The following is a 57671-nucleotide window of genomic DNA, read 5'->3' as shown; positions in this document are numbered from 1 at the left end:
CATCGCCGGGCCCACCCTCAGATCGAAGAAGAAGGGCTGATCCAGCACGGCAACGGGGCGCGGCATCGGCAGGCGGTCTCCGGCCAGCACCTGCCCGTCCGGCCCATAGAGGGCGAAGACCCGCGTCAGCTGGCCCCCGCTGCTCTGGGCATGGCGATCGAACGCCTGCCGGACTTCGGGCAGCGGCGCGACGAAAGGGGCGCGGGACTCGCGTAAGATCCAGTCATCGATGTTGGCGATCTGGAATTGCCTGTTCTGGACGTAGAGGAAGCCGAATATGCCGAGCGAGGCCGCGCTGAACAGCGCCAGAAACAGCAGGCCCAGCCGGAAACCGCTGGTGCGCGGCAGGTCAATCGGGCGCACGAAGCATATATCCCGCGCCGCGCACCGTGCGGATCAGCGGCAGCGCATCGCCCGGCTCGATCTTGCGGCGCAGCTTGCTGACGTGAACGTCGATCACATTGGAGGGCTGGTCATAATGATAATGCCAGACTTCCTCGAAGATCATCGTGCGCGTCACCACCTGCCCGGCATGGCGCAGCATATATTCCAGCAGGCGATACTCACGTGGCAGAAGCTCGATCGGCTGCCCGGCGCGCTGCACCTTCTGCGTCAGCAAATCCAGTTCAAGATCGCCGGCGCGCAGCACCGTCTGCCGCGCACTGTCGGTGCGGCGGCGCAGCAGGGCATCAATCCGCGCGGTCAACTCCAGAAATTCGAAAGGCTTGGTCAGATAATCGTCGCCCCCCGCCTTGAGGCCGCGCACCCGCTCATCAACAGCCGAGAGTGCGCTGAGCACCAGCACCGGCACGGTGTTGCCCATGGCGCGCAGGGTGGTCACGATGGTCAGCCCATCCATGCCGCCGGGCAGCATACGGTCGATAACCAGAACATCGAAACTTTCCGCCGCTGCCGCCAACAGCCCTTCACGCCCGTTCCCGCAGATCTGAGTGACATGCCCATGATCGGTGAGCGCCGAGGCGATCTCCCCGGCGGTGGCCACGTCATCTTCGACAATCAGGATCCTTGGCATAGGCTAATCTTCGATCCCGGGCATGGTTCGGTTGGGGCAGGCAGGCTTGCCAGACCTTGCCTGATGCCATCTGAATCGCCAAATTCCATTCCCGGAACCATGAAATCCATTTCATGTTTCAGATTTCGCCCCGCCTGAGCGAGTGACAGGGTTGGCCGTCATCCTGCATCGCATGCGGGCCGATGGCACGGATGTCCACTGGACCAACGCCGAGACTGTCGCCCCGGGAGCCCCCTTCACATGCGTCGCGCCAGAGAAGCGGCCATCCGTTCACGCGAAATCTCGCGCCTCAGCATAAGATATCCGGCTCGAACCGCCATACCGGCGTTTCCGGCCATCCCAGGATAAATTGTGATCCTTCAGCAGTGTGCGCATAAGAAGCTTCCCCCCCATGCGCCCTGGAGATGGCCTGCACCACGGCCAGCCCAAGACCTGAGCCCATGCGATGCCGCTCGGCGGCGCCTTCCCCTCGCACAAACAGACTGAACATCTGTTTCGCGATGGCATCGGGCACGGGCGGCCCCTCATTCACCACCGCCAGCACGCCATTGCCGCCTTCCCGCCGCAAGCAAACCTTCAAGGCGCCGGGGTCGGCATAGCGCTGCGCATTGTCCAGCAGGGCCATCAACGCCTGCCTCATACGTGCCGCATCCACATGGAAGACCCCTTCCTCCAGCGCCAGTTCCAGTCGGAACCCGGCCTGCACCAGCCCCGGTTCAACCAGCACCGCCAGATCGCGAATTTCCGCCGCCAGATCGACCGGGCGCGGCTGCAGATCGAGATGCCCGCTCTCCGCCAGGCTGACGCCGCGCAGATCCTCGACCAACCGCCGCAAGCCCTCAACCTGAGTCAGCAAACTCGCAATCAGCGCCTCATCCATGGGAAACACCCCATCGGCCACGCCCTGCAGCCGCCCCTTGAGAATGGTGACGGGCGTGCGCAGCTCATGCGCGATCTGGGCGTTCCACACCACCTTGTCGCGCGCCATCGTCTCCAGCCTTTCGGCCATGGCGTTGAAATCCTCGACCAGCGTGCGTGTCTCCCCGGGCGTCTCCAGATCGACCTGTGCCCGCGCGCCCAGATTGCCACCCGCGATCTGCCGCGCGGCCCATGCCACCGCATTGAGCGGCGCCACGATCCGCCGCGACACACGGATCGCCAGCGCCGAGGCCAGCCAAGCCGCGAGCAGCCCCACGCCGATGGTGATCAGCAGGTCCCAGCCGGTGAACCAGGGCGAGAAATCAGCCGGGAACAGCTCGGGCCGGATGTAGAGCATCAGCGCATAGATCACGTCAAAGGCGATAAAGCCGATCAGCAGCGTGATCACCGCCACCATCCGCATCGCCAGCGAGAGATGCCGCCGCAACTCGGTGCGTCCGCTCATGCCCGCGCCACCAGACGGTAACCCACGCCGCGCACCCCGGCGGGCATGCCGGGCGCACCGGCCTCCTCCAGCTTGCGGCGCAATTTGCTGATGTGACTGTCCACCGTGCGGTCCAGCGCATCGGCGCCGGGCAGACAGGCATCGACCAAATCCCCGCGCGTGAACACCCGCGCGGGCGTGCGCGCCATGTGCACCAGCAGGCGGAATTCGGTCAGCGTCAGGGCCAGTTGCCGTACATCCTGCCCGTCATGCTGGCCGCTGCGCACCAGCGCCATATGCGCCTCCGTATCGATCTCCAGCGGACCCACGCGCAGAACCCCGCCGCCGCCCGCCGCGCCGCTGCGCCGCAGCACCGCCTTGACCCGCGCCACCACCTCGACCGGATTGAAGGGCTTCACCACATAATCGTCGGCGCCGATGCGCAGCGCCTGCAGTTTGTCGATGTCCTGATCCAGCGCGGTGACCATGATGACCGGCGTGGCCGATGCCTGACGCAGCGCGGAAAGCACCTGCCAGCCATCCATCCGCGGCATCGACACATCCAGCAGCACGATATCGGGCTTGAGCGCCAGATGGAGATCCAGCGCCGCCCGCCCGTCGGCGGCATGCACCGTGCGCAGCCCCTCGCGCTCCAGATAGGCGCGCAGGATGTCGGCGATATCGTGATCGTCCTCGGCAATCAGTGCCAGCGCAGTCATCGTTCGATCGGTGCCATGCTCGTCTCCCTGGCGCCGCATAACAGCGCAGGCCCGGCCAAGGCCAGCGCCCTCCACGAAACCTCCACACAATCTCCACGCAAGAGCAACCGTCCTCGACCAGAGGCCCTGCCCATTATCCGCGAAGGGAGCCAGCCGGACATGATGCGCAAGACCATGATGAGAGCAGGAGTGACAGGTCTGGCGCTGGCCGTGGCGGCCTGCGCCGGCGATGCGACCCCGCCGCCCCCGGCCCCGGTCGTGGTGCTGGTCACCCCGGCGAGCGAGGGCGGAGTCGAATTGACCGATGATCTGCCCGGTCGCGTGGTGGCCTTTCGCACTGCCGAGATTCGTCCGCAGGTCGGCGGCATCGTGCAGCGCCGCCTGTTCGAGGAGGGCGGCATGGTGCGCGCCGGGGAACCGCTGTTCCAGATCAATCCGGCCCCCTTCGCCGCCGATGCCGGCAGCGCCGCCGCCGCGCTGGCCCGCGCCGAGGCGACCCATGCCCGCGCCCGCCAGCAGGCCGACCGCCTGCGGCCGCTGGTGGGCGCCGACGCCATCAGCCGCCAGACCTTCGACGATGCGGTGGTCGCCCGCGATCAGGCCGCCGCCGATGTGGCGCAGGCCCGCTCGGCCCTGACCCGGCGGCGGCTGGATCTGGGTTTTGCGCGGGTGACCTCGCCGATCGCCGGGCAGATCGGCGCCGCGCGCGTGACCGAGGGTGCGCTGGTGTCCACCGCCGATACCGCCCCGATGGCCACCGTGCAGCAGATCGACAAGGTCTATATCGACGTGCGCCAGCCCGCCGAACGCTATGAACGGCTGAGGCAAGCGGCGGCGCAGGGGCGTTTCGACACCCATGCGCCCATCGACATCATCGGCGCCGGCGGAGAGGTTCTGCCCCGGAAAGGCCGCCTGCTGTTCTCGGATGTCAGCGTGGACGCCGGCACCGGCAATGCGGTGGTGCGCGTGCTGGTCGACAATCCGGGGCGGCGCTTGCTGCCCGGCATGTTCGTGCGGGCGCGGCTGCCGCGCCTCAGCCTGCCCCATGCGGTCACCGTGCCCCAGCAGGCCGTCAGCCATGATGCCGGAGGCAAGGCGCAGGTCCATGTCGTCGACCGGCAGGAGCGGCTCCATGATCGCGACGTGCAGATCGGCGATGTGGTGGACGGGCGCTATCTGATCCTCTCGGGCCTGCGCGCGGGCGAGAGGGTGGTGGTGGTCGGCATGGATCACGTTCAGCCCGGCGCCCCGGTCAAGGCGCTGCCGTGGAAGGGCGATTCAGTCGTGATTGTCGACCAGCACCGCGCCCCGTCTCCGCAATCCTGAAACCCTCTCCACCCTGCCCAAGCCCCTGCTCGCAAAGGCCCGGTTCCATGCCCCAGTTCTTCATCAACCGCCCGGTCTTTGCCTGGGTGATCGCCATCGCCATCGTGCTGGCGGGGCTGATCGCCCTGCCGCAGCTGCCCGTGGCGCGCTTTCCCACCGTGGCGCCGCCCTCGGTGTCGATTTCGGCCAGCTATCCGGGCGCCACGCCGCGCACCATGAATGACAGCGTGGTGGCGCTGATCGAGCGCGAGCTCTCCAGCGTCAAGAACCTGCTCTATTTCGAGAGCTCGACCGATACCTCGGGCGAGGCCAGCATCACCGCCACCTTCAAGCCGGGCACCGATCCCGACATGGCGCAGGTCGATGTGCAGAACCGCCTGAAAACCATCGAGCCGCGCCTGCCCCAGATGGTGCGGCAGACCGGCGTGACGGTGGAATCGGCAGCCTCGGGCTTTCTGATGATGGTCAGTCTGGCCTCGCCCGACGGGCGCTATGACGAGGTGACCTTGAGTGACTACCTCACCCGCAATGTGGTGGAGGAAATCAAGCGCGTGCCCGGCGTGGGCAAGGTGCAGAACTTCGGCGCCGAGCGGGCGATGCGCATCTGGGTGCAGCCGGAAAAGCTGATCTCCTATGGCCTGTCGATGTCGGATGTGACCGGCGCCATCGCCGCGCAGAACATCCAGATTGCGCCGGGCGCTCTGGGCGGAGAACCTGCCGCGCCGGGGCAGCAGGTGCAGGTGCCGCTGACCGTCGATGGGCAGCTCAAAAGCGTGGAGGAATTCGCGTGCATCGTGCTGAAGGCCAACACCGATGGCGCCTCGGTCACCTTGGGCGATGTCGCCCGGGTGGAACTGGGGGCGCAAAGCTATGCCATGTCCACGCGTGAGAACGGACGCGGCGTGGGCGCCATCGGCGTGCAGCTGGCGCCCGGCGCCAATGCCGTGGCGACGGCCAATGCCGTCGAGGCGCGCATGAAGGATCTGGCCCGCGCCATGCCGCCGGGCATGGAGTGGCGCGTGCCCTTCACCACCGCCCCCTTCGTCACCGTCTCCATCGAGAAGGTCGTCCATACGCTGGTCGAGGCGATAGTGCTGGTGTTTCTGGTGATGTATCTGTTTCTGCAGAACATCCGCTACACGCTGATCCCCGCCATCGTCGCGCCCATCGCCTTGCTGGGCACGCTGGGCGTAATGTGGGTGACGGGCTTCTCGATCAATGTGCTGACCATGTTCGGCATGGTGCTGGCGATCGGCATCATCGTCGACGATGCCATCGTGGTCGTCGAGAATGTCGAGCGGCTGATGGTCGAGGAAGGCCTCGCCCCGCGCGAGGCGACGCAAAAGGCGATGAAGGAGATCACCGGCGCGGTGATCGGCATCACGCTGGTGCTGGTGGCGGTGTTCCTGCCCATGGCGCTGGCCAGCGGATCGGTGGGGGCGATCTATCGCCAGTTCACGCTGTCCATGGCGGTGTCGATCCTGTTCTCGGCCTTTCTGGCCCTGTCGCTGACGCCTGCGCTGTGCGCCACCTTGCTGAAGCCGGTGTCGGGCCATGCCGCAAAGAACCGCTTCTTCGCCGCTTTCGATCGCGGTTTCGAGGCGCTGACCGGCGGCTATGAGCGCTGGGTCGGCGTGCTGCTGCGGCGCGGCGGGCGGGCGATGCTGGTCTTTGCCGCCATGGTCGGCCTGCTGGGCGTGGCCTATGCCAACCTGCCCTCCGCCTTCCTGCCCGAGGAGGATCAGGGCTATTTCATCACCAGCTTCCAGCTTCCAGCCGATGCCACCGCCGCCCGCACCTCCGCGGCGATGAAGGTGCTTGAGCGCCATGTCGCGCAAAGGCCGGGGATCGAGACCAATGAGGCCGTGATGGGCTTCGGCTTTTCGGGCTCGGGCCCCAATGCCGCCATGGCCTTCACCGTGCTGCGCGACTGGAGCCAGCGGCACGGCGCCACCATCGCCGACGAGATCGCCCGCGCGACGCAGGCGCTCTCCGCGGTGAAGGAAGGCGTGGTGATGAGCCTGATGCCCCCCGCCATCGACGAGTTGGGCAATTCGGGCGGTTTTGCCCTGCGCCTGGAAGATCGCGGCGGACAAGGGCAGGATGCTCTGGTGGCGGCGCAATATCAGCTTCTGGCCATGGCCGCGCAGAGCAGCAAGCTGGCGGGCGTCTATCCCGATGGTCTGCCTGCGGGCAGCAGCATCCGCCTCGATATCGACCGGCAGAAAGCGCAGGCTCTGGGCGTGCCATTCTCCCAGATCAGCGACACGCTGTCGGCGGCGATGGGCTCCACCTATGTCAACGAGTTCCCGAACAAGGGCCGGATGCAGCAGGTGATCGTGCAGGCCGATGCCGCCAACCGCATGCAGCTGGGCGCCTTGTTGCGCCTCAATCTGCGCAATGCCTCCGGCGGGATGGTGCCGCTTGCCGAAGTGGTGACGCCCAAATGGGGGCAGACCCCACTGCAACTGGTGCGTTACAATGGCTATGCCTCGGTCCGCATCGCGGGATCGGCCGCGCCGGGCGTGTCGAGCGGCGATGCCATGCGCGAGATGGAGACGCTGGCCGCCAGACTGCCGCGCGGCTTTGCGGTGGAATGGACCGGCCAGTCGCTGCAGGAAAACCAGTCGGCGGCTCAGGCGCCGATGCTGCTGGCCCTGTCGATGGCGGTGGTGTTTCTGGTGCTGGCGGCGCTCTATGAAAGCTGGGCGATCCCGCTTTCGGTGATGCTGGTGGTGCCGCTGGGGCTGATCGGCGCGGTGGCTGCGGTGTTGCTGCGCGGCATGGCCAATGATGTGTTCTTCAAGGTGGGGCTGATCACCATCATCGGCCTGTCGGCCAAGAACGCCATCCTGATCGTGGAATTCGCCAAGCAATATCGCGAAGCGGGCATGGGGCTGGTCGAGGCGGCCATTGCCGCCGCCCGCGTGCGCCTGCGCCCCATCGTGATGACCAGCCTGGCCTTCACCCTGGGCGTGGTGCCGCTGATGATCGCCGGTGGAGCCAGCGCCGAAACCCAGCATGCCATCGGCACCGGCGTGTTCGGCGGCATGATCTCGGGCACGGCGCTGGCGGTGTTTCTGGTGCCGGTGTTCTTCGTGGTGGTGCTCGGCCTGTCCGAGAAACTGGCCGAAAAACTGGGCCGCACCGCCAAACCCGTGGCCGCGCAAAAGGAGGCCTGAGCCATGCGCCGATTGACGATCTTCCCCCTGCTGGCGCTGGCCGGATGTTCGATGAACCCGCATCTGGAGCGCCCCGCCCTGCCGGTGGCCCCGGCCTATCCTCAAACCCGTGCGACCGATGCGCCCAAAGCCGAGGATCTGGGCTGGCAGGCCATGCTGGGCGATCCACAGTTGCGCGCGCTGATCGCGCTGGCGCTGGACGACAACCGCGACCTGCGCATCGCCGTGATGGAGGCCCAGGCCGCCCGCGCCCAGTTCCGCGTCACCGATGCCGCTCGTCTGCCTCAGCTTTCCGCGCAGGGCAGCTATACCCGCCAGCGCATCCCTTCCTCGGTCGCCGGGGCGGGGGTCGGGCTGTCTGACGGCGTCGGCGCAAGCGGCTTTGAATATGGCCAGTGGAATGGGCAGGTGGCGCTCAGCGCCTTTGAGCTGGATCTGTTCGGCCGTCTGAAATCGCAAAGTCAGGCCGCCTTCGAACGCTATCTGGCGACGGCAGAAGGTGCGCGGGCAAGCCGCATCACCGTCATCACCACGGTTGCCAATGCCTGGCTGGCACGCCAACTGGCCGCAGAGCAGGAGGAGCTGACCCGCTCGACACTGGCCGACTGGCACCAATCGCTCGATCTCACCCGCCGCCTGCGCGATGCCGGGCAAAGCAGCGGCCTTGAGGTGGCACAGGCCGAGGGGCTGGTCCGCCAGGCCGAGGCCGACCTGCAGCAGCGCGAGCGGGAAATCGCTCAGGCAAACAATGCTCTAACCCTCGCCGTGGGCCACAGTCTGCCGGGCGATCCGCCCGCCCCTGCCCGGTTGATGCAACAGCCCATCGTCACCCGGCTCGATGCCGGTCTGCCTTCCAGCCTGCTGGAGCGGCGCCCCGACATCGTGCAGGCCGAACACACGCTGCGCGCCGCCAATGCCGATGTCGGCGCGGCGAGGGCGGCCTTCTTCCCGCGCCTGACGCTGACCGGCGCCTTTGGCGGCAGCAGCCTCGCGCTCGACACGCTGTTCACCGGCGCCAGCCGCAACTGGTCCTTCGCGCCTGCGCTGACAGTGCCGATCTTCCAGGGCGGGCAGTTGCGCGGTTCACTGCGGCTGGCCGATGTGCGCAAATCGCAGGCTGTCGCCGCTTACGAAAAGGCCATCCAGTCAGCCTTCCGCGACGTGGCCGACGGGCTGGCGGCTCAGGCAACCTATGGCGCGCAGATGGCGGCCCAGCTGCAGTCTGTCAGCACCGCCGACCGCCGGGCGGAGCTGTCCCGTCTGCGCTATACGGCGGGGGTCGACAGCCGCCTTGAACTGCTCGATGCCCAGCGCAGCGCCTATAGCGCCCAGCAGACCTTGCTGGCCCTGCGAAAGGATCAATTGGCGGCCGCCATCGCGCTTTATGGAGCGCTTGGGGGCGGGCTCAAGTGAGGGACTTAACGCCTGATCTCGCTGAAAAGCCGGCCTTTGCGGGTCCAGCGTCCCTCGTTACAATGCCGGTCGTTCATGGCATCAACCGGAGCCCGTTGCGATCGCAAAGCGTGGGGCGCCGAGTCGAAAAATGCGTCAAATCGCACTCAGTGATCGAAGATCAGCGGGACAGCGAAAAGGGGCAGGTGTCGCCACCCGCCCCTCGACGCCATCGGCATGACCGGATCCGACATTGCCGGATCAGAAGCGGTAGTTCGCGCTCACCGTGAAGTTGCGCGGCTCGCCATAACGATATTGGCTGAACGAGCCGATCTGGCTGTAATAGGTCTTGTCCAGCAAATTATCGATATTCGCCTGCAGGCTCGCCCGGTCCGTGAGGTTAAGGCGCATCATCAGGCTGACGAGCGCGAAGCCATCCTGCTGGAAACGGAACGCCGTGGTGGTGCCGGTGATCGTGCCGTTCGTGTAGCCCGAGCTGCGATAGTTCACACCGCCGCCGAAGGTGAAGCCCTTCAGGAGGGTCGGGATCGTATAGGTCGAGAAGACCTTGAACACGCTGCGCGGCTGATCGGCGTTGGCATCGAGCCCGGCGGCCGTCTTGGCGCGAAACAGGCTGTAACCGGCGTTCAGGTTCCAGTTCGGCAGCGGACTGCCCGTCGCCTCAAGCTCGAAGCCTTCGCTCACCACGCCGCGCGCGCCGACATAGGGCTGGTACAGCTGGGTCGGCGTGACGCCCGGAATGGCGATCTGCGCGCCATCGACCTGCCCGAGATTGTCCTGCTCGATGCGGAACAGGGCGGCCGAGGTCTGCAACGCCTCGTTGAAGAAGGCGCTCTTCACGCCGACCTCATAGGACTTGCCGGTGACCGGGTTGAGCTGATTGTAGTTCCTGTCGCGCAGGTTCTGCGGCTGATAGATGGTGGTGTAGCTGGCATACAGGCGATGGTTGTGCGCCAGGTCCGCCAGCACACCGGCATAGGGAATGAAGACGTCCTTGTTGCCGTAATTGCTGACCGTGCCATAAGCCACGCCAGTCTGCCGCCACGAGGCGAGACGCCCGCCGCCGATCACCTTCAGCCAATCCGCCACATTGATGCGCAACGCGCCATAATAGCCGATCTGCTTGATCCGCTGCTTTTCCACGCCCACGTTCGGCGTCGTCGAGAAGCCGGCGTTCGGATAGGAATCGGCGTTCCACGTCAGGAAGTTCCCCGCCGGCGGATAGCCGCCGAGCGGCGTGTAGGAATCGGTCTGGCGGTTGATGACGCTGTTCAGATAGCCCAGCACCACTTCATGGTCGCGGCCAAAGACGGTCAGCTTGCCCTTCAACTGCGCATCGTAGCTGTTCTGGATGCTCTCGCCATAGGCCGAATAGGGGTTGCTGGCGAGGCCGAGGCCGGTCGTCTTGTCCACCTTGCCCGAGAGATACAGGATCTGCGTGAACTGGGTGTTGCGGTTGCGGTTGTAATTGCCGGTCAGGCTCCAGCCATTGCCGAAATCATGGCTGAGCGTGGCGAAGAGCGACTGATTGACCGTCTGCCAGGTCGTCCACGGCTGGGTGGTCGTCTTCGAGCGGTCCCATTTGGCGACGGTGTTGTCGCTGTAGAAGGTCGGCAGGCTGCCCCAGAAGACGCCGTGCGGCGTGTTCTTCTGATGGCTGAAGCCCACGCGCAGCAGCGTGTCCGGCGTGATGTCCGCATCGGCGACGCCGTACAGCACGAGCTTCTTGTTCCGGTAGAAATCGGTGAAGCCCTTGCCCTGTTCATAGCGGGCCACGCCGCGCACGCGTACGCGCCCGTCGGCGTCGAGTTTGCCGCCGACATCGCCCGACAGGCGCCAGGTGTCCCAGCTGCCGTATGCGGCGTTGGCGTAACCGCCCCATTCCGTCTTGTCGGCGTGCTTGCGCACGAAGTTGATCGAGGCGGAAGGATCGCCCACGCCGCTCAGCAGGCCGGTGGCGCCGCGCACGATCTCGACGCGATCGTAAATCGACACGTCGGCGATGGTCTCGCCCCGGTCGCCGCCCAGCACCCAAGCGGTCGGCACGCCGTCGATCTGGGTGTTCTGGATCTGAAAACCGCGCGCGTAGAAGGCGTTGCGGACGTCATCCGTTTCCTTGACGACCACACCGATGCCGTTCTCGACCACGTCCTTCACGCTGATGAGATTCTGGTCGAGGATGCGCTGCGCGGTCACGATGCTGACCGACTGGGGCGTCTCGCGGATGGTGAGGCCAAGGCCGGTGGCGGTGTTGATCTTGTTGGGGATCGTATATTTACCGCTGACGACGATGCCCGTTTCGTCCTCGCTGGCCGGCGCGCCCTTTTCAGCAGGCGATGGCGCGGCGGGTGCAGGCGCATCGGCGGCATGCACCCAACCCGGCGTTGCACATGCCACGAGCGCCACGCTCAGGCAGAGCTTGAATTTGGTTGTCAATGTCGTTCCCCGCTGTTCGTCATATCAATCGACGCCGCGATCGAGCGACGTTGGGGTGCGGCTATCGCTATTGATAATGGCTTGCAATATCCTTTATGGTTTTGCTATGCGGCATCCGCTGAACCAGTGATGCCGCGCGCGGAATGGCGATTTCGCCCCCCGCAAAAGCCGCGTCGAGGATCGGCGTCAATTTGGGCCTTGTCGGCCTTCCCGCCACAGACCTACCATGGACCATATTGCCAGGCCCCAGACGATACGATCGACGAAGCACCCATGACCAACCAAGCCGACCCAGGCCTCATCACCACCCAGAGCATCGACCCGGAAACCGCCTTCGAGGATTACAATCTGGAACGCCCTCTCTCGGCCATGGTCATCACCCATGGCTGGGAAAAACCTCCTCACGCGCATCGCCGCGCCCAGTTGCTGCTCTCGGTCAAGGGGCTGATCACCTGCGAGGTGGCCAGCGGGCTGTGGCTGGTGCCTTCGCAAAACGCCTTGTGGATTCCGCCGGGCAAGGTTCACGACATGCATTGCATGGGCGATGTCGAGATATATCTGGTCTTCATGGACGCCTCGCTGATCGGCGCCCTGCCCCGGCAATGCTGCACGCTGGCGATCTCGCCGCTGCTGCGCGAGTTGATCCGGGCCGTGTCCCATCTGCCGCCGCTCTATGATGAGACTGGACCGCCCGCGCCGCTGATCCAGACCATGCTCAACGAACTGGCTGTCGCGCCTGTGGAGCGACTGCATCTGTCGATGCCGGACGACAACCGCCTGCGCCGGATCATCGACGGCTGGGCCGCCGATCCAGCGGATCGCGCCGGACCCGGCAGTTGGGCGCAGCGCATCGGCATGAGCGAACGCAGCCTGTCGCGCCTTGTGCTGAGCGAAACCGGCATGTCCTTCATTCGCTGGCGCCAGCAGTTCCAGATCATGCAGGCGCTTGAGCGGCTCGCGCGCGGGGTCAGCGTGCAGCATATCGCCTTCGATCTGGGCTATGAGAGCCCCAGCGCCTTCATCGCCATGTTCCGCAAGATCCTTGGCACCTCGCCAAGCCGCTATCTGACACGCAGCGAGAAATATCTGCCGCACACCGGCATGCCCGCCTGATTTTGGCGAAATTGAACGATAATTTGTCTTGATGCCGCGATCCGGGCGGCGATTGCGGGTCTAGAGCGTGCTGCATCGCACTCTCACGGACTCGCCATCATGCTGCTGGAAAACCAGACCTTTCGCTTCCACGATGACCACGCCGGCCGGGCCCGGACCTGAGCCATGCGCCTATGTGCCATGCTGACGCCCGCCCTGATGCTGACGGTGAGCGGCTGCACGCTCGGCCCCGATGCCGCTCCGCATGCCGCCCTCACGCCACCTGCCGCAACCAACGCTTCGGCTCAGGCCATGCTGCGGGGCGGAGGCGCGATCAGCGCCGCATGGTGGCGAACCTTCGGTGATCCCGTGCTCGATCGGCTTGAGCAGCACGCCCTGGCAGGCAATCTCGATCTGGCCGAGGCCTCGGCCCGCATCGAGAGCGCGCGCGCGCAATATCGCATCGCGGGCGCCGCCGGCCTGCCGCGCGTTCAGGCCGGCGGCTCCTATCAGCGGGAAAGGGCCAGCCCCAAGGGCATTCTGGCGCTGACCGGGGCAGGCAGCCCATCACCCGCCGCCGCCGGAGGCACCGATCCCTTCGGCACCACCACCTTATCGCCCACCGACACATCGAATGATTACGACCTGTTTCAGGCAGGCTTCGATGCAAGTTGGGAGCTTGACCTGTGGGGCAAGGCTCGGCGTATCCGTGAGGCCAGCCGCGCTGATGCGCAAGAGGCGGTCCTGTCACGCGATGCGGCGCGGGTTTCGCTCAGTGCCGAGGTCGCGCGCATCTATATGCATCTGCGCGGCGCGGAGGCGCGGCTCGCCATCCTGCGCGACAACCGCCAGACCATTCTCGCCGGACAGCATATTGCCGAGCGCCGTTTGAACAGCGGTGCGGCCACCCGCTTCGATGCCGCCACGGCGGGCACGCAACTGGCCGCGATCGAGGCCCGCCTGCCCCTTGCCGAATGGGACGCCGCAAAGGCCCGCAATGCCCTGGCCATGCTGGCCGGTCTGGAACCCCATGGCCTCGATACCATGCTGGCGTCCCCCGCCGGGCCCGGCGATACACCACAGCCCGGCCTTCCCGCCGGTCTGCCCTCCGATCTCGCCCGCCAGCGTCCGGACATTCAGGCCGCCGAAGCCGCGCTGCATGCCGCCACCGCGCGGATCGGCGTGGCGCGGACCGATTTCTACCCTTCCGTCTCGCTGAGCGGCAGTTTCGGCCTGCAGTCGCTGGCCCTGTCCGATCTGCCCTTGTGGAATGCCCGCCAGTTCGTCGCCGGGCCCGTGCTGTCGCTGCCGATCTTTCAGGGCGGGCGCCTGACCGGGCGGCTCGAACTCGCCAAGGCGGAACAGCAGGTCGCCGCGCTGCGCTACCGCGCCACGGTGCTGCGCGCCTGGCATGAGATCGACGATGCGCTGGAAGCCTTGCGCACCGCCGACATCCGCCTCGCCGCGACAAGCGCCGGTGTCGAGCAGAGCCGCATCGCCGCCCATGTCTCCGAGCGCCGCTATGGCGCAGGGGCGACAGGCTATGTCGCGGTGCTGGTGGCGCAGCAGGCGCGGCTTGACCGCGAGGCCGAATGGATCGAGGCGCGCACCGACCGCGCCGTGGCGCTGACCGCGCTTTACAAGGCTTTGGGCGGCGGCTGGACGCCTCCCCCGGCATGAGCGCGGCGGCGTCCATGGCCGGTGTTGCCTCACCACCCTCGGCGCCTGCGGCCCCGGCCTGGGGTTGGCGTCTGGGGACGGGGCTGTGCGGCATTCTGATCGCGGCGATGATGTCCGGCCTCAATGACCGGGTCACCGGGATCACCCTGACCGATATCGCCGGAGCGCGCGGGCTTGCGGGCGACGATGCCCATCTGCTCGGCACGGTCTATGCGGCGACCGAACTGGCGGCGATGCCGGTTGCCTCATGGTTTGCCGCCACCTTCTCGCTGCGGCGGTTCCATCTGGCGATCACCGTTATCTTCCTGCTCTGCGCCCTGCTGCTGCCGCTGGCGCCCTCCTTCGGCTGGCTGCTGGCTTTGCGCGCCCTGCAGGGGTTGGCGGGCGGGGCGATGATCCCCCTGCTGATGGGTGCCGCGCTGCGCTTTCTGCCGCCGGCGATCAAGCTGCAGGGGCTGGGCTTCTATTCGCTGACGGCCACCTTCTCGCCCAATCTCGCCCTGTGGTTCGCCGCAAGCTGGATGGACGGCTGGAGCGACTGGCGCCTGACCTATTGGCAGGTGCTGCCCATTGGCGTGCTGGTGCTGGGCATGGTCTTCTGGGGCATTCCGCAAGACCCGGTGCGCCCCGAACGCCTGAAGGAGATGGACGCCCCCGGTCTGGTCACCGGCCCGCTCGGCCTGATGCTGCTGGCTTTCGCGGCCGAAGAGGGAGAGCGGCTCGACTGGTTCCATTCCCCCCTGATTCTGGGCGCTTGCGTTGCCAGCGTGGCGCTGATCGCCGCTTTCGTGCTGAGCGAATGGCATCACGCGCAGCCTTTCATGAAGCTGCAGATGGTGGGGCGGCGCAATTTCGCGCTGGGCCTCCCGCTGTTCATGGGCATTCTGATCGTGGTGATCGCCAGCGCCCTGCTGCCTGCCGCGCATCTGGCCGAGGTGCAGCGCTTCCGCCCGCTGCAGATCGCGCCGATCGGCCTGATCATCAGCCTGCCGCAAATCCTGCTGGCGCCCCTGGTGTCGGCCCTGCTGTACCGGCAATGGGTCGATGCACGCCATGTCGTTGCCCTTGGGCTGGCGCTGATCGCCGCCTCCTGCTGGCTGGGCATGCAGGTCACCGATGGCTGGATGGTGCGCGAGTTCGCTCTGGCGCAGGTCTGCCAGATGATCGGCCAGCCTCTGGCGGTGGTGCCCTTTCTCTATATTTCCGTGAGCACGTTGGTCTCGCCGGCCGAGGGCTCGCTCTATTCGGGCCTGATCAACACGCTCAAGACGCTGGCCAGCGTGCTGGGCGCCGCCATCGTCGAACGCTTGCTGGTGACGGGCACGGCCAGCCATCTCACCACCATCGCCGACCGCGCGGGGCGCCTTGCCTTGCCCGGCCTCCCCGCCGCGGCGGAAACGCAGGCGGTCACCTTTGCCATCGCCGATGCCTATGGGCTGGCCGCGTTGCTGGCGGCCTTGCTGATCGTGCCGACCCTTTTGCTCAAACATGTTCCCCCGCCCCCTCCCGCGAAGACAGCCTAGGACACCTGCCATGCCCATGCCCCTGCCCGCCAAAACCGCCCTGGGCGGCCTGATCGCCACCGCCCTGATGGGCGCGACCTGGGCCGCGACCCATGAGGAAGGCGCCGCCGCCGAACAGACCACCGACGATGCCTATGTGCTGGCCGATGCCAGCACCGTCGCGCCGCGCATCGCCGGGCAGATCGCTCAGGTGCTGGTCACGGACAATCAGGCCGTGCGCAAAGGCCAGTTGCTGGCCGTGATCGATGACCGCGACTTCAAGGTCGCGCTGGCCTCCGCACAAGCCGAACTTCACGCCGCGCAGGCCAAGGCGGACAGCCTGCGCCACCAGCTGGCGCGGCAGAACGATGTGATCGCCCAGGCCCACGCCACGACGCAGGTCGATGCCGCCGCCGTGATGCTCTCGCAGGCCAATGCCAGCCGTTATCGCGATCTGGCCAGCGACGGTTCGGCCAGTCGGCAGGAGCAGCAGGAGGCCACCTCGCGCCTTGCCGCTGACGAAGCCGCCAGCCGCCGCGATTCCGCCAGCCACGGCGCCACCCGCGCCCAATTGCCGATCCTGCGCGCGCAGATCGAGGAAGCACAGGCCGCTGTCGCTCGTGCGAGCGCGGCGGTCGATGCCGCCAGTCTGAACCTGTCCTACACGCAGATCCGCGCGCCGGTGGATGGGGTGATCGGCCAGCGGACCCTGCGGGTGGGCAATTATGTCCAGTCCGGCACGTCGCTGATGGCGGTGGTGCCGGTGGCGCTGGCCTATATCGAGGCGCGCTATCGTGAGACCCAGCTCGCGCGGATCCGCCCCGGACAGCGCGCCACCTTCCATCTGGATGCGGCGCCCGGCATCACCTTCACCGGCCATGTCGAGAGCATCGCCCCGGCCTCGGGCGCGTCCTTTGCGGGGATCGCCCCGGAAAATGCGACGGGCAATTTCACCAAGATCACCCAGCGGCTGGCCGTGCGCATCGCCATCGATCCCGCGCAACCGGGGCTGGACCGGCTGCGCATGGGCATGTCGGTGGTGCCCACAGTCCGAACGCAAAGCTGATGACAGGCTGCCGGCTCGGTTTGCCTGCCCGGGACTGGCCGGAGTGAGGTCGGGAGCCGCCATTCAACGGGCAGGATGGGGTCGCCAGAAGCGGTCAATCTTTGGTGGCCCTGAACAGTCGACGGTCCAGCACATACGAGGCAACCAGATTTGGAATGCCTTACACCGGATATGGCGCCGGTTTCTGGACCAACCGAGAATCCGTCACGCCGCGACACGTTTGATGGCAAGGGCAAGCGCGCTCGCAAGGTGATAAGGTGCAATCGCCTGCCCCATCGCCGGGATTTGGCCGCTGTCGGCTATGGGGTTGTCGGCCTTTCGAAGCCCTCCGCCAGCCGATCCGCGAAGGCCCTGACCCGTGGAACCATGTCGGCACGTGTCGGAAAAGCCATCACCAGCCGGGTCCGTGCACAGATCGTGGCCTTCAGAACAGGCCTGACCTCTCCCGATGCGAGAAGGCCCTGGATCAAACCAGCCGGCACCAGCCCAACGCCCGCCCCACGCCGCACCAGATCAACCGCCATGATATGGCTGTCGATCACCATCGCGGCCGGAGGAAGAGCTGCGCCGCCCAGAACCGCACGCTCCAGATAGCCGCGCAAGCGCGGTGGCGGGGCAATGAAGGCCGCCACATCGTCAAGGTGTTTGGGCTCCCCATGCCGGTCGATCCATGCCGAAGCCGCGCAGAAACACCAATCGATGTCGGTCAACCGCCGTTCCACCGTGTCCATGCCGCTGCTGCCGATCCTGATCGCGATGTCAATGTTGTCGGCAACCAGATCGAGCGTGGCGTTGGACAAGGTCACCTCGAACCGCACTTCGGGATGGGCCTGACTGAAAGCCGCCACGGCTTCAGCGAGCGGATCGGTGGGAAAGTCAGCCGGAGCGGTCATCCGGATCAGCCCTTTCAGAACGCCGGGACGCGATGTTATCGAACCGACTGCTTCCGTCAGGGTCTCGATGGCGGACGAGGCCCGGTCATACAGCTGGCGACCATCGTCGGTCAGCGTGACGGATCGCGTCGAGCGCTTGAGCAACCGTGTGCCAAGAGACGCCTCCAGGGTCTGGATCTGAAGGCTGATCGTCGAGCGTGGCACACTCATGCGGCGGGCGGCGGCGGCGAAACCACCGGCCCGCACGACCTCCACGAATGCATGCAGCGGGTCCAATTTGAGCATTGTCCAGAATTCCGGATGATGTGGTCAGCATTGGCCGGATAATGCGCCTGCCCCATCGATGCTACCCGGCTTGCGAACAACACAGCGGAGATGATCGATGAATCCAGACCAGACTATCCCGTCCACCAGTGGCAAACTGGCCGCGAGCGCCACGGCGACCTTCTCGGGCATCGAGGCCAGCATCCTGCTTGGGGGCGAGGGAGCGCCCATGACGGTGATGGCCATGCAGGTTTCGCCCGATCAGGGAGCGCCGGCACATATAAGCTTCGAGGAAGACAAGCTCTTTCTGATCACGGAAGGGCAATTTGAATTCCTCATCGGCGATGATCGGCTGTCAGCCTCCGCAGGGGACCATGTCTTCGTGGGACGGGGCATCGTGCACGGTTTCGTCGCGCTCGCAGCGGCGCCCGCGCGGATGACCCTGATGTCGACGCCCGCCCGGCACGACCGCTTCTTCATGGCGATGGGCCAACTGCCGGTTCCGCATGATCGCGATCAGGTTGAGGACATTTGCCATCAGTATCGCCAGGCCATCGTGGGACCGGTCATTTCGGTCGAGATCGGCACGAAATCACAGACATGAACCATGGTCTCGGAAAGAGAGGCTGACGGTAAAAGCAAAACGCTTGCGTGGCAGAGGGGCCTGGCCAGACGGGCTCCCTGAAAGCTGCTGCCCATCGGATTGCCCTGGATATGAGGCCGACCACTGCCTGTCGGCGCCGGTGACGGAAATCTCCTCTCGCGCGCGTCTTCAATTTGTCATGCATTCTGCCGATAGAGGCGCCGATGGCTGCGAACTCCTCTTATCCGGTGTGGGATGACCGCCATGGCGCGCAACCTTGCGACGCGGCAGGCCGGTCATGACGCTGGCGACACCGCAAAGAGCCCGCTGGCTGATGCGGAACATCCTGCCGCATGAGCCGGAGCTGCGCCGCTGGCTGTCACGCCGCGCGATCCCCGGCCTTGAGATCGACGACATCATCCAGGAAAGCTACGCCATTCTGGCCGGGCTGGAAGCGGTGGAGCATATTCACAGCCCGCGCATCTATTTCTTTCAGGTCGCCAAATCAGTGATCCTGAACGCCTTGCGCAAATCGAAGGTGGTGGCTTTCAGCGCGCTGGCCGAATTCGACGCCTTGCTGGTGCCCGATGACCATCCCTCGCCCGAAGCCGTGGCGATGGGGCGGCAGGAACTGGGCCGCCTGGCCGAACTGATCGACACGCTGCCCCCCAAGCGCCGCGAGGCCTTCGTGCTGCGCAAGGTGCGCGGCCTGAGCCAGCGCGAGGTCGCCGCCAGCATGGGCCTTTCGGAAAACACCGTCGAAAAGCACATCGGCAAGGCGCTAAGCGTTCTGGGCCACATCATTGGACGCGGCGCGCACCATCGTGTAACACCATCCGACAGCCATGAACCGACAGCCGAGCAAACAGACGAGCGCGCGCGCGACCGCAGCCGAGATTGAACAGGCCGCCGCCGACTGGCTTGCCCGCATCGATCGCGCCCCGCTCTCCGACGAGGAAGACGCGGCGCTGAGGCAATGGGCGCAGGCCGATCCCCGGCATGCGGGCGCCTATGCCCGCGCCATGGCGGTTGATCTGCATCTCGATCGCGCCCGCGCGCTGGGAGAGGATTACCCGGCGGCGCAGGACCATCCGGCCAGCCCCTTGCGCCGCCGCCTGATGGTTGCGAGCGCCGGGGCCATCGCCGCTTCTGCGGTGGGTTTCGGCAGCTTTGCGCTGCTGCGCCGGGGTGATGGCGCCGACGCCGTCACGCTGGCCACCGCCAAGGGCGCCACGCGCGATGTCGCGCTGCAGGAAGGCTCGCGCATCACGCTCAACACCATGACGCAGCTGCGCCCCGCCATCACCAGCGACCTGCGCCGCATCGATCTGCTTGAGGGCGAGGCGCTGTTCGACGTCGCCAAGGATGCCGCGCGGCCCTTCATCGTCCATGTCGGCGATCTGAGCGTGCGCGCCGTGGGCACCAGCTTTTCGGTGCGCCGCACCGGGCCCGATGCGATCCGCCTGCTGGTCACCGAAGGCGTGGTCGAGGTGAAGCGCAAGGACGATGTTCTGGGGCAGGTCCGCGCGGGGGTCGACTTCACCGTCGATGCCGCCGCCAGCCCGGTGATCGCCATGCTCGACGCCGGGCAGATGAGCGGGGCGATGGCCTGGCGACAGGGCCGCATCGACCTTCAGGGGCTGACGCTGGGGCAGGCCGCTGCGGAGTTCAGCCGCTATTCCGACACGAAGATCACGCTGGCCGATGCTTCCATCGCCGGGCTGCATATTTCCGGCGTTTACGCCACGGGCGACCCGGCAGGTTTTGCCCATGACGCCGCGCTCAGCCTTGGCCTGAGCTGCACGCAGCATGGAGCGGATCTGGTCATTTCGCGCCCCTGAAAATTTTTTGCCGGGCGAATGGCGGGAGCCTGCCTCGACTGCATCCTATGACCGTTGACCAGCTGCATCGAGCCAAGGTCGGGGGAACAGATGATTTCGAAATTCGCTTTGGCGCCTTGCGCGCTTCTCTGCGTCGCGGCGTTTTCCACGCAGGCGCAGGCCCAAGGACAGGCAGGCTTGCGCGGCTTCGACATTGCGGAGCAGGCGCTGCCTGCGGCCATCTCCACCTTCGCCCGGCAATCGGGGCTTCAGGTGATCGCGCCCGCCGATTTTCCCGCCGGGCTCAAAGGCCATGCGGTCCATGGCGCGATGGAGCCCCATGCCGCGTTGCACAGGCTGATCGCGGGCACCGGACTGGAGGTCGCATCCGACCGGGGCACCACCATCGTGCTGCGTAAGACGGCCGCCGCGGGAAACGGCGCTGAGGAAGGCGCGGGCAACAAGGACATCATGGTCACCGCCCAGCGCCGCTCGGAAAAGCTGATCGATGTGCCGGTGGCCGTCACCGTGCTGAGCGCCGACCAGATCGACAGGCAGCGCGTGCAGGCGCTCTCCGATGTGGCGCGGGTGACGCCGGGGCTGCTGGTCTCCAGCTTCAACTATGCCAGCCCGACGATCGCCGTGCGCGGCTCGACCAACACCTTCACCCAGATCGGCGTCAACAAGCCAGTGGCCATCGTGCTGGACGATGTGTTCATCACCCGCGCCTCGGCAGCGGTGTTCAAGCTGTACGATCTGGACTCGGTGCAGGTGCTGCGCGGGCCTCAGGGCACGCTGTTCGGCCGCAATGTGACCGGCGGCGCCATCGTGCTGACCACGAAAAAGCCCTCCTTCACCAAGACCGAGTTCGACGGCGCCGTCACTTACGGCAATTACAACGACTTCGGGCTGGACGGCATGATCTCCGGCCCGGTCAGCGAGAATGTGGCAGTGAAGGCCACCGTCTCGCGCGAAAGCCGCGACGGCTTCGGCCACGATCGCCTGACCGGCACGCCCGAGGACGATCTCGACACGATCAACACCCGCCTGCAGCTGCGCGCCCGGCACCAGAATTTTGAAACGCTGTTCTCCTTCGACTACAACCATGACGCCAATGGCGAGCGCACGCTTTCCTCGGCGGGGGCAGGCTCGGACGGCAACCGCCGCACCTCGGAACTGGGCGTGGCGCAAGGGTTCCAGCGGGATATCTGGGGGGTTTCCAACCACAGCGATCTCGATCTGGGCACCGCAGGCTCGCTCCATGCCATCACCGCCTATCGCGAGACCCGCTCGCATGACCGTTACTCGCAGACCGGCGTGACCTATCGCTATCTCACCAGCGGTTCGCAAAGCGTGCTGGACGACAGCGATCATGTGAAGACCTTCACCGAGGAACTGCGCTATGAAAGCCCGGCATGGCGGCTGGGCCATCTCACCGCCGGGGTCTATTATCTGCATGAGGGCGCCAACCGGCAGCTGGGCACCACAGGTCTGGCCGCGATCACCGGCGCCACCGCCACCAACCGGCTGGCCAGTCAGAGCGTGACGACCAGCAGCATATCCGGCTTTGCCGATGGCACGCTCAACCTGCCGCTGGCCTTCCGCCTGACTCTGGGCGGGCGCTATACCTCCGACCGGAAGACCGGCAATCTGGTCAGCACCGATCTTATCGCCGCCGCCAACAGCTTCGCCACCGGCGATCTGTCGCACACATGGACCCAGTTCACGCCGCGCGCCATCCTGGCCTGGCAGCCGCGCGCCGGTTTCATGACCTATGCCAGCTGGTCGCGGGGCTTCACCTCGGGCGGCTACAACACCGAAGCCTCCAATCTCAAATCCATCGTCACGCCCTTCAATCCCGAGAAGGTCACCAATTACGAGATCGGGCTGAAAGGCGACTGGTTCCGCCACCGGCTGGCGGTGAATGTCGCGGGCTTCTGGATGAATTACACCGACAAGCAGGAGTATGTGCAGAACACCATCACCGGCGTGGGCACGATCACCAATGCCGGCAAGGCCCGCTCACGCGGGGTGGAGGCCGAGTTGACCGCGCATCCGGTGAAGGGCCTCACCCTGAACGCCAGCTATGCCTGGCTGGACACCACCTATCTCGATTTCTTCGTGGCGGGGGTGGTCAACAACACCGGCCATCCGCTGGGCTCCTCGCCGCCGCACAAGGCCTCGGCCACGGTGAGCTATGAAAGGCCGGTGGGCGGCAAGGGCTACCTGCAGTTCGACACGACCTATGCCTGGACCGACGGCTATTACACCGGCGCCACCCAGCAGGCGCAATTGTTCGTGCCCCAATACGGCCTGCTCAACGCCTCGATCGGTTTCGAGACCGCCAACCGCCATCAGCGCCTGACCATCTGGGGCAAGAATCTGACCAATCAAGACTATTTGCTCACGCCCTCCACCTCGGGGGTGCTGTCGGAATATCTCGGGCCGCCGCGCACGTTCGGGGCCACGCTTTCGGTGAAGTACTGAGATGGCTTTGGTGCGGCGCGATCTGCTGATCCGGGGCCTGCTGGGCGGCGGCATGTTCGCCCTGTCAGGCCCGCCGGTCCGCGCGACTGTGGGCGAGACCCTGCCGCCATGGTCGCCAGGGATGCTCGATATCCATCATATCGACACCGGCGTGGGCAATGCCACCTTCATCCTCGGCCCGGATGGCACGACGATGCTGATCGACTGCGGTGCGACACGCGGGGGGCCGTCCGCCTCAACCCCGCCGAGGCCTGACATGTCGCGCTCCGCCGGGGCATGGGTGGTGCGTTATGCGCTGCGCCATGCGGCGGCGGCGGGGCGCGGCACGCTGGATGCCATCATCGCCACCCATGTCCATCCCGACCATGTCGGATCGCCCCTGCCCGGCGATCCGGTCACACGCGATGGCGTGGTGCTGACGGGGCTGAGCGAGATCGATGCGCTGATGCCCGCCGATCTGGTGATCGACCGGGGCTTTCCAGACTATGCCGCGCTGCCGCTGATCAAGGCGCCCTTTGCCGTCAATCACCGCGCATGGCTGCAAGCACGCCAAAGCGCGGGGCGCAGGGTGGAACAGGTCCATGTCGGCTCCTCGCGGCAGGTGCGACCGCGCAAGGCAGGCGCCTTCACCCTGCGCTTCGTGGGCGGCGACGGCAGGGTATGGACAGGGGCCGAGGGCCAGTCGCGCAATCTTCTGCTTCCGCCCGCGCAATGGACCACGGAATCGACGCCCGAGGAAAACCATATGTCGATCGCCATGGTGCTGGATTACGGCCCGTTCCGCTATTTCGCCGGGGGCGATCTGGTGGCCGACACGCATGATGGCGCCTTCCCATGGCTCGATGTGGAAACCCCCATCGTGATGGCGGCGGGCAAGGTCGATGTCGCCTCGGCGGATCACCACGGCTATTTCGATGCCTGCTGGCCCGGTTTTACCCGCGCTCTGGATGCCGATGCCTATGTCATTCAGGGCTGGCATGCCACCCATCCGGCGATGGCCTCGCTCCAGCGGATGCTGAATGGCTGGCGTGGACGGGCGCCGCGCGATGTGTTCATCACCCGGCTCGACCCGGCGAGCCGCAGCGTCAACGCCCGCTTTCTGCCACAGGTCAGAAGCTGCGAGGGCCATGTGGTGGTACGCGTCAGCCCCGATGGCACCTACCGCATGTTCGTCACCGACAGCCGGGATGAGCAGGACAGGCTGACCTTTCGGGGCGAAGCGAAAACAGCGAAAAGCGTCAGGACATGACGCAGTTCCGGAACACTCATGGTCTCGCCCACGAAGGCAGCCGCCAACAAAGCCGCCCTTCCATTCATCGGGAGATGAGAACCCCCTTCAAAGGGTCCACGGAACGAATGCAGTGGACTTCAGATCGAGATGGGCGATAGCTGGCGCTTCCCATACCGTCGCCAAACGCTCTGCACGCCCAGGCGGCGCGGCAGTCGGGCGCCACGCGAAAATCCGCGATGAAAAAGCCAGGCAACCGCCAGCCCCAAGGCGGCCAGAGCGCTCATCAGCCAATAACCCTGCACCTCGAACCGGGCATAGAGTGGCCCCGATGTGATCACCGCCAAGCCCCCGGCCAGACCCGTCGAGGTCGCCCAGGTCAGGATCTGATAGCCCAACTTGCCGCGCCGATGCGCCAAAGCCTGAGCGATCTGCACCGAGGCGAGACAGGTGGCGGTAAAGCTGAGCGCATGCAGCCCTTGCAGCACGAACAGCCATGGCAGGGCCGGCGCCATGGCGAAACCCGCCCAGCGCAGCATGGCCGCCGCCGCCCCCAGCATCAACAAGCGCGATGCACCAAGCCGGTGGCACAGCCGCCCGGCCAGCCCCAGAAAGATCACATCGCACAATGTCCCGGTCGCCCAGAGCGCGCTGTTGATTTCCGGGCCCAACCCCCGCGCCCTCCAGCCGATCATGGCGACGGCATGCAGCCCGTGTGATGCCTCGATCAGGGATGCCGCCAACAGGGCCAGCGTCAGCGCGCCCCGTCCCGTAGGCTTTGCTTCGGCGTCAATCGCGGAGGGAAGATCGAGAGGCGCCTTGGCGCCCTCGCCTCGCCCCAGTGTGGAGCAGGCACAGTATAGCGCCGCCATGCCGCCGCTGGCCGCTGCCCACAGCATGATCGCCGTCAGCCCGATGCGGGCCGAGCAGAAACCAATGGCGAGGCTGGCGGAGAGAAAGGCCAAAGCCCCGACGCTCTTGGCGCGGGGCAACAGGGATGCATCGCAGGCGCCGCGTGCGGATGAAAGGATGGTTGCATCCAGAATCGGGATGCAGGCCCCCGCGGCCAGACTGGCCAGGGTCCAGATCGCCAGACAGGCAGGCAGCGGCACGCCCTGCAGGCCCCAAAGGGCGACCAGCGCCACCAGCGCGCAGAGAATCGCCATCGGCGCCCATGGCGAGCCGAAACGCGCCACCCAGCCAGCCAGAGGACCGGCGATCATCGGGCGGACCATCAGGGGCGCGGCAAGGCAGATGCCCAGCATCGGCAGAGCGATGCCATGGCCGTGCAGCCAGACGGCGGCAAAGGGGCTGATGGCTGCGGGACCGCCGGAAATCAGGGCATAGGCCAGCATCGGGCGCCGGGTGAGGCGCCGGTTGCGCAACCATCCGCTTGGGGGGTTCTGCATCTGCGGCATGGTTGGCCTCTAGCCGCGAATTATGACGGGAGCTTGTCACAATAATATCATACATGATGATATATATGCCCAACAGAACGCGATTGCACTGAGGGCATGCACAACAATGAACGACAGGATTTCCAAGCGGTCACTTTCCTATGGGGTGGCGATGATGGCGGCTCTGGCCCTGCAGGTGGGGCAAGCCCGGGCTGGCGCGGATGCAACGCCCGCTGCCGCGCCAGCATCGGGCGCCTCGGCTGCTGGGGACATTGTCGTCACCGGCGCCCGCAAGGCGCAGCGCGCGGCCATCGATGAAAAGGCGCGCTCGCTCACCATCAAGGATTCGATCACGCAGGATGATATTGGCCGTCTGCCCGACACCACCGTGGTCGAGGCCGCGCGCCGCATCCCCGGCGTTTCGGTCAATCTGCTCACCGACAACAACCGTGGCCGCTCGGAGGTGCAGCGCGCCACCATCCGCGGCTTCGATGCCAAATACAATCTGGTCACCATTGACGGCAGCGAGATTGCCTCGATCGACACCGCTGCCCTCTCCTCGGGCAGCATCACGCGGGCCTTCAACCTCAATCTGCTGCCTGCCAGCCTGATGAGCCGCCTCGATGTGGTGAAATCGGTCACCGCCGAATATGACCCGCAGGCGCTGGGCGGCCAGATCGATATGGTGACCCGCAGCGCCTTCGACAGCAAGAAACCCTTCTACGCCAATGTCTCGGCGATGGGCGGGCTGGACACCAGTTCGGGCGGCTCGATCAGTGGCCGCCATCCCTCCGAACGCCTGAGCGCCATCGTCTCGGATCGTTTCGATCTGGGCGGCTCGCGCCTGGGGCTGACCTTGGCGGCGGATTACCAGAACACCTGGTCCTCCTCCAACGGCAGCACCGTCGGCGTGCCCGGCGCCACCAACCAGAACAATGCGGGCTGGACCTATTACGGCGCCAATGGGCGATCGGTGGCCGGACCGGCGCAAGCCGCCTCAGGCGCGGTGCCCACCCGCTTTCAGGCCTATTCCTTCGACGATCACCTCGAGCACTGGAGCGTCTCGGGCAAGGTGGAGTTCGAAACCGACAACACCTTCAAGAGCAGCCTTTTCGCCGGTTACTACGGCTCGACCAGCACCGAAACCCGCTATGAGGATCTGGTCACCCGCAGCGCCAGCCAGATCGCGGGCACCGGCGCCACCGGCACGGGCGCCCCGGCCAACCAGACCGCGACCTCGGGCCGCTATGCGATCAACGATGTGGAGATCGGCCTCACCTATCAGCCGATCAAGCAGAGCACGCTGATCCTCAACTGGAAGAACCATCTCGACCTCAGCGACAGTCTGAAGCTGGATCTGGACGCGGCCTATTCGCGCGCCACCGGCCATCTCTATCGCAACATGATCAAATACTCGGCCAACAATTCGGTGGCGGCGAGCGGGTCGGTCTCGGCGGTCACCACGCCCACCATCGCGGCCGGCTACAACAGCAGCGGCTTCGTGCCCACGCTGACCTTCGATAGTCCGGGGCTGCTGGCGGCGTCATCGACCTACAGCTCCACCTATGTCCGCTATATCGATTTCAACGAAACCAACAACATCGTCGATCTGCACCCCACCCTGTCTTGGAACGCCGGGCCGCGCGACCAAGGGCTAGGGCTGCGCGCCGGTCTGCGCTTCACCCAGAACAAGACGGGCTATGGCGAGCATTACGTCGAATATGATCCCAAAACACCCACCCAGTTCAACCTGAGCAACGCCTCCTCGCTCACCCAGAGCATCCCCTCCTGGGGCACATCGGTGCCGGTGATCGACCGCAGCGCCGCCAATGCGATCCTGAGCTCCAACCTCTCCTCCTTCACCGCCATCGACGAGACCACCGCCAACAACGCCAATGGCTTCTCCTTCCGCGAGCAGACCGGGGCGGCCTTCCTTCAGGCGGTTTACAATGGCGGGCCCTTCAAGGCACAGGCAGGCCTGCGCCGCGAGCGGACCTGGAACCAGATCGAGAACCTGCAACAGGTGTCGAACGGCACCTATGCCCCGGTGTCGGCCAATTCGCATTATGACGCCTGGCTACCCTCGGTGCTGGCCAGCTACGCCATCCGCGACAATGTGATCGCCCATGCCGCCTTCACCGAGACGCTGGGCCGCCCCGATCAATCGGCCTATGGCCCGCTGGCCAAGGTGGGTCAGCCCGCCAATGGCCAGATCGCCATCACTTTGGGCAATGCCGCGATCAAGCCGCGCCGCACCACCAATTACGACGCCGCGCTGGACCTCTATTTCGACAACCATCACAGCCTGCTCAGCCTGCAATATTACCACAAGGATCTGCGCGACGAATTCTACAACCGCGCCTATTCCGCCGATTACGCCTATTCTGGCGCCACCTATGTCGGCAATTTCACGCAGATGACCAATGGCGGTTCAGCGCATGTCGACGGGCTTGAGGTCAACCTGCAAAAGGACAAGCTGCCCATCCTGCCCGAGCGTTTCGGCACCATCGGCATGAGCGCCAACGTCACCAAGATGTGGACGCGCTTCACCATTCTGGACAGCACCGGCGCCACCCGCCAGCTGAGCAATCTGGTCAACCAGCCCGACTATATCGCCAATGCCTCGCTGTTCTACAGCTATGGCAAGTTCCAGCTGGCCTTCTCGGCCAATGCGCAGGGCAAGACGCTGTTCCAGACCGGGCTTTACACCTGGCAGGACACCTATGTGCTGGCCCGCCATCAGTTCGACCTGACCGCGCGCTATGAGCTGCGCCCCAATGTCACCCTGCTCTTCGAAGGCTCGAACCTGACCGGTGAGCGCTTCCGCTCGGCCATGGGTCTGCATCAGGAGCTGGCGGCAGACGATTACAACATCGGCACCCAGCTGTGGGCCGGCGTGACGATGAAGTTCTGAGGGATAGAACCATGATGAAACGATCCCTCCTGCTGGCGGGCGCTCTTGCGGCGCTCACCCTCGCCGCGCCGGTTCAGGCAGACGCGCCGCTGGTCCATCTCGTGCTGAAATTCGTGAAGGACAAGCCGACACACGGCCCGGCAGCCGTGCTGGACCCAGCGAGCTGCCCGGCCTGCGTGATCGGCCATGATCCGGGCTTCGAGCGCGACAATGCCCGCGAAACGCTGGTGGAGTTGCGCGTGCCTGTCCTGCGCTCGCTCGAACTGGCGTTTGACAGTCAGCCCGGCGTGCGCCGCGTGCTGCTGGAAACCACGGATCTGCCTTTCCACCGCGAAGGCAACCGCCTGATGGTGACGCTGGCGCCTTTGCGCAGCAACCTGATCGATACCGGGGAGTTCTCCACCCATATCGTCGAGCCCGGCATGGTGCTGCGCTTCGAGCATGCCGATCCGGCCCGTCTGGCGGGCGATTATGCCGGAAAGCCCCTGCCCCGGATCCAGCGCGAGGCGGCCAATGTGCTGGAATTCGCCGAACGCGAGGCCATCCGCGAAATCGGTCTTGGCGAGCATGTCGCGCGCGAGGGGCTGGGCGTGATCGAAATCATGGGTTTCGACACCAACGAGCCCCATGGCCACAAGGACTCCCCGCCGCATATGCATATGCATCTGCGCTGGCCCTTCAACATCGGCACACAGATCGGCCATTACTATATCAGCCCTCAGGGCCTGCTTCAGCACAATCAGGCCGGCGCCACCGGTTTTCACCTGCCTGCCCACGACTACACTCCCGGCGAACCCTTCACCACGATCGACAATCGCGGGCGCCCGGCCTACACTCAGACGATCACACCCGAAGGCTGGCTGAAACTGGCGACGGACCTGCCCGGCGGCACCTGCCTGATCCGCCCTGTGGCGCAAGGTTTCGCCTCAGGCGCGAGCGTCTCTTGCGATGGCCATGCCCCTCAGACCGTTCAGGTCAGCGACGATCTGGAGCATGGCGTGATCAAGGTGACCACCGGCACCGTGATCGAAACCTTCCGCTATGATCGTGACGATGGCCTGCTGCTCTCCCCCACGGAAGCGCCGCGCATGCCCGATGGCACGATTGTCCCGACATCGCGCACCGAATTTCCGCTGGTGCATGCTGCGGCAACACCCTCCCTGACGGCCAGCAGCGACTGACAGGGGAAGAATAATATGGCTCCGCATGAAATGAACTTTTTCCACGCCGGTTTGGCGCTATAAGCCCCTGCATGATCAAGGATTCCATACGCGACAAACGCTTCCGCCCCGTGCGCCTCGCCACGGTGACCGAGCGTGAGAGGCTGGTGCTCAGCCTGATCCGGCGCGAGGGGGCGGTCTCGCGCTCCGATCTGATCCGGCTTACCGGCCTGTCGGGCACGGCGGTGTTCCGCGCCACCGAGGATCTGGCCGCGCGCGGGCTGATCGATCTTGGCGAAAGCGTCGCGCATGGCCCCGGCAAGCCCAGCACGATGGTGCGGCTGCGCGCCGGTGCGCTGGGCACGGTGGGCCTGTCGGTGATGACCGATTTCGCCGAGGCCGTGCTGCTCGATTTTTCCGGAGAGGTCCGCGCCACCCGCGATGTCACGGTAGAAGGCATGGAATGCGAGGCGGTGCTGGAGCAACTCGCGCGCTTTATCGCTGAGGAAGGGCACGGCTTCGAGCCGGATGCCATCTTCGGCCTGGGCATTGCCTTTGCCGGCTTCTTCACCGGCGACGGTGCAAAGATGAACCCGGCGGCGCCGCTCGACAGTTGGGCCCTCAAGGACATTCAGGCCATCGCCGAGGCGCGCATCGGCCTCGATGTCGTGGTGGAGAACATTGCCAGCGCCGCCGCCGTGGGGGAGCGCCTGCTGGGCGTGGGCCGCTGGGCGGAAAGCTTTGCCTACATCAACGTCGCCCATGGGCTGGGCGCGGGGCTGATCCTGAATGGCGAACTCCATCGCGGGCGCTTTGGCAATGCGGGCGAAATCGCCGGCATGCTCGACAAATTCGCCGGGCTGCCGGTGCCCAATCTGGAATCCCTGCGCGCGGCCCTCGCCCGCGAAGGAATCGAGACCCGGGATGTGAGCGATCTGGTCCAGCGCTACCGGGATGACTGGCCGGGCATCTCCTCATGGGTCGCCTGGGCCGAACCCTCCTTTTCCTTTCTGGCCTCGATGTTCCGGCAGGTGCTCGATTGCGAGGCGGTGGTGCTGGGCGGGCGCTTGCCGCCCACCCTCGCCCAGCGCATCGCCCAGAGCATCCGCTGGGCAGAGGACATCATGCCGCATCGGCGCAATGCGGGGCCTCCCATGTCAAGGGCCGTGGCCGCTGAGGTCACCTCGCGCTCGGCGGCGGTCGGGGCCGCGGCGATCCCGTTACGGGCAGGATATTATGCTTGAAAAGCAAACGCCCGGCATGACCGGGATCAGCGATGACGGGCCAGGACGCTACGCCGCCCGACCCTGAAGGGTAGGCTGCAATATACCATTTAAGGTTTGGTAGCTGCCGTTCCGGCGTTCGCAACCTTCCAGCCATGGAGCGATCGCGACCGCTGGAGCCCATAACCTTCATTCCGTTCATCGAATGTGCTGCGCGATACATCGGATGGGATTGCGCCAAAGCAACACGCCGAATGGGACTTCAAAAGTCAGGCGGCGATGATAAGATAAGCGTGGCGGCGACCAAGGCGGGTCACGCCCAACGATGAAAGATCAGCCTGAGGGGGCGGGGGTCATGAGGCACTCACACGGTGCGGTTGATATATGAGCGGGCAGGCCATGCCCCTGGTGGAATTGTTCACCACACGCCTTCTTCCGCCGGAGCGCCGACAGGACTTCTGGCGCAGCCTGATTGCCGAAACCTTTCCCGGCATGGTCGTCGAGGCGCCCTCCAGCATTCAGGCCGATCTGGCGCGCTGGTCTGTGGGGCGGCTGGGGATTGCCCGCGCGCTCAGCAGCCGGTCAAGGGTCAGCCGCGCGCATGAAAGCGCGGGGGAACGTATGCTCGTCTTTCATCTGCAGCGGCGCGGGCGGATGATGATGCATCAACGCGGGCGCGTCGAATATGCCAGCGCCGGCGACGTGCTGATCGCGGAGGAAGACACGCCTTATGACATCGACATTTCCGATGCGAATGACTGCCTGATCCTCAACATGCCGATCTCGCTGCTGGGCGATGTCGCATCCCGGCACAACTGGTGCTCGCGCCGCCTGGACGGCAAGGATCCGAATGTCCGGCTGCTGGGCCGCCTGCTGGGCGGCGTGTGGGACGAGCGCGACCATATGCATGACCTTGACCGCAATCTCGACACGGTGCTGATCAGCCTGGCCCGCATCGCCTGCCTGAGCGAGAAAACCCGGCCAGAGACCCTGTCGCGCGGGCCGGTGGAATTCGCGCTGGCCCATCTGCACGATCCGGAACTGGGCACCGCCAGCATCGCTCAGGCCACCGGCCTGTCGCCGCGCGCGGTTCAGAAGGCCTTCGCCCGCCATATCGGCGGCAGCCCCACCGGCTTCATCACGCAGCAGCGCCTGCAACGCGCGGCGCAGATGCTGCGCAGCCATCCTGCCTCCAGCGTGACCCAGATCGCGTTCGACATCGGCTTTTCCGATCCCAGCTTCTTTGCCCGCTGCTTCCGCCGGCGTTTCGGCATGACGCCCAGCCAATGGCGCATGCAAGCGGTGTGAAGGTGCGCGCCAATCCTGCTCCCCGGTTCGCCCGAGTGCGCGCCCATCTCCCTGTTCCGGCCTAATCTCTCCTTCAACGGGAATCGTGCCAGCATCGTACCGGCGCGATCCCTTGGGGGAGAACCACATGCTTCGTCACTGCATCGGCCTGTTGCTGGCCACAACCGCCCTGCCCTGCATCGCGCAGGCGCAGACCGACACCGGCGGCCATGGCGGCATCGAGGAGATCGTCGTCACCGCGCAAAAGCGCAGCGAGAATGTCCAGAGCGTGCCCATCGCCATTTCAGCCTTCACCGCCAATGCGCTGAAGGAACGCGCGGTGGGGGACGTGTCGGCGCTCTCGGCGATCTCGCCCAATGTCACGCTCGATTCCTCCACGCCCTTTTCCGGCTCCAGCGCGGTGCTGGGCGCCTCGATCCGGGGCATTGGCGTTGCCGATTTCGCCTTCAACATCGATCCGGCGGTGGGTGTCTATGTCGATGGCGTCTATCTCGCGCGTTCGGTGGGGGCCAATCAGGATCTGCTCGATGTCGATCGGATCGAGGTGCTCAAGGGGCCGCAGGGCACGCTGTTCGGCCGCAACACCATCGGCGGGGCGATCAGCATCGTCACCCATGATCCGGGCCGCGAATTCCGCTTTATCGGCGATGTCACCACGGGCAGTTACAACCGCCTGCAGGCCCGCGCCACGGTCGATATGCCGATCAGCGAGACGCTCTTCTCCTCGCTCTCCTTCGGCATCCTGAGCCGTCAGGGCTATCAGAAACGCATCCCCTATCCGGGCGGCGGCGCCTACACCACCGATCCGGTCACCGCCTTCGCCGCCGCGGGCACCAGCACGGGTGACGGCCAGCAGGGTGGCGACAACAGCTGGAACCTGCGCGGCAAGCTCAAATGGGACATCGCCCCCGGGGTGAAAGCCACGCTGGCCGCGGACTATACGCATGTCGATCAGGACGCCACGCCCAACACCGTGCTGATGACCACGGAAAACTACCCCGGTGGCCTGGCCGGCGTCTACAACGCCTGCATCAGCCTGCCCGCCTCCGTGCTGACCGGCGCGGGGCTCGGCGCTGTCTGCGGCCCGCGCGGCGGGGCGGCAGGCTACAACACGGTGGCCGCGCTGGCAGGGGCCAATGTGGGCGCCGCCACCGGCACGGGCCGCCTGCCGTGGGACAGCCGCTGGGCCAATGCCACGGGCAACATCGACACCTCCTATGCCACCGGCCTCAACTTCTCGAAGCTGCAGCAGGGCGGCCTCGCGCTCACTCTGGAAGGCGATCTGGCCGCCAACATCCATCTCAAGTCGATCTCGGCATGGCGCAAGCTGAACTTTGCGGCGGGCACCGACCAGTCCGGCTCGCCGCTGCAGATGCTGCAGCTCAGCTTCACGGTGAAGCAGCAGCAATGGAGCCAGGAGCTGCAACTGACCGGCAAGGCGCTGGACAATCGGCTGACCTATGTGCTGGGCGCCTATGCCTTCAAGGAAAGCGGCGATCTGCATGACTATGTGATCTTCGATCAGGGCCTGCTCCAGGTGGATGGACCGGGACGGCTCAGCACCGTGAACTACGCCGGCTATGGCCAGCTGGATTATCATCCCGGCGATCTGATCGGCCTGACGCTGGGCGGCCGTTTCACCCATGAGGACAAGGCGTATCACGGCTATCAGTCCGACGATAACGGGTTGGCTTACAAATTCGCCAATTGCTCGGCCAGCGCTCCCAATGCCGCCTGCGCCAGCGCGCTGGGCTTCCCGGACCCCAGCCAGCCCCTGCTCTATTACCCCGCCACGCCCGACAAGCAGACGTTCAGCAATTTCAGCCCCAAGGCCGGGGTGCAGATCACCCCGCGCAAGGGGTTGATGGCCTATGCCTCATGGTCGCGCGGCTACAAGACCGGAAGCTGGACCACGCGGCTGACCAATCCGCTGAAGGTCGCGCCCACCTTCGGGCCGGAACATGCAGAAACCTTCGAGATCGGCATCAAATCGACGCTGCTCGACCACCGGCTGCAGGTCAATCTGGCGGCTTTCACCACGCGCTATCAGGGCATCCAGCTCAACTTCCAGCAGGGCCTTTCCCCCACCATTCAGAATGCGGGCGACGCGCGCATCAAGGGCGTGGAGCTGGAAGGCACCGTGGCGCCGGGCGGCGGCTTCACGCTCACCAGCTCGCTCAGCTATCTCGATGCCTATTACACCTCGGTTTCGTCAGGGGCGCAGGTGGCGCCCAGCGCCTATCAGATGGGCGTCTACACCGGGGCCAATCTGCCCAAGGCGCCGCATTGGAAGATCAACCTGTCGCCGCGCTACGAAGTGCCGGTGGGCCGGGGCAAGCTGGTGCTGCTGGGTGACTGGACCCACACCACAAGCATGCGCAACGACACGGAAGGCACCTATGTGCTGGTCCGCCAGGCCACCGACATCATGAACGCCAGCCTGAGCTGGAAAGCCCCCGGCGGGCGCTATGACCTGACCGTGGGCGGCACCAACATCACCAACAACCGCTATCTGGTCACCGGCGGGCCCAATTTCACGGCGGGTCTGGTGTTCGGCACCTACAGCCGCCCGGCCGAATGGTACGCCAGGCTGGGGATCAAATTCTGACCTGCGTCCCGGGGAGGGGCCGCCTCCCCGTCATCCCATCTCCTCCATGAAAGACGACCATGCCCCAGCCCATTCTTGCGGCCGTTCAGCGGCGTATCGGCGCCGCGCCTGTCCTCGAAACCCTGATCCTGAAAGACCCTCGCGCCGACGAGGTGCTGGTCGAACTGCGCGGCGTGGGCGTGTGCCATACCGATATGGTGATGCGCGACGGCCTGCTGCCGGTGCCCATGCCGGTGGTGCTGGGGCATGAAGGCTCGGGCGTGGTGCTACGGATCGGCAGCGAGGTCACCGGCCTGGCCATCGGCGATCACGTGGTCCTTTCCTTTGCGTCCTGCGGGGGATGCGGCGCCTGTCACGATCATGTCCCGGCCTATTGCCAAGACTGGGCCGCGCTCAATTTCTCCGGCAGCCGCCGCGACGGTTCGACAGCGCTGAGCGATGCGGCAGGGCAAAGCGTTCATAGCCATGTTTTCGGCCAATCCTCCTTTGCCAGCCATGCGCTGGTCCAGCAGCGCAATGTGGTGAAGGTTGAGCGCGATCTGCCTATCGAACTGCTCGGCCCGCTGGGCTGCGGCATCCAGACCGGCGCGGGGACGGTGCTGAACGCCCTGCGCGTGCGGGCTGGCAGCAGTGTGGCGGTGATCGGCGCGGGCGCCGTAGGGCTCTCGGCCGTGATGGCGGCGGGGATCGCCGGGGCCGCCACGATCATGGCGCTGGATATCAATCCGGCCCGGGTCGAACTGGCCCTGACGCTGGGCGCCACCCATGCGGCCCTTGCCGATGCCGCTGGCATGGCCGATCATGCCGCAGCGGCGGGATGCGCGGCAGGTTTCGACTACATCATCGACACCACCGGCCTCATCGATGCGTGCAATGCGGCGTTGCCCGCCCTCGCCCCGCGCGGAGAGCTTGCTCTGGTGGGCGCCTATGAGCCGCGCGCGACTCTTCGCACCGATGCCACATATCTGATGAGCGGAGGGCGCGTGATCCGCGGGGTTGTTGAAGGCGGCGCAGATCCAGCCAGCTTCATCCCCGACCTTATCGGCCATTACCGGGCCGGGCGCTTTCCCTTCGATCGGCTGATCCGTTTCTTCGACTTCGCCGAGATCACGATGGCCATCGCCGCCGCAGAAAATGGAGAGGTGGTCAAGCCGGTGTTGCGCCTGCCGGTGGAGGGGCTCGACCGTGACTGAACCGTTCATCCGCGCCGATGTCGCCGCTTTTCTGGCGCAGGCAGCCTCCTCCGGCGCGCCGCCGATGCAGGATCTGCCCATAAAGGCGGTGCGCGCCATGATGCGCGCGATGGGACAAAGCGCGGACATCCCTTCCGCGCCCCTGCCCATGGTGCGTGATCTGGCATGCCCCGGCTCAGACGGCGCCATCCCTCTGCGCCTGTATGACCGGCGGCTTGAGCGCGAAGCCGGGCCGCTGATCCTGTTCTTCCACGGCGGCGGCTTCGTTTTCGGGGATCTTGCCTCGCATGATGCCTTCTGCCGCACCCTTGCCAGCCGCTGCGATCTGCCGGTGCTGGCTGTCGATTACCGGCTGGCGCCCGATCACCCCTTCCCCGCCTTTGCCGAGGATGCCGAGACCGCCGCCCGCTGGGTCGCCGGTCAGCCAGGCGATCTGGGCAGGCACGTCACCAGCCTGATCACCTGTGGCGACAGCGCGGGCGGCCATCTGGCGCTGCTGGTCGCCCAGCGGCTGGGGATCGCCCCGGCAGCGGTGCCGGTGCTGGCGCAATGGGCGCTTTATCCTTTCGTCGGCGGTGGCAATGACTGGCCTTCGGTGCGCGATCTGGGCGAAGGCTATATGATCACCCGCTCCGTCATGGACTGGTTCGACTCGCTTTGCGGGCGGCCCGGCGACGATCCGCGCTATCGGCTGCTGAACGGCCCCATCCCTTCCACCCCGCTGCTGATGCTGACGGCCAGTCTGGACCCTTTGCGCGATCAGGGACTGGCCTATGCCCAAAGGGCAAGGGATGCCGGGGCCACGGTGATCGCAATCGAGGCCGAAGGGATGATCCATGGCTTCGTCAACCTGCGCCGGGCGCTGCCTTCGGCGCAGGGCGATGTGGACGGCTTCCTGCGTGCAGGCCTCGACCTGATCGCAGCCCTTTGATCGAATATGGAGAACCGGATATGAGCGTGCATTATCGCCTGCTGATCGGCGGCCAACTGGTGGATGGCGCCAGCCATTTCGAGGTCATGAACCCGGCCACCGAAACTGTGCTGGCCACCTGCCCCAAGGCCGATGGATCCCAGCTTGAGGCCGCCGTGCGCGCGGCGCGCGACGCCTTTCCCGCCTGGGCCGACACAACGCAGGAGGCCCGCGCCGCTCTGATCCAGGCGATTGCCGACGGGCTGTTGTCCCGCGCGGAAGCTTTCGCCCATCTGCTCACCGCCGAACAGGGCAAGCCGCTCGATCAGGCCCATGCCGAGGTGATGGGCACGGTCTTCACCCTCAAGGCCTTCGCCGAGATGCGGATCGCCGACAAGGTGCTGGTGGACGAACCCGGCCATCGCGTGATCGAGCACCGCACGCCGCTGGGGGTCTGCGCCGCGATCACCCCCTGGAACTTCCCGCTGGTGCTGCTGGCCAACAAGCTGGGGCCATGCCTGATGGCGGGCAACACGATGGTGGCCAAACCGGCCCCCACAACGCCGTTGACCACGCTGTTGCTGGGCGAAATTCTGGCGGACATCCTGCCTGCCGGCGTGGTCAACATCATCGCCGATCAGAATGAGCTGGGGCCGCTGCTCACCAGCCATCCCGATGTGATGAAAGTGGCCTTCACCGGATCGACCGAAACGGGCAAGAAAGTGATGGCCTCAGCCGCGGGAACCGTGAAGCGCGTCACGCTGGAACTGGGCGGGAATGACGCCGCCATCGTGCTTGACGACATGCCTCCGGCGCTGGCCGCGCAAAAGGTCTATCAGGGCGCGATGACCAATGCCGGGCAGATCTGCGTCGCGATCAAGCGGGCCTATGTCCATGACAGCATCCATGACGCCTTTTGCGAGGAAATCGCCCGGCTCGCGCAGGCCGCCGTGGTGGATGAGGGCACCAGACAGGGCGTGACCATCGGGCCGGTGCAGAACCGGATGCAGTTCGAGAAGGTTAGCGCCTTGCTGGCGGATGCACGCGGCAAAGGACAGGTTCTGGCCGGTGGCGCGCCGCTGGACCGGCCCGGCTATTTCATCCCGCCCACCATCATTGCCGGACTGGATGACGAGGCTCCGCTGGTGCGCGAGGAGCAGTTCGGGCCCGTGCTGCCGGTGCTGCGCTTCACCGACATCGAGGAGGTGATCGCGCGGGCCAACGCCTCCGATTATGGTCTGGCGGGCACCATCTGGAGCCGCGATGTGGCGCGCGCGACGGACATCGCGCGCCGGATCAACACCGGGACGGTCTGGGTCAACCAGCATCTGGCCATCGATCCGCGCATTCCCTTTCGCGGGGTGATGCAATCCGGTCTGGGCGCCGAGCTGGGCGAGGCCGGATTGCTGGAATATACCCAGGCCCATATCATCAATGCGGTCGATCTCGACCGATAGCGAGGCGGTGCGTTACGCTCTGTCAACGTTCCCGAACCGCTGACAGAGCTGACTTCCAGGGGCTCGATCCCTCGATCAGGCCGCGTTTGCTTCTGCGATCGAGCCCGGCCTGCCCAGTGCCCGAAGCACGCGAACTCGACGGGCCGGGCCGATGCCGAGCGCTCACGTCGCCCGACTGCTGCGATGCAACACCTTCATGACGCAAATATCTGATCAGAATACCACGATCCACTGGTCAACACCCTCGCAAAGGCATACATTGCTTTTCGTTGACGGACACTTTGGGTGGGAGTCGATCATTGGCTGACAGCGATCTGTTTTCCGATTTCATGCGGAAATTCGACGAGCGACGCCAGTTGGAGATATCGCTGGAAGATTATCTCATCGGATGCCGCAAGGATCCGCTGATGTACGCGACCGCTGCGGAAAGGCTGCTGGCCGCCATTGGCGAGCCCCAGATCATCGATACGGCGCAGGATCAGCGACTCGGCCGGATCTTCATGAACCGGACCATCCGCCTCTACCCCAGCTTCACAAGCTTCTATGGCATGGAGCAGACGATCGAGCAGATCGTCGCCTTCCTGCGCCATGCCTCGCAGGGCCTCGAGGAGCGCAAGCAGATTCTCTATCTGCTCGGCCCGGTGGGAGGCGGCAAGTCGTCGCTGGCCGAGCGGCTCAAGGCGCTGATGGAGCAATATCCCATCTACGCCCTCAAGGCCAATGACGAGATCAGCCCGATCTTCGAAAGCCCGCTCGCCCTGTTCGATGCCGAGCTCCATGGCCCGGCGATAGAGGACAAATACGGAATACCCCGCCGCCGCCTGACCGGGCTGGTCAGCCCATGGTGCCGCAAACGGCTCGACGAGTTCGGCGGCGACATCTCGAAATTCAAGGTGGTCCGGCTGATGCCTTCGCGCATGCGCCAGATCGCGATCTCCAAGACCGAACCGGGCGATGAAAACAACCAGGACATCTCCTCGCTGGTCGGCAAGGTCGATATCCGCAAGCTCGAGATGCTGTCGCAGAACGATCCCGACGCCTACAGCTATTCGGGCGGCCTCAACCGCGCGAATCAGGGCATTCTCGAATTCGTCGAGATGTTCAAGGCGCCGATCAAGATGCTCCACCCACTGCTCACCGCGACGCAGGAGGGCAATTACATCGGCACGGAAAACATCGGGGCCATCCCGTTCTCCGGCGTGATCATGGCCCACTCCAACGAGAGCGAATGGCAGAATTTCAAGAACAACAAGAACAACGAAGCCTTCATCGACCGCATCTTCGTGATCAAGGTGCCCTACTGCCTGCGCGCCACGGAAGAGCGGCAGGTTTATGAAAAGCTGCTGCGCGAATCCGAACTGTCCTCCGCGTCCTGCGCCCCGGGAACGCTCGACATGCTGGCGCGGTTCTGCGTGCTCACCCGGATGCGCGAGCATGAAAACTCGAACCTCTATTCCAAGATGCGGGTCTATGATGGCGAGATGCTGCGCGAGATCGACCCGCGGGCGAAAAGCCTGCAGGAATACAAGGATGCCGCGGGCGTGGACGAGGGTATGTCGGGCATCTCGACCCGCTTCGCCTTCAAGGCGCTCTCGGCCACCTTCAACCACGATACGAATGAGATCGCGGCCGATCCGGTCCACCTGATGTACGTCCTGGAACGGATGATCCGGCAGGAGCAGTTCCCGTCCGACAGTGAGGCGCGCTACCTCGAATTCGTGAAGGGCGAGCTGGCGCCGCGCTATGCCGATTTCATCGGCAATGAGGTCCAGAAGGCCTATCTCGAAAGCTACCTCGACTACGGCCAGAACCTGTTCGACCGCTATGTCGCTTACGCCGATGCATGGATCGAGGATCTCGACTTCAAGGACCCCGATACCGGGCAGCTGCTCAACCGCGAGGTGATCGACCGGGAGCTTTCAAAGACCGAAAAGCCCGCCGGAATCGCCAATCCCAAGGACTTCCGTAACGAGGTGGTCAAGTTCGCGCTGCGGACACGGGCCGCCAATGAGGGCCGCAACCCCTCCTGGACCTCCTACGAGAAGATCCGCGAGGTCATCGAGAAACGCATGTTCAGCCAGGTTGAGGATCTGCTTCCGGTGATCAGCTTCGGCTCCAAGAAGGACGGCGACAGCGCGAAGAAGCACACCGAGTTCGTCGAGCGGATGGTCGCGCGTGGCTATACGGAACGGCAGGTCCACCGGCTCGTCGAATGGTACGTCAGGGTCAAGCAGGCTGGGTGAAGGAGGCGCGACAGGCCCCTATGCATATCATCGACCGACGTCTGAACCCTGGGGGCAAAAGCCTGGTCAATCGCCAGCGCTTCCTGCGCCGGGCCAAGGCGGCGGTGCAGCAGGCCGTCCGCGACAGCCTCAAGGATCGCAGCATCAAGGATCTCGACAGGGAGGGGCAGATCAGCATCCCGCGCGGTGGCATCAACGAGCCAACCCTGCGCCGCGCATCCCGCGGCGGGGACCGCGAAAGGGTCTTTCCGGGCAACAAGGATTATCTTGAAGGCGACCGGATACCCCGCCCCGGCGGCGGCTCGGGCAGTGGATCGCAAGCGGGCAGCGGTGATGGCGAGGACGACTTCAGATTCGTCCTGTCGCGCGCGGAATTCCTCGAACTGTTCCTCGACGATCTGGAACTGCCCGACCTCGCCAAGCGCAAGCTGACCGGCGAGGATTCGAGCATCTTGCGCCGCGCGGGTTACACCACGGTCGGCTCACCCGCGAACCTCTCGGTGCAACGCACGATGCAGAAAGCGATGTCGCGCCGCATCGCCCTGCGCCGGCCCAGCAGCGGCGAGCTGGAGCGGATCGAGGAGGAGATCGCACGGATCGAATCCCGCGATCCACTCGAGAAGAGCGACACAAAGCGGCTGGAAGAGCTGCGCAAGGAGCGCGAGCATCTCCTGCGCCGCCGCGCGCTGATCTCCTACATCGATCCGGTCGACCTGCGCTATCGCCGCTTCGAAACCGTGCCCAAGCCGGTCACCCAGGCGGTGATGTTCTGCCTGATGGACGTCTCGGGATCGATGACCGAGCATATGAAGGATCTCGCCAAGCGGTTCTTCGCGCTGCTCCACCTGTTCCTGACACGCTGCTACGAGCATGTCGATGTCGTCTTCATCCACCACACCGACCGCGCCGCCGAAGTGGACGAGGAGACCTTCTTCCACAGCGCCGTATCGGGCGGCACGCTGGTCTCAAGCGCATTTGAGGAATTGCTGGCGGTGGTGGAGGCGCGCTACCGCCCCGAGGACTGGAACATCTATGTCGCTCAGGCCTCGGATGGCGACAACATGAGCCACGACAATCTGAAGACGGTCAGCCTGCTCAAGGATGCGATCCTCCCGATCACCCAGTACTTCGCCTATATCGAGGTCGGTCCGGAGGAACAGCCGATGACCAAAGCCGAAAGCGACCTGTGGGCCGCCTACGAAGGCCTGACGGCGGCCCATCGGCATTTCGCGATGCGCAAGGTCAACCACCGGCGCGAGATTTACCCCGTGCTGCGCGAGCTTTTCCGGAAGCGCGGCGCCCTGGCTTCGCTGGAGGCCTGATGCTGAAGCGCGCCTCCTTGCCTCTGTTCGAGGGAAGCGATTGGGACTTCGCGCTGATCCAGCGCATCTATGACGCGGTCGAGTCGATCGCGCTGGGCGATCTGAAACTTGACGTCTATCCCAACCAGATCGAGATCATCAGCGCCGAGCAGATGCTCGATGCCTATTCCTCGACCGGCATGCCGCTGTTCTACAAGCACTGGTCGTTCGGCAAGCAGTTCGCCGCCAATGAAATGCTCTATCGCAAGGGCCTGCGCGGTCTGGCCTATGAGCTGGTGATCAATTCCGTCCCCTGCATCAACTACATCATGCAGGAAAACAGCGCGACGCTGCAGACTCTGGTGATCGCGCATGCCGCATTCGGCCATAACCACTTCTTCAAAAACAACTATGCCTTCCGGCAATGGACCGATGCCGAGGGTATCCTCGACTATCTGGACTTCGCCAAGAGCTTCATTGCAAGCTGCGAAGAACGCTATGGCCAACAGGCGGTCGAGCGGCTGCTGGACTGCGCCCATGCCCTGATGCATCAGGGCGTCCATCGCCATCCCCGCGTGCGCGCGCGCGACCTCAAGGCCGAGGCGGCGCGCGAGGCCCAGCGCCAGGCCTATCGCGACCAGATCTACGACGATCTCTGGCGGACCCTCCCAGCCGAGCCCAAGGCGCCTGAAGTGAAGGCCGACGAACGCCGTCAGGCGCTCAACCTGCCGCAGGAGAACATCCTCTATTTCCTCGAGAAGACCGGGCCACGGCTCGAGCCGTGGCAGCGCGAGATCCTGCGGATCGTCCGCCTGATCGCGCAATACTTCTATCCCCAGCGCCAGACCAAGGTCATGAACGAAGGGTGCGCCACATGGTGCCACTATCAGATTATGACCAAACTTCACGAACGCGGCCTTATCACCGACGGTTCGTTCCTCGAATTTCTTCAGTCGCACACCAATGTCGTTTATCAGCCCAACTACGACTCACCGCAATTCAACGGCTTCAATCCCTATGCGCTTGGCTTCGGGATCATGGAAGACATCGTGCGGATCAGCGAAAATCCCACTGACGAGGACCGTGAGTGGTTTCCCGATTTCGCCGGCAAGGGCGACGGGATCGGCGTTCTCAAGGATGTCTGGGCGAACTACCGCGACGAGAGCTTCATCGCCCAGTTTCTCAGCCCCCGCATGATCCGTCACTGGCGGTTGTTCCGGGTCGCCGACAAGCAGTCCGAGTCCAAACTGAACGTCGCGGCGATCCACGATGAACGCGGCTATCGCCGGATCCGCCGCGCGCTGGCGCGCGAATATGATGTCGGGCGGCAGGAACCGGACATCCAGATTGTCGACGTCAACCTGACCGGCGACCGCGCGCTGGTGCTTGAACACCTCGTCGCCGACGGCATGCTGCTCGATGAGAACGACACCAGGATGGTCCTGCAAAACCTCGCCAATCTGTGGGGTTACGAGGTCCGCCTGCGCGAACTCAACGCCGCCGACCGCAAGGAGCTCAAGACCCATATCCGGCAACCACAGCTTCAGGCGTGATTGGCCGCATCCGTGCCGGAACACCGGTCGAATCCCGTTCCCATCCCGCGAAAGCCGTGGTATTCTTCCCGGCGCAAAAAGGGCCAGCTCCCCGGCCTTTGGCTGTCGTCCCTTCCGGACGGGTCCGGCACTGTTCGGGAAGCATGGGTTAGGAGTTTATCCCATGACACATTCGGACAATCGGTCGGATTGCTTCGAACGGGCGCAGATGCACGATAGACTTGCCGCCTCGACCAACGACACGGCAGCGCGTCAGATGCATCAGGCGATGGCTGCCGAATTCAGACGCCGCGCCGCTCAGCCCGGCAGCGACGATATGCCGCAGCCATCGGCGCGCGGGCCGCTCCTCGAAATGTCAGCGCCGGGATAAAATCGGTGCCGCCACCGGCAGTTCTGAACACATGACCGCTCCATCTTGCGATTCACGCTCAATTCAGGCTAATCGGCACGGCTCCATCTGAACCTGTCGATGACGACCAACGCGGCTGCCCTTTCCCGCCTGCGCATTGCCGAGCGTTAGATGCTGCTGCGCATGGTGCGGCAGATCGCGGGCAGCGAGCCGGTGAGCCGAATCGTGGCCAGCGGGCCATCGGCGCCAAAACACCCTTGCAGAATATCCGCTACCTTTGCGGCCATCTGCAACGCCTGAAATCCCCTTTTTGTTCTGATTATGAATGACTTGGTTTATAGTGATTTTTTCAGAATCACGGCGTCACCGCGCGCCGCCGCATGAACCGCCGTAATTTCGGCTTGAACCGCCAATGAGTCTGGCCCAGCGCCTTGACTGTGTTGACATGGCTGAGCCTGGTTTCCGCTTTGATCGGCGAGGGTGGCTGGTGGCGGGTTCCTCCTGGATCGCGCCGGCCATGTCTTTGCGGGCCATCCTGCACCCCATCCGGCCACGCGACATGGCTCCACAGAACCGCTCTTTCGACAGGCGATTGCCATCAACGGGGCAAAGGCGCACAGTGCCACCCATGCGCCGCAAGGAACTCCGCATCGCCCTGGTCTGTTATGGCGGGATCAGCCTTGCCGTTTACATGCATGGCGTGACCAAGGAAGTATGGCATCTGGCCCGGGCCAGCACCGCGCGTCAGCGCGCCGCCGGCCAGCACGCTACCCCTTCCCTGCATCGCGTCGAGCAGGTCTACGCCGCCATGCTGGACACGATCGGGCGGCGGGGCGGGCTCAATCTGTCCATCCTGCCCGATATTGTCGCCGGGGCCAGCGCGGGCGGGCTCAACAGCGTGTTTCTGGCCCAGGCCATTCAGTCGGGCCAATCGCTCGAACCGCTGACGCGCCTTTGGCTGCAACGGGCCGATATCGACCAGTTGCTCACCCGGGAAGAGGGCACATGGCGCGGGACGGCCAAGCAGTGGCTGGCCCCGCTGATGGGGCGCATGCTGGGGGCCGGGGAGCCGGTTTCGGCCACCGACGAGCTGGAGGTGCGCAGCAGGCTGGCCCATCTGGTGCGCGCCCGCTGGTTCGAGGCCCCCTTCAGCGGTCCTGGCTTTTCCGGCATGATCGCCGAGGCGCTGGACGAGATGGCCGCCAGCCCGGCGGGGCTGCGCCTGCTGCCAGATGCCCACCCGCTTGACCTGTTCACCACGGCGACGGACTGCACCGGCTACGTCCAGCGCATCGCGCTCCACAGTCCGGACTGGGTGGAGGAGCGCGAACATCGTGTGTCCATCGATTTCCGGGCCTCATCCACGGCGGGGCCCTGGGCTTCCCTGCCCGATCTGGTCTTTGCCGCGCGGGCCACGGCCAGCTTTCCCGGCGCCTTCCCGCCGTTGCAGGTGAGTGAAATTGACCGGATGATGGCCGACCGGGGCGAAGCCTGGCCGGGGCGCGACGCATTTCTGGCGCGGATCTTGCCCGCCCATGCGGCCAGCGGCGATCTGCACAAGGTGGCCCTGATCGACGGATCGGTGCTGGTCAACGCGCCCTTCGGTCCAGCCATCGCCGCCCTGTCCGCCCGCCCCGCCGAGGTCGAGGTCGACCGCCGCCTCGTCTATGTCGACCCCACGCAATCGCGATCCCTGCGTGCGGAACCCAACGGGGATGGCCCGCCGGGCTTCTTTCCGGTCATCTTTCGCGCCATTTCAACCATTCCGCGTGAGCAGCCCATCCGTGACAACCTTGAATCGCTCACCCGCCAATCGGCCGCCCTGCAGCGCGCCCATGACATCGCCACCGGCATTCAGGACGAGGTGACCAAGGCCGTGCGGCTGGTGTTGGGCGAAGAGATTCTGGGCGCGCGCCCCTCCGCCAGGCAATTGGGCGCATGGCGGAACGCCGCGCAGCACGCCGCGGCGCAGCAGGCGGGCTATGCCTATCACGCCTATGCGCTTTACAAGCTGGAGGCCACGCTGGACCAGATCGCCGCCGGCGCCGGCGCGCCCCGCGCGACCCTGGGGCGATGGGCGCGGGCCAATCTGCGCCTGACGCCATCGGAGGGGCCGGGCCTGTCGGGCGAGCTGATCGGCTTCCTGCGCGACCATGACGTGGCCTATCGTCAGCGGCGCATGCGGCATCTGATCGCGCGGCTGGATCAGGCGCGCGAGGCGCAGCCCGAGATCGCCGAAACCGCCCATGACCGGGCCAGCACCGCTGCGTGGCAGGCGCTCTCGCTGACGCTGGGCCCCGTACCAGATGGGGTGCAAGGTGAGGCGCAGGGCGCGGATTGGGCCCGCCATCCCGGTGCGGCGCTACGCGATCTGGCCGAAGCGCGAGGGATGGACCGGCAGGACCGGCAGGTGGACGCGGTGCTGGCCGAGGCGCTGCCGGAGCTGCCTGATGCGCTGGTTGAGACTGTGATGCTGGCCTACCTTGGCTTCGCCTATCATGACGCCGCCACGCTGGCATGGTTCCAGCAGAACGATCTGGCCGAGACATCGCCCGTGCGCATCGACCGCATTTCACCCATGGACTGGCAAGGCGACCAGAGCGAAACCGGCCTGGCGCGACGGCTGAAAGGCGAGGCGATGCATCAGTTCGGCGCCTTTTTCAGCCGCGCCTGGCGCGAGCATGATTATCTGATGGGGCGCCTGCACGGCGGCGCGCGCCTGCTCGACATTGTGTGGTCGGCTTGCCCGGTGACCATCCCGACCGAGGAACGGGCGGCGATCCGGCAAGCCCTGTTCACCGCCATATTGGACGAGGAGGAAGGGCAACTGACACGCATCCCCGACCTGATTGTCGCCTTGCGCGAGGAACTGTGTATCGCATGATGCCATCCATGGTGATGGCTAATCCCGGCGATGTGACGAAGGCCCTGTCTGCCGCAGGGGCAGCGCTTAGGGGAACCACTGGCGAGGAAACCCCGGTCAGGCTCAGGACTGCCCTTCCCGCGCATAATCACGATCCGTAAAAGCCGTCTTCTGTTCACGCGGCAAGGGACGACGATCCGCGACCCGGATCATGCCGCATCCTCAGAAGCTCCCCGCTCGGTTTGGGTCAAGGATGTCACATGCCATTTGAAGGTTTGAGCAATGTCATCGGGCTGCCTGCCCTCCGCAAACAGCAGGCATAGCAGTATCCTAGCCTGCACAGCAGGAAGCCGACCACATGAGAGGGCGCCTGCCGCCATCAGGCGCCGGCCACTATCATAGGCACCACCAGACTCCCCGCCCGGGCAACGCGTGCCAATGGCCACGGTCAGCTCGCGCATGCACGCGGCCGCCACAGCCTCCACCACCGCATCGGGCGCGTTGCCCGCGCCCAGCCCTTCGATCACAAGCGCGCGATAGCCCGCTGCTGTCACGGCCTCGATCAGGCGAGCCGGCATCGCCGCCGTCAGCTTGAGCAAAACCACATCCTCCCCGGCTTCGCACAAGACAAGCGGCGCGGGGCGTGTCCTGGATTGCGGCAGGCGCACCGCGTCCCCGGCAACCGAGCCGACATTCGCGCCATGCCCGGCAAAAGCGGCCAACGCGCTCGTGTGGCATTTGTAAGCATGAACCGCCGGGATGATCCGGCTGCCAAAGGCGATCAGAACCCCCAGCGAGGCCGCCATGGGATGCTGCGCCACGGCGACGGCATCGCGCAGATTGGTCGCCCCGTCGAAATCCGGCGCGCCCGGTGCGCGCTGGGCGCCGGTGAAGACCACCGGCTTGGCGCATGGTGTCACCAAATCGCAGAGATAAGCGCATTCCTCCATAATATCGGCGCCATGCGCCACCACAATGCCATCCACATCGGCCCGCGCCTGCCCATCCAGCACGGCGCGGGCGACGCTTGTCATATCGCTGAAATCCATGTTTTCGCTCAGGCCCGCATAGGCCCGCTCGACAATCATCACGACACCTGCCGGAAGATCAGGCAGCCCGGCCATGTCGGCAGCCGGGCACTCGACCAGAGCACCGCCTTCCCCCGGACGCGAGGAGATTGTGCCACCGGCGTCGATCAGCAGGATCGCCATCGTCTCTCTCCGCCGTTTCCGCCCTCGCAATGAGTGGCGACGGCATGCGCTAACATACCGCCGCCACCGCTCGTGGGCTCAGAAATCTGTGCGCAGCGTGCCCATCACCGTGAAGCCCGAGTTCATGTAGTAACCGGGCTGCGAGGCGGAGATCAGCGTGCCCTTGCGGCCCACCGTGGCCACCGAATTGCCGGTGGGGCTGGCGATGGAGCCGAGATAGGCGCCGCGGGTCAGGTTGATGAGGTTCAACTGCACCGTGGGGCGCTTGAGCGCCTTGATGTCAGGCAGACGATAGCCGATCGAGAAGTCCAGCGTCGCGTAAGACGGCATCTTCTGGTCGTTCATGAAGGTCGAATATTGCGACCCCACGTAACGCAGCGTGCCCACGGAAAAGAACTTGCCATCGTCATAGGTCAGCCCCGCCGAACCCATGAAGCTGGGCGTGCGGACCGCCACCTTGCCCTTGGTGGGCAGGTAATCATTGCCGGAGGGCAGATCATCGTCGGTGGTGGCATGCAGATACTGGCCCGAGAGATAGGGGCTGAAGTGATGCCACGGGCGCAGGCCGATCTCGACATTGGCGCCCCAGATCGACTCGCCGCCCGCCGCGATCTGCGACTGGGTCAGCACACCGTCCTGAACCACGATGGTGTTGACCTGATGGTTGGTCAGCTTGTTGTGGAAGCCCGCGATCGAGAAGTTCAGGAAGCCCTGATAGCGATAGCCCACCTCCTGCATGAAGGAATATTCCATCGGCGTGTTGAGGTTGCCCACGGTGGTCTTGGCACCGGTGGTGACGCTGAAGACATCCATATAGGTCGGCCCCGGCGAGGGCGGCCGGGCGTTGGTGACCAGATCAAAGAACAGCATGCTGTTCTCGCCGAAGGAATAGGTGGCGCCGAAGCGGGGCGTCGTCTTGGTCTGATGCACGCCGATGATCGAGGTGGCGCCGGGCAGGAAGTTGTTGCCCGACACATCGACGAAGATCTGCTTCACGCCGAACATCAGCTTCAGCTTGTCATCCAGCAGGCTGATCTTGTCGCTGAGGTAGAGCGCATTCACCTGCCGGTTGAGGTAGTAATTGGTGGTCGAAAGGATCGTGCCGTCTGAATATTTCAGATAATCGCTGCCCGTATCATTGGCATAGCCGTTCTGGTCAACGCCCACGAATTTCGACAGGGCGCGTTCCCAGAAACGGTCGAACCACACGCCGCCCGATATTTCGTGATGGCCGGTCTTCCAGGTCAGGGCGGTGTTGATGCCCCCTTCATATTCGCTGATGTTCGACATGGCCTCGGCCACGAACTTGCCGCCCTGCGAATAGGGAACGTTCAGCGTCTCGGTGTACTTCTGATTGCCAACATAGAGCCCCGAGGTGGAGAGCAGCGAACCGCCCGGACCATTGGGGCGCATGCTGCGGTAATAGGGGGTGACATCCAGCGTCAGATTGTCGGTCAGCTTCAGCTTGGACGGGGCCTGGATGAAGTCGACATTGCGATAGAAAGGATAGAACTTATAGTAGTTCGTATTTCCGAAGGTGTAGTTGGCCGAATAATCCTGATTGGCGCCCGCCGCATTCCATTGCGCCTGATTGACGATGGTGCTGCGGTAATTCAGCAGTTGGTTGCGCGTCCAGATCAGCGCAACGCGGCTGCCGTTATCCCATTCCTTCAGCGCCTTGACATCGACATGTTGACGGTTGCTCACGCCCGCCCCGCGGAAATTGCGGGCTGAAATATAGGAATAGGAACCCGCCACGCGGATACCGGTCTTGCCGATCTCGCCGCTGTCGAGGCGGATAAAGCCGCGATAGGCGTCATAGCTGCCGAAGCTGGCCGAGGCGGTGCCGCCCATGGTCTTGGCCGGATCGCGCATGTTGACCTGAAGCAGACCGCCCGAGGCCGAGGTGACCGGCGAATCCAGATCGCTGGTGCCCTGGGTCAGCGTGATCGACTTGATGTTTTCATTGTCGATCCACTCATTGGTGTTGGGCAGATAGTTGTTGGGATCGCCCAGCGGCATGCCTTCCAGCACGAAGCCCATCTGGCTCTGATCCATGCCGCGCACCGAAAGGTCGCCGCGCTCGGAAATGCCATAGGGATTGTCTTGGCCGACGTTGGCGCCCGGCGCCAGACGGATCGCCGCCAGCGCGTTCTGCGCGGCCACCTGCTTGGCGATGAAGCCCTGCCCGATGGTGGTCTTCACGATGGGCGCGTCCTGCACGGCGATCATGCCGCCGCCGGCCATGTTCGTGCGGTTGGTGTGGCCCTCCACCACAATATCGGCTTCCTGATTGATCGCGGCGGGGGCGCTGTCCTTACCCGCTGCGGCCGTCTGCGCCTGAGCGGAAGAGGCCAGCGCCACGGCGCCCAGTCCCACGCTTACCAACAATCCCAGTTTCATTGAAACGCCCTCCTGAAAAGTGAAGCTCCCCACGAGCAATTCGTTATTTTCCGAAGATTTTAGCCTTGCGCTGCGGCACCCATCGCCGAGCACATACCGACCAGCCCATCGACCAGCTCGCCGGTCAGCCATGCGCCAGTCTCGGCATCGCAGAGATGCGGATCGCCCGTGGCCACGCCGGCGTTGTAGGTGTCGGCATAGTCATAGGGCACGCCGAACTCGACCGAACCGAAGGCGATCTTGCCCAGATTGGTGAAGCTCTTGCCGAAGACCGGATCGAGCCTGGTCGGCATCTGCTGCGGGCGATATTCGCTGCGCACCAGCTCGGGATGCAGATGCAGCCCCACGCTGCCCAGCGGATCGGCGCCATGACCGGCGCGGCGCGCGGCCTCCTGCGCCCCCACGCGCTGGGGCAGCAGGCGATAGGCGCATTCCCAGAGATAGATGCTGGGCACCACCACGCCATGCTGCTGGTGGATCTTGCGGATCGTCACCGCGATGGGGTTCACATTGCCGCTGTGGCCGTTGACCAGCACGATGCGGGTCAGCCCATTGGCGATCAGCGAGTTCATCACATCCATCAGGATCAGTTCGAGCGTCGACTGCTCGATCACGATGCCGCCCTTGGCCGAGCGGAAGAAATCCTCGCCGCCATAAGGGATGACGGGGGCAACAAAGGTGGGCGTTCCGGCCTGCGTCGCCGCGACAGCCGCCAGTTCGGCGATGCGCTCGGCGAAGAGGTAATCACCCATGGGGAAATGCGGCCCCTGATCCTCATGGCTGCCCATCGGCACCAGGATCACCGGATTGGCCTGATAGGCGGCGCGCGCATCGGTGGCGCACAGTCTGCTCATGCGGACTTCCGGCGTGTAGATCTGATCGGGGTACATGAGTCCTCCAAAGGCGGCCGCGCGGGCCGAAAAGTCAGGAAAGGGAGATTTCTTCAACGCGGCCCAGCAGCAGCGTGCAGGAGGCAATGCCCACCACGACCACCCCGGCAGCGGCCAGGCCCGCGCCATAAAAGCTGCCGCTGTGCTGCACGATCCAGCCGGTGGCGATCGGCGCGATCAGCCCCACGCCATTGGCGATCAGATTGACGATGGCGCCCAGCATGCCGATCGCCTCACGCGGCGCGATCAGCCCCACCATGGCGCCCGCCGTGGGGGTGGAGACCGCCAGCCCGGCCGCCGAGAGGCTCAGGCACACCAGCACCACCACCACCGAATGGCTGAGCGTGGCGCCCATCAGCGCCAGCGAGACGATCAGGCTGAGGGCCAGCGTCCATTGGCGCACCCGCCCGGCCTCATGGCCGCGCCGCACCAGCCGGTCGACCACCAATCCGCCGATCAGCACTTCGCATGCGATAGCGAACGCCCAGGGAATCGCCGTGTAGAGCCCGCTGCGCAGCACCGAGATCTGCAATTGATCCTGAAGCAGGCGCGGCATCCAGGTGGCCAGCAGATAATAGACATAGACGTAAGCGGAAAAACCCAGCGCCACGCCCCACATCTTGCGGCTGGCCAGCAGCGGCCAGAGCGACGTCAGATCAAAGCCTTGTGCGGCAGGCGGCGTGGCCGTGCCCTGCGGGTCGCGATAGACCAAGGCGAACAGCAGACCATAGGCCAGCGTCACCAGCCCGGTCAGCAGGAACGCGCCCTGCCAGCCGCTATGCGCCACCACCCAGGCCATGGCCGGAACGCCCAGCACATAGGACAACTTCGACCCCAGATCGAGCATGGTGTTCGACACGCCCCTTTCGGCCAGCCCGAACCACAGGGTGATCGAGCGCCAGAAGGCCGGCATCATCGGCGCCTCTGCCAGGCCCAGCAGCAGCCGCAGCAGGATCACCCCGGCAAAGCTGCTGACCCACACCATGCCGAGCGAGGTCGCCGCCCACATGGCAATGGCGATCAGGATCGGCCAGCGCGTGCCGAAACGGTCCACCAGCATGCCGACCGGCAGCTGCGCGGCGGCATAGCTCCACAGAAAGGCCGACAGCACCACGCCCAGCTGGCCATCGGACAGATGCATGGCATGGGCCAGCGGCGTGGCGGCAATCGAGAGATTGACCCGGTCGAGGTAGCAAACAAATGTTCCGCCCCCCAACAGGCCGGCCATGCGCCAGCGTTGGGGGGAGGCATGTGCTGCAGTCATATCTGTCTGAGCGATCATGGGATGTCCCCCGGTGCGAAAATTCGTACGCACTGTGTATACATGGAGAAGTATGGATTCGCGGACATCGTGTCAATCTCCTTTCAGATGCATGACGGGCGCATGACAGGCATCGCCGTCCAATTTAGCACCATAAGGGCGCGAATCCTTGGACCATCTAACCGATAAAATGGCTCAAAACCGGGCATTTTATCGTCAAACCATCCAATTCTCGTCCACCCCCTACGTCATTTACCCCAGCCGCCACCGCCGATTTTGGCAGTGGGAACACCCCGGGCGCCCTGCAAACAGATTGCGCCGCGCATCTTTCATGTATACATAGAATGTACCCAAAAGGGATATCGCATGACCTCGCACGACGCTTCCCAACCCGGTTCCGCCCGCGCATGGCGCAGCCTTCTGCTGCTGCTCACGCCCGCTACCCTGCTGATGGCGGCGGACCGCGCGGTGTTGACGGTGTCCGCGCCGGTCTTCACGCGGGATTACGGATTCGATCTCACCCAGCTCGGCCTGCTCTTCACCGCCTTCTTCTGGGCCTATGCGCTGATGCAGATCCCGGCGGGCGCGCTGGTGGAGCGCTTCGGTTCCAAATGGACGATGTGCGGCGCGATTCTCCTGTGGTCGGCGATGACCGCGCTCACTCCCTTTGCGCGCAGCTTCGGCCTGCTGCTGCTGGTGCGCGTGCTGCTGGGCGTTGGCCAATCCGCCGACTGGCCCGCCAGCATCGCCGCCATCTCCCGCCTGTTTCCGCCTGCCGCGCGCGCGCAGGCCAATTCGGTGCTGCTCTGCGCGCTGTATGCCGCGCCGATCGCCGCCGCGCCGCTGACGGGCTGGCTGCTGGTGGCGATGGGGCTGAAGGGCGTGTTTCTGATCTGCGGCGTGGTCGGTTTCGTCTTCGCCGCGATCTTCGCCGCTCTCTACGGTCAGGACATTCATCGTGAAGGCAGGGCTCCTTCCGCCCGCGCCGCCGCGCCGGGCGCCCGACTCGGCCTCGGCACCTTGCTGGCCTCGCCCTCGGTCTGGGCGCTGGCAGCCGCCTATATCTGCACCGGCGCTTCAGTCTCGTTCTACACCGTCTGGTTTCCTACCTATCTGGCGCGCGCGCGCGGCCTGCCGGTGACGGCCATCGGCGTCGACGTCGGCATCATGTCGGCAGCGCTGTGCCTCGCTGCCCTGGGCGGCGGGCAGGTGGCCCGCGCCATGGTGCGCTGGCGCGGCGCGGTCTGGCGCGGGCGGCAGACCATGGGCGCGGGCGCGCTGCTGATCGCCGCGCTCTGCGCCCCGGCCTGCCTGCTGGCCACCAGCCACGCCCTCTGCCTCACCATGGCCTGCATCGCCGCCGCCGCGCTGGGTCTGGCGCAGGTCAATGCCTGGACCAGCGTGCAGGAGCTGGCCGGGCCGGCCACCGGCACGCTGACCGGCGTCATCAATTTCGTCGGCAACATGGCTTCGGGCTCGGCGCCGGCCATCTCGGCGCTGCTGGTCGCGCGCAGCGGGGGGTGGAGCAGCTCCTTCCTGCTGCTGGGCGCCATCGGCCTGCTGGGCGCGCTGGCCTGGAGCAGAGTTCGCGTTGACCGCCCCCTTTCCCTGACTGGAGACATCCTTTGATCCGCAAATATGATATCGGGCCCGCCCCCAAGGCGGTCAGCGCCGAAGTGATCGCCCTGCTGTCGGACTGCGAGACGGCCACCGTCGGCCACTGGCGCCACTGGGGCTTTTGCGATCGCCGCATTCAGGGCGTGCTGCCCGGCAAGCGCATCGCGGGCCGCGCCATCACCGTGGCCCTGCCCGGCCCCTGCTCCACGCTGCTGCATTATGCCATCGACGCGCTCTCGCCCGGCGACATTCTGGTGGTGGATCGCCTCGGCGATGATCGCCACGCCTGCTGGGGCGGCGGCGTGACCATCGCGGTGAAGCAGGCGGGCGGCGTGGCGGGCGTGGTCGATGGCCCCTGCACCGACATCGAGGAGATGAAGGCCAGCGACTTCCCCATGTGGTGCCGCGGCATGGCCCCGATCACCACGCGGCTTTACGATCTGGGCGGGCGCCTCAACCAGCCCGTCAGCATCGGTGGCGTGGTGGTCACGCCCGGCGACTATGTGCTGTGCGACGAGAGCGGCGTGCTGGTCCTCCCCCCGCATGAGGCCGAGGAAGAAGCCCGCAAGGCGCTGGAGGTGCAGGAGAAGGGCGTCGCCCTTCAGGCCCGCGTCGGACGCGGGGAAGTCCGCCTCTCCGATGCTCAGGGCGCCCGCGCCGCCATTGAGGCCGCACTGGCCTGATCCACTTATTCAGGAACCCAACTCCATGCGTATTTCCGTCTGCCAGATGAACTCCCGCGCCGACAAGGCCGAGAACACCCGCGTCGCCCTCGAATTGCTCGACGAAGCCAAGCGGCAGGGCGCCGAAGTGGCCGTCCTGCCCGAATGCCTTGACTATATGGGGCCCGATGAGGGCGTCTATCCCAACTCGGAAGAGGAAGGCGGCCCGCTGTGGACGGCCCTTGCCGACAAGGCGCGCGAGCTGGGCATCTGGGTGATCGGCGGCACCTTCCGCGTGCGCGCGGGCGATGACAGCCGCGTCGGCAACACGCTGGTCGTCTTCAACCCCGCAGGCGAGGCCACCGCCACCTATCGCAAGATGCATATGTTCGACATCGTCATCCCCGGCGAGGTGGACTTCATGGAATCGCGCACGGTGAAACCGGGCGAGGATGTCGTCACCACCCAGATCGCGGGCGTGCAGTCCGGCCTGTCGATCTGCTTCGATCTGCGCTTCCCCGAACTGTTCCGCCTGCAGGCGCTGGCCGGCGCGCGCATCCTGTTCCTGCCCGCCGCCTTCACCGCCTTCACCGGCAAGGCGCATTGGGAGATCCTGCTGCGCGCCCGCGCCATCGAGAACACCTGCTTCGTCGTCGCGGCGGGGCAGGATGGCGAGAACATGCCCGGCAAGGCCAGCCACGGCCAGAGCATCATCATCGACCCCTGGGGCGAGATCGTCGCGCAGGCCCCCGCCGGCGTTGGCGTAACCACCGCCGACATCGATCTCGACCAGCTCGACAAGGTGCGCCGCAACATGCCCTCGCTGCAGAACCGCCGCGCGGACATCTACAGCCTCTCGCTGGCGCAGGGCTGATCCGCCATGGCCGCCACACCAGCCCCGACCCGCGATCTGTCCCTCATCGAGATCGCCGCGCTGTCCATTGCGCTGATCGGGCCCTCGCTGGTGCTGGCGGCCAATGCGCAGGCGATCCCCGCCGGGGTGACGCAGCCGATCTGGCTGATCTTCCTCGTCGGTCTGGTGGGGATCGCCACGGTGGGCCATGCCTTCATCCGCCTGCTGCCGCTGACCGATGGCCCGGGCAGCGCCTATCGCGCGGTGCAGGTGACGCTGGGCGCGGCCCCGGGCCGACTGGCGGGCGTGGCGCTGCTGGGGGCCTATCTGGGCTTTTCGCTGGCGACCCCCGCCGCGATCCTGTCCTTTGCTGCCTCGGTCTTTCCGGCGGCGGTGGAAACGGCTGTGGGCAAGCTGATCTGCCTCAGCCTTGCCATGGGGGCCGCGGCGCTGATCGTCACGCGGCCCAACGCCACCATCATGCGCACCCTGCTGCTGGTCGAAGGCGGGGGCATCGTGCTGATCCTTGTGCTGGGCGCGGCGATCGGGCTGCGCGGCGAGGCTGCCCTCACACCCTCCCCCCTGCCCGCCGCCGGCACGAGCCATCTGCTCGATGGCGTGGTGGTGGCGTTTTTCTCATGGGCGGGCTTTGAAAGCTGCATGACACTGGCCGACAGCAGCCGCAACCCGGCGCGCGACATGCCCCGCGCCCTGATCATCAGCATTCTTGGTTCCGGCCTGTTCTTCGTCGCCATGTTCGCCGCCATCGAAAGCGGTTTTGCCCATCTGCCCGGCGGACGTTCCGCGCTGGCCTCTTCGGCCAATGCGCTCTCCGATCTGGGCGCGGCCTATCTGGGGCCGTGGGCCGCGCGCGGCTTTGGCGTGGTGGCGATCTGCTCGGCCTTCGCCTGCGCGATTGCCGCGATCACCGCCTCCGGCGCCATGTGGAGCAGCCTGACAGCCACGCGGCGCGATCCCCATCGCATGGCGCTGAAACTGGTGATCGCGGTCTGGGCGCTGGAAAGCCTGCTGATCCTGGCCCAGCCGCTGGTCCCCGCGATCCCCGCCAGCCCCATCGCGCTGTACGGCCTGTTCGGCAGCAGCGGCGCGGTCTGCATCATGCTGGCCTATCTGCTGGTGCTGAGCGGCTTTGCCGTGGCGCTAGCCCGCCGCCATCTGTCGCTGCCGCGCGCCGAAATCATCGTGCCGATTTGCGGCATCGCCTTCCTGCTGTTCGCACTGGCCAGCACCGTGTCCTTTGCTGGCGACGCCGCGCTGCCGAGCTGGCTGGCCCTTCTCTTTTCCGGCCTGTGCTTTGCGGGGCTCTCCCTGCGGAACCCCGCCCCCACCACCCTTCAGGAGCTGTCATGACCCCTGCCCAAAGCCTCTATCAGCGTGACCTTGCCGCCGTGGCGGGGATCGAAAAGCTGCGTTTCTTCCCGCTGGCCATCGAAAGCGGCAAGGGCGCTTGGCTGACCGAAGTAGGCGGCCGCCGCCTGCTCGACTGCACCGCGACATGGACCGCCTGCGGCCTTGGCCATGGCCATCCGCGCATCACCGAGGCGATGGTCCGCGCCGCGCAATCGCCTGCGGGCGCGGGCGGCGGCGCGGCGGCGCATCCCGACTCCGTGGCCTTCGCCGAGGAGTTGCTGGCGCTGGTCCCCGGCGAGGGCGACCGCCGCGTCTATATCGGCCATGCCGGAACGGACGCCAATGATGTGGTGCTGCGCGCCTGCCGCAAAAACCTTGGCCGCCGCAAGGTGGTGGCCTTCAAGCATGGCTATCACGGCGGCATGGGCACGGCGATGCATGTCTCGGGCGTGCATATCGACGCCGGGGTCAAGGCCGACAGCGACCTCTACCTCGCCACCTATCCCAACCCCTTCCGTCCACATGTCGATGGCTCGGCGCAGGCCAGCATGGCCGCCAGCCTGAGCGAGGTGGAGGCCCAGCTGGCCGCAGGCGATGTGGCCTGCCTGATGGTCGAGCCGATCCTGTCGGATGGCGGGCTTGTGGTGCCGCCCGCCGGTTTCCTCACCGGGCTTTCCAGGCTGTGCAAGGCGCATGACGTGCCGCTGGCGGTGGATGAGGTGAAGGTGGGGCTTGGCCGCCCCGGCCTGCTGCATGCCTTCCAGCATGACGGCATCGTTCCCGACATCGTCACCTTCGGCAAGGTGATCGGCGGGGGCCTGCCGCTCTCCGCCGCCG

The 57671-nt window shown here is 65.5% G+C and carries 41 protein-coding genes (1 of these 41 running past the window's edge); 30 read left to right on the top strand and 11 right to left on the bottom strand.

What is annotated here, in order from left to right:
* The 4 genes from SR3_RS15340 to SR3_RS15325 form a co-directional block, all read right to left on the bottom strand.
* On the bottom strand, nt 1–363 hold the beginning of the coding sequence (locus SR3_RS15340) for a sensor histidine kinase (protein ID WP_068087823.1). The gene continues 1002 nt to the left of window position 1, outside the view; only the first 363 of its 1365 coding nucleotides appear in the window; the start codon lies at nt 361–363; its stop codon lies off the left edge, out of view.
* The gene (locus SR3_RS15335; protein ID WP_068087821.1) at nt 350–1033 is read right to left on the bottom strand and encodes a response regulator transcription factor; all 684 of its coding nucleotides are present in this window, start codon (nt 1031–1033) and stop codon (nt 350–352) included. Before SR3_RS15335 ends, SR3_RS15340 begins: the two co-directional genes overlap by 14 nt.
* Nucleotides 1034–1322: 289 nt before the next feature.
* A complete protein-coding gene (locus SR3_RS15330) occupies nt 1323–2417 on the bottom strand; it encodes an ATP-binding protein (RefSeq protein ID WP_084455607.1) in 1095 nt (364 codons plus the stop codon).
* Nucleotides 2414–3115: a response regulator gene (locus SR3_RS15325; RefSeq protein ID WP_068087816.1), complete on the bottom strand. Its 702-nt coding sequence runs from the start codon at nt 3113–3115 to the stop codon at nt 2414–2416. Before SR3_RS15325 ends, SR3_RS15330 begins: the two co-directional genes overlap by 4 nt.
* A 159-nt stretch (nt 3116–3274) precedes the next feature.
* Between SR3_RS15325 and SR3_RS15320 the strand changes: the two genes are divergently transcribed.
* Genes SR3_RS15320 through SR3_RS15310 form a run of 3 tightly spaced genes read left to right on the top strand, consistent with a single transcriptional unit; the run spans nt 3275 to nt 9036 of the window.
* Nucleotides 3275–4441 (top strand): efflux RND transporter periplasmic adaptor subunit, encoded by a 1167-nt coding sequence (locus SR3_RS15320; RefSeq protein ID WP_068087813.1) that lies wholly within the window; start codon nt 3275–3277, stop codon nt 4439–4441.
* Nucleotides 4442–4488: 47 nt separating this feature from the next.
* The gene (locus SR3_RS15315) at nt 4489–7623 is read left to right on the top strand and encodes a multidrug efflux RND transporter permease subunit (protein ID WP_068087811.1); all 3135 of its coding nucleotides are present in this window, start codon (nt 4489–4491) and stop codon (nt 7621–7623) included.
* A gap of 3 nt (nt 7624–7626) precedes the next feature.
* Nucleotides 7627–9036, top strand: a complete 1410-nt coding sequence (locus tag SR3_RS15310; RefSeq protein WP_068087808.1) for an efflux transporter outer membrane subunit — start codon at nt 7627–7629, stop codon at nt 9034–9036.
* Nucleotides 9037–9276: 240 nt separating this feature from the next.
* Here SR3_RS15310 and SR3_RS15305 read toward each other — a convergent pair whose 3' ends face one another.
* Nucleotides 9277–11472 carry a TonB-dependent siderophore receptor gene (locus SR3_RS15305; RefSeq protein WP_245653939.1) on the bottom strand — a complete coding sequence of 732 codons (2196 nt, stop codon included), beginning with the start codon at nt 11470–11472 and terminating at the stop codon, nt 9277–9279.
* Nucleotides 11473–11745: 273 nt separating this feature from the next.
* Between SR3_RS15305 and SR3_RS15300 the strand changes: the two genes are divergently transcribed.
* The 4 genes from SR3_RS15300 (at nt 11746) to SR3_RS15285 (ending at nt 16812) form a co-directional block, all read left to right on the top strand.
* Nucleotides 11746–12585, top strand: a complete 840-nt coding sequence (locus tag SR3_RS15300) for an AraC family transcriptional regulator (RefSeq protein WP_084455606.1) — start codon at nt 11746–11748, stop codon at nt 12583–12585.
* A 180-nt stretch (nt 12586–12765) separates the two neighbouring features.
* Nucleotides 12766–14244 carry an efflux transporter outer membrane subunit gene (locus SR3_RS15295; protein ID WP_068087800.1) on the top strand — a complete coding sequence of 493 codons (1479 nt, stop codon included), beginning with the start codon at nt 12766–12768 and terminating at the stop codon, nt 14242–14244.
* Between the two features lie 14 nt (nt 14245–14258).
* Nucleotides 14259–15767, top strand: a complete 1509-nt coding sequence (locus SR3_RS15290) for an MFS transporter (protein ID WP_245653938.1) — start codon at nt 14259–14261, stop codon at nt 15765–15767.
* 10 nt (nt 15768–15777) lie between these two features.
* On the top strand, nt 15778–16812 hold the full coding sequence (locus tag SR3_RS15285; RefSeq protein ID WP_068087793.1) for an HlyD family secretion protein: 1035 nt from the start codon (nt 15778–15780) through the stop codon (nt 16810–16812).
* Nucleotides 16813–17111: 299 nt separating this feature from the next.
* Here the strand turns inward: SR3_RS15285 and SR3_RS15280 are convergent, their stop codons facing one another.
* Nucleotides 17112–17990: a LysR family transcriptional regulator gene (locus tag SR3_RS15280; RefSeq protein ID WP_068087791.1), complete on the bottom strand. Its 879-nt coding sequence runs from the start codon at nt 17988–17990 to the stop codon at nt 17112–17114.
* Nucleotides 17991–18087: 97 nt separating this feature from the next.
* Between SR3_RS15280 and SR3_RS15275 the strand changes: the two genes are divergently transcribed.
* The 5 genes from SR3_RS15275 (at nt 18088) to SR3_RS15255 (ending at nt 24108) form a co-directional block, all read left to right on the top strand.
* On the top strand, nt 18088–18573 hold the full coding sequence (locus SR3_RS15275; protein ID WP_068087788.1) for a cupin domain-containing protein: 486 nt from the start codon (nt 18088–18090) through the stop codon (nt 18571–18573).
* A gap of 277 nt (nt 18574–18850) precedes the next feature.
* Nucleotides 18851–19453, top strand: a complete 603-nt coding sequence (locus SR3_RS15270) for an RNA polymerase sigma factor (protein WP_068087785.1) — start codon at nt 18851–18853, stop codon at nt 19451–19453.
* Entirely contained in the window at nt 19398–20393 is a 996-nt protein-coding gene (locus SR3_RS15265; RefSeq protein ID WP_068087782.1) for a FecR family protein, read from the top strand. Before SR3_RS15270 ends, SR3_RS15265 begins: the two co-directional genes overlap by 56 nt.
* 90 nt (nt 20394–20483) lie before the next feature.
* Complete coding sequence (locus tag SR3_RS15260) at nt 20484–22859, top strand: TonB-dependent receptor domain-containing protein (protein WP_084455604.1); 2376 nt, start codon at nt 20484–20486, stop codon at nt 22857–22859.
* Nucleotide 22860: 1 nt separating this feature from the next.
* Entirely contained in the window at nt 22861–24108 is a 1248-nt protein-coding gene (locus SR3_RS15255; protein WP_068087779.1) for a ComEC/Rec2 family competence protein, read from the top strand.
* Between the two features lie 119 nt (nt 24109–24227).
* On the opposite strand, the gene SR3_RS15250 is transcribed toward SR3_RS15255, so the two are convergent.
* Nucleotides 24228–25505 carry an MFS transporter gene (locus SR3_RS15250; RefSeq protein WP_068087777.1) on the bottom strand — a complete coding sequence of 426 codons (1278 nt, stop codon included), beginning with the start codon at nt 25503–25505 and terminating at the stop codon, nt 24228–24230.
* Nucleotides 25506–25611: 106 nt separating this feature from the next.
* Between SR3_RS15250 and SR3_RS15245 the strand changes: the two genes are divergently transcribed.
* The 13 genes from SR3_RS15245 (at nt 25612) to SR3_RS15185 (ending at nt 46587) form a co-directional block, all read left to right on the top strand.
* Entirely contained in the window at nt 25612–28398 is a 2787-nt protein-coding gene (locus SR3_RS15245; RefSeq protein WP_068087775.1) for a TonB-dependent receptor, read from the top strand.
* Nucleotides 28399–28409: 11 nt separating this feature from the next.
* On the top strand, nt 28410–29579 hold the full coding sequence (locus tag SR3_RS15240) for a hypothetical protein (RefSeq protein WP_068087771.1): 1170 nt from the start codon (nt 28410–28412) through the stop codon (nt 29577–29579).
* A 71-nt stretch (nt 29580–29650) separates the two neighbouring features.
* Entirely contained in the window at nt 29651–30802 is a 1152-nt protein-coding gene (locus SR3_RS15235; RefSeq protein WP_068087768.1) for an ROK family transcriptional regulator, read from the top strand.
* Nucleotides 30803–31180: 378 nt separating this feature from the next.
* The gene (locus SR3_RS15230) at nt 31181–32089 is read left to right on the top strand and encodes a helix-turn-helix transcriptional regulator (RefSeq protein WP_084455613.1); all 909 of its coding nucleotides are present in this window, start codon (nt 31181–31183) and stop codon (nt 32087–32089) included.
* Between the two features lie 127 nt (nt 32090–32216).
* Nucleotides 32217–34697, top strand: a complete 2481-nt coding sequence (locus SR3_RS15225; RefSeq protein ID WP_068087764.1) for a TonB-dependent receptor — start codon at nt 32217–32219, stop codon at nt 34695–34697.
* A 59-nt stretch (nt 34698–34756) separates the two neighbouring features.
* The gene (locus tag SR3_RS15220; RefSeq protein ID WP_068087759.1) at nt 34757–35890 is read left to right on the top strand and encodes an NAD(P)-dependent alcohol dehydrogenase; all 1134 of its coding nucleotides are present in this window, start codon (nt 34757–34759) and stop codon (nt 35888–35890) included.
* The gene (locus SR3_RS15215; protein WP_157098880.1) at nt 35883–36821 is read left to right on the top strand and encodes an alpha/beta hydrolase; all 939 of its coding nucleotides are present in this window, start codon (nt 35883–35885) and stop codon (nt 36819–36821) included. Before SR3_RS15220 ends, SR3_RS15215 begins: the two co-directional genes overlap by 8 nt.
* A gap of 20 nt (nt 36822–36841) precedes the next feature.
* Nucleotides 36842–38257, top strand: a complete 1416-nt coding sequence (locus SR3_RS15210) for an aldehyde dehydrogenase family protein (protein WP_068087870.1) — start codon at nt 36842–36844, stop codon at nt 38255–38257.
* Between the two features lie 299 nt (nt 38258–38556).
* Nucleotides 38557–40500 carry a PrkA family serine protein kinase gene (locus tag SR3_RS15205; protein WP_084455602.1) on the top strand — a complete coding sequence of 648 codons (1944 nt, stop codon included), beginning with the start codon at nt 38557–38559 and terminating at the stop codon, nt 40498–40500.
* A 20-nt stretch (nt 40501–40520) separates the two neighbouring features.
* Nucleotides 40521–41822, top strand: coding sequence for a YeaH/YhbH family protein (locus SR3_RS15200; protein ID WP_068087747.1), 1302 nt, complete (start codon nt 40521–40523; stop codon nt 41820–41822).
* Nucleotides 41822–43354 carry a SpoVR family protein gene (locus SR3_RS15195; protein WP_068087744.1) on the top strand — a complete coding sequence of 511 codons (1533 nt, stop codon included), beginning with the start codon at nt 41822–41824 and terminating at the stop codon, nt 43352–43354. Before SR3_RS15200 ends, SR3_RS15195 begins: the two co-directional genes overlap by 1 nt.
* A 163-nt stretch (nt 43355–43517) precedes the next feature.
* Nucleotides 43518–43724: a hypothetical protein gene (locus tag SR3_RS15190; protein ID WP_068087741.1), complete on the top strand. Its 207-nt coding sequence runs from the start codon at nt 43518–43520 to the stop codon at nt 43722–43724.
* Between the two features lie 607 nt (nt 43725–44331).
* Complete coding sequence (locus SR3_RS15185; RefSeq protein ID WP_068087739.1) at nt 44332–46587, top strand: patatin-like protein; 2256 nt, start codon at nt 44332–44334, stop codon at nt 46585–46587.
* 188 nt (nt 46588–46775) lie between these two features.
* Here the strand turns inward: SR3_RS15185 and SR3_RS15180 are convergent, their stop codons facing one another.
* The 4 genes from SR3_RS15180 to SR3_RS15165 all read right to left on the bottom strand — a co-directional run bounded on the left by SR3_RS15180 (nt 46776) and on the right by SR3_RS15165 (nt 52352).
* Complete coding sequence (locus SR3_RS15180) at nt 46776–47777, bottom strand: asparaginase (RefSeq protein ID WP_068087737.1); 1002 nt, start codon at nt 47775–47777, stop codon at nt 46776–46778.
* A 78-nt stretch (nt 47778–47855) separates the two neighbouring features.
* Nucleotides 47856–50180 carry a TonB-dependent receptor gene (locus SR3_RS15175; RefSeq protein ID WP_169805644.1) on the bottom strand — a complete coding sequence of 775 codons (2325 nt, stop codon included), beginning with the start codon at nt 50178–50180 and terminating at the stop codon, nt 47856–47858.
* A gap of 59 nt (nt 50181–50239) precedes the next feature.
* Nucleotides 50240–51034, bottom strand: a complete 795-nt coding sequence (locus SR3_RS15170; RefSeq protein ID WP_068087864.1) for a creatininase family protein — start codon at nt 51032–51034, stop codon at nt 50240–50242.
* A 70-nt stretch (nt 51035–51104) separates the two neighbouring features.
* Nucleotides 51105–52352 carry an MFS transporter gene (locus SR3_RS15165; RefSeq protein ID WP_157098879.1) on the bottom strand — a complete coding sequence of 416 codons (1248 nt, stop codon included), beginning with the start codon at nt 52350–52352 and terminating at the stop codon, nt 51105–51107.
* Nucleotides 52353–52697: 345 nt separating this feature from the next.
* Between SR3_RS15165 and SR3_RS15160 the strand changes: the two genes are divergently transcribed.
* The 5 genes from SR3_RS15160 to SR3_RS15140 form a co-directional block, all read left to right on the top strand.
* Nucleotides 52698–53960, top strand: coding sequence for an MFS transporter (locus tag SR3_RS15160; protein WP_068087725.1), 1263 nt, complete (start codon nt 52698–52700; stop codon nt 53958–53960).
* Entirely contained in the window at nt 53957–54631 is a 675-nt protein-coding gene (locus tag SR3_RS15155) for an RraA family protein (protein WP_218018834.1), read from the top strand. The genes SR3_RS15160 and SR3_RS15155 overlap by 4 nt, the downstream gene beginning before the upstream one ends.
* A 25-nt stretch (nt 54632–54656) precedes the next feature.
* Nucleotides 54657–55484 (top strand): carbon-nitrogen hydrolase family protein, encoded by an 828-nt coding sequence (locus SR3_RS15150; RefSeq protein ID WP_068087717.1) that lies wholly within the window; start codon nt 54657–54659, stop codon nt 55482–55484.
* Nucleotides 55485–55490: 6 nt separating this feature from the next.
* A complete protein-coding gene (locus SR3_RS15145) occupies nt 55491–56834 on the top strand; it encodes an APC family permease (protein WP_068087713.1) in 1344 nt (447 codons plus the stop codon).
* Nucleotides 56831–57671: aminotransferase class III-fold pyridoxal phosphate-dependent enzyme (locus tag SR3_RS15140; protein ID WP_157098878.1), on the top strand; the 841-nt coding region annotated here is incomplete at its 3' end. The genes SR3_RS15145 and SR3_RS15140, both read left to right, overlap by 4 nt.

The organism is Novosphingobium rosa NBRC 15208 (genome assembly GCF_001598555.1).
In the GTDB taxonomy this organism is placed as follows: domain Bacteria; phylum Pseudomonadota; class Alphaproteobacteria; order Sphingomonadales; family Sphingomonadaceae; genus Novosphingobium; species Novosphingobium rosa.
Note: the sequence above shows the minus strand (reverse complement) of the source record. Positions and strands in the feature narration are given on the sequence as shown.

What these genes read in the sequence shown, in the direction of transcription:
- SR3_RS15335 (WP_068087821.1), bottom strand. Translation starts at nt 1,033, where the DNA reads ATGCCAAGGATCCTGATTGTCGAAGATGACGTGGCCACCGCCGGGGAG.
- SR3_RS15330 (WP_084455607.1), bottom strand. Translation starts at nt 2,417, where the DNA reads ATGAGCGGACGCACCGAGTTGCGGCGGCATCTCTCGCTGGCGATGCGG.
- SR3_RS15325 (WP_068087816.1), bottom strand. Translation starts at nt 3,115, where the DNA reads ATGACTGCGCTGGCACTGATTGCCGAGGACGATCACGATATCGCCGAC.
- SR3_RS15320 (WP_068087813.1), top strand. Translation starts at nt 3,275, where the DNA reads ATGATGCGCAAGACCATGATGAGAGCAGGAGTGACAGGTCTGGCGCTG.
- SR3_RS15315 (WP_068087811.1), top strand. Translation starts at nt 4,489, where the DNA reads ATGCCCCAGTTCTTCATCAACCGCCCGGTCTTTGCCTGGGTGATCGCC.
- SR3_RS15310 (WP_068087808.1), top strand. Translation starts at nt 7,627, where the DNA reads ATGCGCCGATTGACGATCTTCCCCCTGCTGGCGCTGGCCGGATGTTCG.
- SR3_RS15300 (WP_084455606.1), top strand. Translation starts at nt 11,746, where the DNA reads ATGACCAACCAAGCCGACCCAGGCCTCATCACCACCCAGAGCATCGAC.
- SR3_RS15295 (WP_068087800.1), top strand. Translation starts at nt 12,766, where the DNA reads ATGCTGACGCCCGCCCTGATGCTGACGGTGAGCGGCTGCACGCTCGGC.
- SR3_RS15290 (WP_245653938.1), top strand. Translation starts at nt 14,259, where the DNA reads ATGGCCGGTGTTGCCTCACCACCCTCGGCGCCTGCGGCCCCGGCCTGG.
- SR3_RS15285 (WP_068087793.1), top strand. Translation starts at nt 15,778, where the DNA reads ATGCCCATGCCCCTGCCCGCCAAAACCGCCCTGGGCGGCCTGATCGCC.
- SR3_RS15280 (WP_068087791.1), bottom strand. Translation starts at nt 17,990, where the DNA reads ATGCTCAAATTGGACCCGCTGCATGCATTCGTGGAGGTCGTGCGGGCC.
- SR3_RS15275 (WP_068087788.1), top strand. Translation starts at nt 18,088, where the DNA reads ATGAATCCAGACCAGACTATCCCGTCCACCAGTGGCAAACTGGCCGCG.
- SR3_RS15270 (WP_068087785.1), top strand. Translation starts at nt 18,851, where the DNA reads ATGACGCTGGCGACACCGCAAAGAGCCCGCTGGCTGATGCGGAACATC.
- SR3_RS15265 (WP_068087782.1), top strand. Translation starts at nt 19,398, where the DNA reads ATGAACCGACAGCCGAGCAAACAGACGAGCGCGCGCGCGACCGCAGCC.
- SR3_RS15260 (WP_084455604.1), top strand. Translation starts at nt 20,484, where the DNA reads ATGATTTCGAAATTCGCTTTGGCGCCTTGCGCGCTTCTCTGCGTCGCG.
- SR3_RS15255 (WP_068087779.1), top strand. Translation starts at nt 22,861, where the DNA reads ATGGCTTTGGTGCGGCGCGATCTGCTGATCCGGGGCCTGCTGGGCGGC.
- SR3_RS15250 (WP_068087777.1), bottom strand. Translation starts at nt 25,505, where the DNA reads ATGCCGCAGATGCAGAACCCCCCAAGCGGATGGTTGCGCAACCGGCGC.
- SR3_RS15245 (WP_068087775.1), top strand. Translation starts at nt 25,612, where the DNA reads ATGAACGACAGGATTTCCAAGCGGTCACTTTCCTATGGGGTGGCGATG.
- SR3_RS15240 (WP_068087771.1), top strand. Translation starts at nt 28,410, where the DNA reads ATGATGAAACGATCCCTCCTGCTGGCGGGCGCTCTTGCGGCGCTCACC.
- SR3_RS15235 (WP_068087768.1), top strand. Translation starts at nt 29,651, where the DNA reads ATGATCAAGGATTCCATACGCGACAAACGCTTCCGCCCCGTGCGCCTC.
- SR3_RS15230 (WP_084455613.1), top strand. Translation starts at nt 31,181, where the DNA reads ATGCCCCTGGTGGAATTGTTCACCACACGCCTTCTTCCGCCGGAGCGC.
- SR3_RS15225 (WP_068087764.1), top strand. Translation starts at nt 32,217, where the DNA reads ATGCTTCGTCACTGCATCGGCCTGTTGCTGGCCACAACCGCCCTGCCC.
- SR3_RS15220 (WP_068087759.1), top strand. Translation starts at nt 34,757, where the DNA reads ATGCCCCAGCCCATTCTTGCGGCCGTTCAGCGGCGTATCGGCGCCGCG.
- SR3_RS15210 (WP_068087870.1), top strand. Translation starts at nt 36,842, where the DNA reads ATGAGCGTGCATTATCGCCTGCTGATCGGCGGCCAACTGGTGGATGGC.
- SR3_RS15200 (WP_068087747.1), top strand. Translation starts at nt 40,521, where the DNA reads ATGCATATCATCGACCGACGTCTGAACCCTGGGGGCAAAAGCCTGGTC.
- SR3_RS15195 (WP_068087744.1), top strand. Translation starts at nt 41,822, where the DNA reads ATGCTGAAGCGCGCCTCCTTGCCTCTGTTCGAGGGAAGCGATTGGGAC.
- SR3_RS15190 (WP_068087741.1), top strand. Translation starts at nt 43,518, where the DNA reads ATGACACATTCGGACAATCGGTCGGATTGCTTCGAACGGGCGCAGATG.
- SR3_RS15185 (WP_068087739.1), top strand. Translation starts at nt 44,332, where the DNA reads ATGCGCCGCAAGGAACTCCGCATCGCCCTGGTCTGTTATGGCGGGATC.
- SR3_RS15180 (WP_068087737.1), bottom strand. Translation starts at nt 47,777, where the DNA reads ATGGCGATCCTGCTGATCGACGCCGGTGGCACAATCTCCTCGCGTCCG.
- SR3_RS15175 (WP_169805644.1), bottom strand. Translation starts at nt 50,180, where the DNA reads ATGAAACTGGGATTGTTGGTAAGCGTGGGACTGGGCGCCGTGGCGCTG.
- SR3_RS15170 (WP_068087864.1), bottom strand. Translation starts at nt 51,034, where the DNA reads ATGAGCAGACTGTGCGCCACCGATGCGCGCGCCGCCTATCAGGCCAAT.
- SR3_RS15165 (WP_157098879.1), bottom strand. Translation starts at nt 52,352, where the DNA reads ATGATCGCTCAGACAGATATGACTGCAGCACATGCCTCCCCCCAACGC.
- SR3_RS15160 (WP_068087725.1), top strand. Translation starts at nt 52,698, where the DNA reads ATGACCTCGCACGACGCTTCCCAACCCGGTTCCGCCCGCGCATGGCGC.
- SR3_RS15150 (WP_068087717.1), top strand. Translation starts at nt 54,657, where the DNA reads ATGCGTATTTCCGTCTGCCAGATGAACTCCCGCGCCGACAAGGCCGAG.
- SR3_RS15145 (WP_068087713.1), top strand. Translation starts at nt 55,491, where the DNA reads ATGGCCGCCACACCAGCCCCGACCCGCGATCTGTCCCTCATCGAGATC.